36 protein-coding genes and 2 riboswitches (2 of these 38 only partly in view) are annotated in these 57,671 nt (G+C 69.6%); of the genes, 7 read left to right on the top strand and 29 right to left on the bottom strand.

Annotated elements, in window-relative coordinates; translation table 11 throughout:
* The 5 genes from DIE08_RS15830 to DIE08_RS15850 all read right to left on the bottom strand — a co-directional run.
* A protein-coding gene (locus tag DIE08_RS15830; protein ID WP_124902444.1) for a VWA domain-containing protein crosses the window boundary here: on the bottom strand, window positions 1–405 show its 5' portion. It extends 204 nt beyond the left edge of the window; only the first 405 of its 609 coding nucleotides appear in the window; the start codon lies at window positions 403–405; its stop codon lies off the left edge, out of view.
* A 68-nt stretch (window positions 406–473) separates the two neighbouring features.
* Window positions 474–1,562: an ATP-binding protein gene (locus DIE08_RS15835; protein WP_124902445.1), complete on the bottom strand. Its 1,089-nt coding sequence runs from the start codon at window positions 1,560–1,562 to the stop codon at window positions 474–476.
* Window positions 1,559–5,374: a cobaltochelatase subunit CobN gene (gene cobN / locus DIE08_RS15840; RefSeq protein WP_124902446.1), complete on the bottom strand. Its 3,816-nt coding sequence runs from the start codon at window positions 5,372–5,374 to the stop codon at window positions 1,559–1,561. The genes DIE08_RS15835 and cobN overlap by 4 nt, the downstream gene beginning before the upstream one ends.
* 6 nt (window positions 5,375–5,380) lie before the next feature.
* A complete protein-coding gene (gene cobW / locus DIE08_RS15845) occupies window positions 5,381–6,469 on the bottom strand; it encodes a cobalamin biosynthesis protein CobW (protein WP_124902447.1) in 1,089 nt (362 codons plus the stop codon).
* Window positions 6,470–6,494: 25 nt separating this feature from the next.
* Window positions 6,495–7,553 (bottom strand): HoxN/HupN/NixA family nickel/cobalt transporter, encoded by a 1,059-nt coding sequence (locus DIE08_RS15850; RefSeq protein ID WP_124626179.1) that lies wholly within the window; start codon window positions 7,551–7,553, stop codon window positions 6,495–6,497.
* 186 nt (window positions 7,554–7,739) lie between these two features.
* Window positions 7,740–8,003, bottom strand: a riboswitch (cobalamin riboswitch).
* A 124-nt stretch (window positions 8,004–8,127) separates the two neighbouring features.
* Window positions 8,128–8,365: riboswitch (cobalamin riboswitch) on the top strand.
* A 109-nt stretch (window positions 8,366–8,474) separates the two neighbouring features.
* On the opposite strand from DIE08_RS15850, the gene cobA reads away from it, so the two are divergent.
* The 4 genes from cobA to DIE08_RS15870 are packed head-to-tail and all read left to right on the top strand — an operon-like array spanning window position 8,475 to window position 11,603.
* Window positions 8,475–9,284 (top strand): uroporphyrinogen-III C-methyltransferase, encoded by an 810-nt coding sequence (gene cobA / locus DIE08_RS15855; protein WP_185715868.1) that lies wholly within the window; start codon window positions 8,475–8,477, stop codon window positions 9,282–9,284.
* Complete coding sequence (locus tag DIE08_RS15860; protein WP_059606744.1) at window positions 9,281–9,658, top strand: cobalamin biosynthesis protein; 378 nt, start codon at window positions 9,281–9,283, stop codon at window positions 9,656–9,658. The genes cobA and DIE08_RS15860 overlap by 4 nt, the downstream gene beginning before the upstream one ends.
* 34 nt (window positions 9,659–9,692) lie before the next feature.
* Window positions 9,693–10,295 (top strand): cob(I)yrinic acid a,c-diamide adenosyltransferase, encoded by a 603-nt coding sequence (gene cobO / locus DIE08_RS15865; RefSeq protein ID WP_059524395.1) that lies wholly within the window; start codon window positions 9,693–9,695, stop codon window positions 10,293–10,295.
* 3 nt (window positions 10,296–10,298) lie between these two features.
* A complete protein-coding gene (locus tag DIE08_RS15870; protein ID WP_124902449.1) occupies window positions 10,299–11,603 on the top strand; it encodes a cobyrinate a,c-diamide synthase in 1,305 nt (434 codons plus the stop codon).
* Between the two features lie 33 nt (window positions 11,604–11,636).
* Here the strand turns inward: DIE08_RS15870 and DIE08_RS15875 are convergent, their stop codons facing one another.
* A complete protein-coding gene (locus DIE08_RS15875; protein WP_124902450.1) occupies window positions 11,637–12,176 on the bottom strand; it encodes a hypothetical protein in 540 nt (179 codons plus the stop codon).
* Window positions 12,177–12,346: 170 nt separating this feature from the next.
* The gene (locus DIE08_RS15880) at window positions 12,347–13,510 is read right to left on the bottom strand and encodes a M20 aminoacylase family protein (RefSeq protein WP_124902451.1); all 1,164 of its coding nucleotides are present in this window, start codon (window positions 13,508–13,510) and stop codon (window positions 12,347–12,349) included.
* A gap of 354 nt (window positions 13,511–13,864) precedes the next feature.
* Here DIE08_RS15880 and DIE08_RS15885 point away from each other — a divergent pair, with 354 nt between their 5' ends.
* Both DIE08_RS15885 and DIE08_RS15890 read left to right on the top strand, forming a co-directional pair.
* Window positions 13,865–14,932 carry a type IV toxin-antitoxin system AbiEi family antitoxin gene (locus tag DIE08_RS15885; RefSeq protein ID WP_124902452.1) on the top strand — a complete coding sequence of 356 codons (1,068 nt, stop codon included), beginning with the start codon at window positions 13,865–13,867 and terminating at the stop codon, window positions 14,930–14,932.
* On the top strand, window positions 14,901–15,806 hold the full coding sequence (locus tag DIE08_RS15890; protein WP_124902453.1) for a nucleotidyl transferase AbiEii/AbiGii toxin family protein: 906 nt from the start codon (window positions 14,901–14,903) through the stop codon (window positions 15,804–15,806). The genes DIE08_RS15885 and DIE08_RS15890 overlap by 32 nt, the downstream gene beginning before the upstream one ends.
* 42 nt (window positions 15,807–15,848) lie before the next feature.
* Here DIE08_RS15890 and DIE08_RS15895 read toward each other — a convergent pair whose 3' ends face one another.
* The 9 genes from DIE08_RS15895 to DIE08_RS15935 all read right to left on the bottom strand — a co-directional run bounded on the left by DIE08_RS15895 (window position 15,849) and on the right by DIE08_RS15935 (window position 38,127).
* Window positions 15,849–16,271 (bottom strand): PIN domain-containing protein, encoded by a 423-nt coding sequence (locus DIE08_RS15895; protein ID WP_124902454.1) that lies wholly within the window; start codon window positions 16,269–16,271, stop codon window positions 15,849–15,851.
* Window positions 16,268–16,534, bottom strand: coding sequence for a type II toxin-antitoxin system VapB family antitoxin (gene vapB, locus DIE08_RS15900; RefSeq protein ID WP_124902455.1), 267 nt, complete (start codon window positions 16,532–16,534; stop codon window positions 16,268–16,270). Before vapB ends, DIE08_RS15895 begins: the two co-directional genes overlap by 4 nt.
* A gap of 270 nt (window positions 16,535–16,804) precedes the next feature.
* Complete coding sequence (locus tag DIE08_RS15905) at window positions 16,805–17,824, bottom strand: GNAT family N-acetyltransferase (RefSeq protein ID WP_124902456.1); 1,020 nt, start codon at window positions 17,822–17,824, stop codon at window positions 16,805–16,807.
* Entirely contained in the window at window positions 17,824–18,663 is an 840-nt protein-coding gene (locus DIE08_RS15910; RefSeq protein ID WP_059683350.1) for a formyltransferase family protein, read from the bottom strand. The genes DIE08_RS15905 and DIE08_RS15910 overlap by 1 nt, the downstream gene beginning before the upstream one ends.
* An 87-nt stretch (window positions 18,664–18,750) precedes the next feature.
* Complete coding sequence (locus DIE08_RS15915; protein ID WP_124902457.1) at window positions 18,751–20,967, bottom strand: TonB-dependent siderophore receptor; 2,217 nt, start codon at window positions 20,965–20,967, stop codon at window positions 18,751–18,753.
* Window positions 20,968–21,013: 46 nt separating this feature from the next.
* On the bottom strand, window positions 21,014–22,390 hold the full coding sequence (locus DIE08_RS15920) for a lysine N(6)-hydroxylase/L-ornithine N(5)-oxygenase family protein (protein ID WP_124902458.1): 1,377 nt from the start codon (window positions 22,388–22,390) through the stop codon (window positions 21,014–21,016).
* A gap of 34 nt (window positions 22,391–22,424) precedes the next feature.
* Window positions 22,425–23,450, bottom strand: coding sequence for a GNAT family N-acetyltransferase (locus DIE08_RS15925; RefSeq protein WP_124902459.1), 1,026 nt, complete (start codon window positions 23,448–23,450; stop codon window positions 22,425–22,427).
* Window positions 23,440–28,434, bottom strand: a complete 4,995-nt coding sequence (locus DIE08_RS15930) for a non-ribosomal peptide synthetase (RefSeq protein WP_124902460.1) — start codon at window positions 28,432–28,434, stop codon at window positions 23,440–23,442. The genes DIE08_RS15925 and DIE08_RS15930 overlap by 11 nt, the downstream gene beginning before the upstream one ends.
* A 9-nt stretch (window positions 28,435–28,443) precedes the next feature.
* The gene (locus DIE08_RS15935) at window positions 28,444–38,127 is read right to left on the bottom strand and encodes a non-ribosomal peptide synthetase (protein WP_124902461.1); all 9,684 of its coding nucleotides are present in this window, start codon (window positions 38,125–38,127) and stop codon (window positions 28,444–28,446) included.
* A gap of 271 nt (window positions 38,128–38,398) precedes the next feature.
* On the opposite strand from DIE08_RS15935, the gene DIE08_RS15940 reads away from it, so the two are divergent.
* Window positions 38,399–40,144: a cyclic peptide export ABC transporter gene (locus DIE08_RS15940; RefSeq protein ID WP_124902462.1), complete on the top strand. Its 1,746-nt coding sequence runs from the start codon at window positions 38,399–38,401 to the stop codon at window positions 40,142–40,144.
* Window positions 40,145–40,357: 213 nt separating this feature from the next.
* On the opposite strand, the gene DIE08_RS15945 is transcribed toward DIE08_RS15940, so the two are convergent.
* From DIE08_RS15945 to DIE08_RS16010, 13 genes are all read right to left on the bottom strand, one after another.
* Window positions 40,358–41,206 (bottom strand): ABC transporter substrate-binding protein, encoded by an 849-nt coding sequence (locus DIE08_RS15945; RefSeq protein ID WP_409360399.1) that lies wholly within the window; start codon window positions 41,204–41,206, stop codon window positions 40,358–40,360.
* A gap of 191 nt (window positions 41,207–41,397) precedes the next feature.
* On the bottom strand, window positions 41,398–42,198 hold the full coding sequence (fhuF, locus tag DIE08_RS15950) for a siderophore-iron reductase FhuF (protein ID WP_124902464.1): 801 nt from the start codon (window positions 42,196–42,198) through the stop codon (window positions 41,398–41,400).
* On the bottom strand, window positions 42,195–44,288 hold the full coding sequence (gene fhuB, locus DIE08_RS15955) for a Fe(3+)-hydroxamate ABC transporter permease FhuB (RefSeq protein WP_124902465.1): 2,094 nt from the start codon (window positions 44,286–44,288) through the stop codon (window positions 42,195–42,197). The genes fhuF and fhuB overlap by 4 nt, the downstream gene beginning before the upstream one ends.
* Entirely contained in the window at window positions 44,285–45,136 is an 852-nt protein-coding gene (locus DIE08_RS15960; protein ID WP_124902466.1) for an ABC transporter ATP-binding protein, read from the bottom strand. The genes fhuB and DIE08_RS15960 overlap by 4 nt, the downstream gene beginning before the upstream one ends.
* Complete coding sequence (locus DIE08_RS15965) at window positions 45,126–46,145, bottom strand: TauD/TfdA family dioxygenase (protein WP_124902467.1); 1,020 nt, start codon at window positions 46,143–46,145, stop codon at window positions 45,126–45,128. Before DIE08_RS15965 ends, DIE08_RS15960 begins: the two co-directional genes overlap by 11 nt.
* Window positions 46,146–46,190: 45 nt before the next feature.
* On the bottom strand, window positions 46,191–46,433 hold the full coding sequence (locus tag DIE08_RS15970; RefSeq protein WP_059510746.1) for an MbtH family NRPS accessory protein: 243 nt from the start codon (window positions 46,431–46,433) through the stop codon (window positions 46,191–46,193).
* A gap of 94 nt (window positions 46,434–46,527) precedes the next feature.
* On the bottom strand, window positions 46,528–47,196 hold the full coding sequence (locus DIE08_RS15975; protein ID WP_124902468.1) for an RNA polymerase factor sigma-70: 669 nt from the start codon (window positions 47,194–47,196) through the stop codon (window positions 46,528–46,530).
* A gap of 370 nt (window positions 47,197–47,566) precedes the next feature.
* Window positions 47,567–48,589 carry a fimbrial protein gene (locus DIE08_RS15985; protein ID WP_124902470.1) on the bottom strand — a complete coding sequence of 341 codons (1,023 nt, stop codon included), beginning with the start codon at window positions 48,587–48,589 and terminating at the stop codon, window positions 47,567–47,569.
* The gene (locus DIE08_RS15990; RefSeq protein ID WP_124902471.1) at window positions 48,586–49,332 is read right to left on the bottom strand and encodes a molecular chaperone; all 747 of its coding nucleotides are present in this window, start codon (window positions 49,330–49,332) and stop codon (window positions 48,586–48,588) included. Before DIE08_RS15990 ends, DIE08_RS15985 begins: the two co-directional genes overlap by 4 nt.
* A 16-nt stretch (window positions 49,333–49,348) precedes the next feature.
* Window positions 49,349–51,802: a fimbria/pilus outer membrane usher protein gene (locus DIE08_RS15995; protein WP_124902483.1), complete on the bottom strand. Its 2,454-nt coding sequence runs from the start codon at window positions 51,800–51,802 to the stop codon at window positions 49,349–49,351.
* A 122-nt stretch (window positions 51,803–51,924) separates the two neighbouring features.
* A complete protein-coding gene (locus DIE08_RS16000; protein ID WP_124626140.1) occupies window positions 51,925–52,437 on the bottom strand; it encodes a fimbrial protein in 513 nt (170 codons plus the stop codon).
* Window positions 52,438–53,270: 833 nt separating this feature from the next.
* The gene (locus DIE08_RS16005; RefSeq protein ID WP_124902472.1) at window positions 53,271–54,737 is read right to left on the bottom strand and encodes an efflux transporter outer membrane subunit; all 1,467 of its coding nucleotides are present in this window, start codon (window positions 54,735–54,737) and stop codon (window positions 53,271–53,273) included.
* Window positions 54,734–57,671, bottom strand: the 3' portion of a protein-coding gene (locus DIE08_RS16010; RefSeq protein ID WP_124902473.1) for a multidrug efflux RND transporter permease subunit. 200 nt of this gene lie beyond the right edge of the window; the window shows 2,938 of its 3,138 coding nt (coding positions 201–3,138); the start codon falls outside the window, past its right edge; its stop codon occupies window positions 54,734–54,736. Before DIE08_RS16010 ends, DIE08_RS16005 begins: the two co-directional genes overlap by 4 nt.

Genomic DNA, 57,671 nt, shown 5'->3' on the forward strand with positions numbered 1-57,671 from the left:
ACGCCGTGCGACGCCCGCGAGCAATTGCGCGGCGGCCGAGATGCCGTCGGCAAGCGGCGTGCCGCCGCCGCCGTCCACCGGTTCGAGCCAGCGCGCATTCCACCAGCGCGGCACGGCCGGGCCGAAGCGCCGCGCGGCGCCGTTGCCGCCGAAGCAGATCAGCGCGGTTTCCACGCGGTCGCGCGCGGCCTGATCGAAGTACGCGACGATCAGGCCTTTCGCGAGCGCGAGCCGATCGTGCGACAGCATCGACGCAGAACAGTCGAGCACGAAACAATGGAGTGCGCGCGGTGTGCCGGTCCGCTTGCGGAAACGCAAATGGTCGGCGTGCAGCGGGTCACCGCGTTTCGCGGCGAGCGTCGCCAGCCATGCAACCGCCGTGCCGGCACGCACCGTGCCCGGCACGCGCGTGGCAGCGCCTGGTTGCCATCGAGGACCGCGAACGGCGTTCGCGGCGGCGTCGGCTCGATGGCTCAGCGTTTTTTTAACGGCAGCGGCACCACGCTCTTCACGTCACGCAGTCCGACCGGCTCGGGCGGCAGGTAGCCCCAGTCGCCTTGCGCCGCAGTCGCGTCGTTTCGGGCCGCGCCTGGTGGAGGCTCGGGCTGCCGGCGCATATCCGGCGGCGTATCGTCGTCGCGGTTGCCGCCGGCCTCTGCATTCGACTGCGTCGCGCCCGACGACGGCGGCGTACCCGCATGACGCCGATGCCGCAGCACCGCGTCGGCCACACGTTCGACGTGCGACACCGTCACCGCGTCGGCCTGCTCCAGCGCCGCGAGCGCGCGCGCGGCGCGCAGCATCACGAGGTCGGCGCGCAGGCCGTCGACGGCCGCGTCGATGCACAGCGCGCTGACGCGCGCATGAACCGCATCGTCGAAATCCAGCGCCGACAACCGTGCCCGCGCCGCGTGAATCCGGTCGCCGAGTTCGCGCTGCGCGGCCGCGTGACGTGCACGAAACGCGTCCGGGTCGAGATCGAACGCGAGGCGCGCCTTCACGATCCGCTCGCGCTGCGCGGCATCGAAGCAGTTCTCGAGCTCGACCATCAGCCCGAAGCGGTCGAGCAGTTGCGGGCGCAGTTCGCCTTCTTCGGGATTCATCGTGCCGACCAGCACGAAGCGCGCGTCGTGCGCATGCGACACGCCATCGCGCTCGACCACGTTCACGCCGCTCGCGGCGACGTCGAGCAGCGTATCGACGAGCCCGTCGGCGAGCAGGTTCACCTCGTCGACGTACAGCACGCCACGATGCGCGCGCGCGAGCAGGCCCGGCCGGAAGCGCACGCCGTTTTCAGCGAGCGCATGTGCGAGATCAAGCGTGCCCGTGACCTGTTCGTCGCTCGCCGACAGCGGCAGCGTGACGAATGCCCCTTCAGGCAGCAGTTCGGCGAGCGCGCGTGCGGCGGTCGATTTCGCGGTGCCGCGCGGCCCGCTGACGAGCACGCCGCCGAGCGACGGGTCGATCGCCGCGAGCAGCAGCGCCCGCTGCAGCGGTTGCTGCGCGACCAGCGCTGCGAACGGGAATACCGCGCGGGCGCGATGCGTCGTCGGATCGGTCATCGCCGTCCTCCTTCCTGAAATTGTTCGCTGTCGAGCCAGACCGCTTCGATCCGCTCGCGATAGTCGCCCGGCTGCTGCCACAGCCCCCGCTGCATCGCTTCGACGAAGCGTTCGCAGATGCCGTGCAGCGCCTTCGGGTTGTGCCGTTCGAGGAACGCGCGCGTGTCGCCGTCGAACAGGTACGCGTCGGCGACGAGCGCGTACTGGTGGTCCGACAGCACGCGCGCGGTCGCGTCATAGCCGTACAGGTAGTCGACGGTCGCGGCCATTTCGGCCGCGCCCTTGTAGCCATGGCGTTTCACGCCGTCGAGCCATTTCGGGTTGACGACGCGCGAACGGATCACGCGCGCGATTTCCTCGCGCAACGTGCGCATCTTCGGCGCGACCGGGTTCGCATGGTCGCCGTGGTAGATGCTCGGCTGCTGCCCCGACAGGTGCCGCACGGCTGCCGTCATCCCGCCCTGGAACTGGTAGTAGTCGTTCGAATCGAGGATGTCGTGTTCGCGGCTGTCCTGGTTCTGCACGACGACGTCGATCGTCGCGAGCCGTTCGCCGAACACGTCGGGCGCGGCGTCGCCGGCGCTGTTCTGCGCGTACGCATGGCCGCCCCACTGGCGGTACGCATCGGCGAGATCGGCGTCGGTCTGCCAGCGGCGCTGGTCGATCAGGTCCTGCAGGCCCGCGCCGTAGCTGCCCGGCCGCGCGCCGAACACGCGCCAGCCGGCACGACGCCGCGCTTCGTCCGGCGCCACGCCCTGCTCGATCCATTTCGCGCGTTCGCGTTCGACGCGCGCGCGGATCGGGTTAAGTGCCTCGGGCTCGTCGAGCGCGGCAACGGCCTGCACGGCCGCGTCGAACAGGTGCATCAGGTTCGGGAAGGCGTCGCGGAAGAAGCCCGACACGCGCAGCGTCACGTCGATGCGCGGCCGGTCGAAGATCTCGATCGGCAGGATCTCGAAGTCGGTCACGCGGTGGCTGCCATGCGCCCATTTCGGCCGCACGCCGAGGAGCGCGAACGCCTGCGCGATGTCGTCGCCGCCGGTGCGCATCGTGGCCGTCCCCCAGACCGACAGCCCGATCGCGCGCGGATAGTCGCCGTGATCCTGCAGATGGCGTTCGATCAGCTGCTGCGCGGATTTCAGTCCGAGCGACCAGGCGGCCTGCGTCGGCACCGCGCGCGTATCGACCGAATAGAAGTTGCGGCCCGTCGGCAGCACGTCGGGCCGGCCGCGCGACGGCGAGCCGCTCGGCCCCGGCGGCACGAAGCAGCCGTCGAGCCCGCGCAGCAGCTGGCGCAGTTCCTCGCCGCCGCATGCGTCGAGTGCGGGCAGCAGCGTCGAGCGCACGCGTTCGAGCACGGCGCGCGTGTGCGGCCAGTCGCCGGGCGGCGTTGGGTCCGCATCGGCGCCGGTCGCGCCGGAAACAGTCGCGCACAGGCCGTCGAGCCAATGCTGCGCGAGCCGTTCGAGCCGCTCGCGCGTGTCGCCGGCGTGGCGCCACGGCGACGCGTCGAGCGCTTGCAGAACGGCCGGCCGCGGGCCCGTCCACGGTGCGGCCCAGTCGGCCGCGAGCGGATCGAAATCGTCGCCGAGCGCGAGATCGCGCGCGAGCGCGCCGATCAGCCCCGCGCGTTCGCCCTTGCCGTCGCCGACCGGAAAACGCGCGAGCGCGAGCAGTGTGTCCCGTCGCTGACGGTCGGTGGGGGACACCCCGAACACGTGCAGCCCGTCGCGAATCTGTGCTTCCTTCAATTCGCACAGCCACGCGTCGACGCGCGTCAGCAGCGCATCCTCGTCGCCCGCATCGCGCGGCGGCGACACGCTCAGTTCGTCGTGCAGCCGGTGTTCGGTGATCGTCGCGAGGATCGTCTTGCGCAGCAGCTTCGCGCGGCGCGCGTCGACCATCAGCGCTTCGTAGTATTCGTCGACCTGCCGTTCGAGATCCTGCAGCGGGCCGTAGTTTTCCGCGCGCGTGAGCGGCGGCATCAGGTGATCGATGATCACGGCCTGCGCGCGGCGCTTCGCCTGGCTGCCCTCGCCCGGATCGTTGACGATGAACGGATACAGATGCGGCAGTGGCCCGAGCGTCAGGTCGGGCCAGCACGCGTCGGACAGCGCGACGCTCTTGCCCGGCAGCCATTCGAGGTTGCCGTGCTTGCCGAGGTGGATGACCGCGTCGATGCCGAACGCATCGCGCAGCCAGAAGTAGAACGCGAGATACGCGTGCGGCGGCACCAGGTCCGCATCGTGGTAGCTCGCATAGTCGTTCTCGCCGCGCGAGCGCGACGGCTGGATGCCGACGAACACGTTGCCCGCGCGCCAGCCGGCAATCGTGAAGCGCCCCTGCCGCAGCGTCGGGTCCGCTTCGGGCGGGCCCCAGCGTGCGTTCAGCGCGTCGCGCACGGCGGCCGGCAGACGCGAGAAACGCGCGACGTAATCGGCCAGCGCGAAGCTCTGGAATGCGGGGCGCAACGCATGCACGGCCGGGTCGTTGGTGACGCCTTCGGTGAGTCGCGCGATCAGCGCGTCGCCATCGGCCGGCAGGTCGGCCACGGCATAGCCGGCATCGCGCAGCGCCGCCAGCACATGCAGTGCGGACGCCGGCGTGTCGAGCCCGACGCCGTTGCCGATCCGCCCTTCGCTTTGCGGATAGTTCGCGAGGATCAGCGCGATGCGCTTGTCGGCATTGTCGAGCGTGCGCAGCCGGCACCAGCCGCGCGCGAGCGCCGCGACGAACGCGATTCGTTCGGCGTCCGGCTGGTAGCGCACGACGTCGACTTCGGTGTGCGGACAACGATATGCCAGCCCCTTGAAGCTCACCGCGCGCGTGACGATGCGCCCGTCGACCTCGGGCAACGCGATGTGCATCGCGATGTCGCGCGCATGCAGCCCCTGGTTGTCGGCCACCCACGCGTCGCGGTTGCCGCCGGACAGGATCACCTGCAGCACCGGTGCATCGCCGGCGAGCACGTCGGGCTCGGGGCTGTCGATCGCGCCGGCCGCGAAAGCGGTGGTGTTCAGCACGAGCGCGACATCGTGCGTGTCGCACAGCTGCGTGATGACCTCGCGACTCACCGCATCCTTCAATGACGTCACCGCGATCGGCAACGGATTGAGCCCCTCGCGCACGAGCGCGTCGGCCAGCGCGTCGAACACCGCGGTGTTCGCGGCCTGCCAGTGCGCGCGATAGAACAGGATCGCGACGACGGGTGCGCCGGGCGTCCAGTGCGCCCGCCAGTCGTCGACGCTCGCCGGGTCGCGCGCCGGGTGGTACAGCGCGGCGGCCGGCAGCGGGCGCGGCAGCTCGGGCTCGTCGCCGAATCCGAGCGTATGGAACGCGATGCTGCGCAGCAACGCCTCGGCGTTGTGCCTTCCGCCTTCGCGCAGATAGCGCCACCACCGCCGGCACAGGTCGGGCGCGACCGTGCTCTTCGCGACGAGGTTCGGGTCTTCCTGCAGGTCGCCCGAGAACATCGCCAGCTGCTGCTTCCGTTTCGACGCGAGCGACACGGCCTGCTCGATCCCGTACGGCCAGTATGCTTCGCCGCCCAGATGATCGATCACGACCGTCTTCGCGTGACGCAGCACGTCGTCGACATAGAAATCGACCGACGCCGGCTGCCGCAGGAACGTGACGTTCGCAAGCCGCACGCTCGGAAAGCCGGCAGGCAGTTTCGGCACGACGCTGGCCAGCAGCGACAGCGTCGTGTCGGCCGAGCTCAGGATCACGATGTCGGCCGGCTGCTGGTCGATCCGGACGACGCCCTGCGTATCGTCGACGAACCCGCCCGGCGTGGTGCGCAGCAGATGCATCGCGCGTTACGCCTGTTGCAGGTCGGCCGCGCACGCGGCGTCGAACGCGCGCTGCAGCGCGGCCGCGTCGAGATCCTCGCCGATCAGCACGAAGCGGCTCGCACGCGCTTCGCCGTCCTGCCAGCGACGGTCGAAGTAGCTGTCGAAGCGTCGGCCGACACCCTGGATCACGAGCCGCATCGGCGCATCGGGCAGCGCGGCGAACCCTTTCGCGCGGTAGATCGTGTGCGTCTCGACGACACGCTGCAGCGCGGCGATCGTCGCTTCGCGCGTGCCCGCATCGCCCGACACCACCACCGAATCGAAATCGTCGTGATGGTGGTCGTGATCGCCGTCGTCGGCCGAGCCGTGATGGTCGTGCCGCAGGTGAATCGTTTCCTCCGACGCCGATTCGAGCCCGAGCAGCATCGCGACGTCCAGTTCGCCACGCGTCGCGCGCACAATCTTCACCTGCGGCGGGATTTCCTCGCGGATCGCGGCTTCGACCTCGGCAAACTGCGCGTCGGCGACGAGATCGGCCTTGTTCACGATCACGAGATCGGCGGACGACAGCTGGTCGGCGAACAGTTCGTGCAGCGGCGATTCGTGGTCGAGGTTCGGATCGGCGCGGCGCTGCGCGTCGACGGCCTGCGGGTTCTCGGCGAACTGGCCGCTCGCGGCGGCCGGACCGTCGACGACGGTCACGACCGCGTCGACCGTGAAGCTGTTGCGGATCGTCGGCCAGTTGAAGGCCTGCACGAGCGGCTTCGGCAGCGCGAGGCCCGACGTCTCGATCAACACGTGATCGATGTCGGCACGGCGCTCGACGAGCGCTTCCATCACCGGATAGAACTCCTCCTGCACGGTGCAGCACAGGCAGCCGTTCGCGAGTTCGTACAGCTGGCCCGACGCTTCGCCCTGCACGCCGTCTGCGTCCTCGCAGCCGATGCCGCAGCCCTTGAGGATTTCGCCGTCGATGCCGAGCTCGCCGAATTCGTTGACGATCACCGCAATGCGGCGGCCTTGGGCGTACTGCAGGATATGGCGCATCAGCGTGGTCTTGCCGCTGCCGAGAAAGCCCGTGACGATCGTGACGGGAAGCTTGCGTAAGGTCATGGTGGGTCCTGTGTCGAAAAGGGTGTCAGGCCGAGAGCGTCACGTCGATCTCGTCGTAGCGTTTGAGGCGATAGATCGCGGCCGACACGATCCAGCACGCGAGGAACAGGCCGATCACGACGTAGCCGAGCATCCCGAAATGCGATGCGACCATCGTGGAGAAATCCCAGACGGGTCCTTGCAGCGACAGTTTATCCGCGAGCAGCGCGAGCACCTCGATGCCGCCGATCAGCGCGGCGACCAGCACCGACACGAACGTGATCGTCATGTTGTAGTAGATCTTGCGGATCGGCCGCACGTACGCCCAGCGGTACGCGCCCATCATCAGGATGCCGTCCGTCGTGTCGACGAGCGTCATGCCCGCGGTGAACAGCACCGGCAGCACCATCACCGACCAGAACGACAGACCGCCCTGCACCTGCGTGGCCGAAATGCCGAACAGCGCGATTTCGGTCGCGGTATCGAAGCCGAAGCCGAACAGGAAGCCGACCGGATACAGGTGCCAGCTGCGCGACACGAGTCGGAACAACGGCCGGAACAGGCGGGCCAGCACGCCGCGCTGGTTCATCAGCATGTCGAGGTCGGCGTCGACGATCGTCTCGCCGCGGCGGGCCGCGCGAAACGTCCGGTAGACGGAGATCAGGATCAGCAGGTTGGCGGCCGCGAGCACCAGCAGGAAGAACGCCGACACGCTCGTGCTGATCACGCCGCCCCAGGTCTTCATGCTCTCGAAGCGCGCGAGCGACGCCGCGGTCAGCGCGACCACAACCGACATCACGATCACCACCGTCGAATGGCCGAGCGAGAAGAACAGGCCCGCGCCCAGCGGGCTGCGGCCCTCCTGCATCAGCTTGCGCGTGACGTTGTCGATCGCGGCGATGTGGTCGGCGTCGACCGCGTGGCGCAGGCCGAACACGTAGGCGAGCAGCGCGGTACCCAGCAGCACGGGCTGGTCGCGAAACGCGACGAAGGCCCAGATCCACGCGCCGACGTTGAATGCGACGAGCAATGAATAGATCGCGACGATTTTGCCGCGCAGCCCGGATGGGCTGTCGTTGAACAGGCGGAAGAACGAGTCGAGCATGATGCTCCTTTGCGAACGGTCGACATGGTGAATGCCAACACGGCCGTCGTCGGCCCCGCCTGTGCCGCTGGCCGTTCCTCGCCCCGGCCCGCGCGCGTGCTGCGGCTGACGGGTCGGCGGAGGAAGCGGGCAACGTTCGGGCGTCGGGCGTGCTGCGGCCGTGGACGATGCGCCGCCTCCCCGCGGCGCTGAACCCCACGTTCTGGCCGGTATCCGGGCTGACGAACACGCCGCTTCGCCTTCCCGGATGCGCGGCATCCAGTGGCTGTCGTCCGCATGCGGCAGGCATGCGGCGAAGCGGCGCTGCATCGCGCTGGGCGCGATGCGTTCGCTTACCGTTGCGGGGGCAGCACAGGTTGGCTCGACTGCGGTGCAGGCAGGCTCCCTGTTTCCCGTTTAACTGCGCGCGCCGGAGGAGCGCGCGCGAGCACCAAAACGCGTGCGAGTGTAGGCGGCGGTGCGGGGAGCGTCAAGGCGGAACGGGCCGCCTCGGCGCGTTCGGCACGGCCGCGGCATCGTGCCGGGGCGCTCGCGGCGCCCGCGGGGCGGGTTCGCGCGGGCCGACCGCTGTGCTATCGTATGCGCCGCGTTCGGTGCTCGCATGCGCATTTCCGCGCACGCAGTTAAACGGGAAACAGGAGGCGGAAGCCCGCCCGGCCTGTGCTGTCCCCGCAACGGTACGCCGCCCGCGCGCCGCGGTTCCCCCCGCACGCGCCCAGGCCGCCCGCGATGCCACTGCCCTTCAGCGGGCGGGAAGGCTGCGGTCTGGCAAGCGGCCAGCCCGGATACCGGCCGACGCAAGGGGCGAGCCCGCTGCTCGCCGAACGCCCGATCCGCGGGGGACGGATGGGGTGCGCTTCCCGCCCGCGTTCGCGCGGGCTTCGCCCGATCCATCATGCCTTGCCTGTCCGCCGGCCGCCGATGCGCCGCTCGCCGTCCCCTTTCCACTGCCACGACACGGTGTGCGCCGTGCCGCGTCCGATGAGCCGCGCCTGGCTCGTCGGCGCCGGCCCCGGCGACGCCGATCTGCTGACGCTGAAGGCCGTGCGAGCGATCGCCGCGGCCGATGTGCTGCTCGTCGACGACCTCGTGAACCCCGACGTATTGCGCCATGCGCGCGCGGACGCGCGCATCGAGCACGTCGGCAAGCGCGGCGGCCATGCGTCGACACCGCAGGAAGCGATCGTCGCCGCGATGCTCGCGCATCTGCGCGCAGGCCGCAGCGTCGCGCGGCTCAAGGGCGGCGATCCGTTCGTGTTCGGCCGCGGCGGCGAGGAGCTGCTCGCGCTCGGCGCGGCGGGTTTCCCGGTCGAGGTCGTACATGGCATCACGGCCGGTATCGCGGCCCCGGCCGCGCTCGGCATTCCGGTCACGCATCGTGGCGATGCGCAGGGCGTGATCTTCGTCACGGGCCACGGCGCGGGTGCCGACGAGCCCGACTGGCGCGCGCTGGCCGCGACGCGGATGACGATCGTGATCTACATGGGCATACGCCGGCTCGACGCGATCGTGGCCGCGCTGCGCGACGGCGGCATGCCCGACGACATGCCGTGCGCGGCGATCGAGAACGCGACGCGTGACGGGCAGCGGCACGTGCTCGCGACGCTCGACACCGTCGTCGAACGCGTGGACGCGACCGGTATCGGTTCGCCCGCGATCGTCGTGATCGGCCGCGTCGCGGCGCTCGCCGACGATCCGGCAGTGCGCGCGGCGCTCGGCGGCCGTGCATGATGCGCGTCGCGCTCGGCGTCGGTTTTCGCGCGGACGTGACGGCCGCGCAACTCGATGCCGCGATCCGCGCGGCGCTGGCGCACTACCCGGATGCCGAGCCGGCCATCGTCGCGACGCTTGCCGACAAGGCGCGTGCCCGGCCGCTGCGCACGCTGTGCGCCCGCCGCGGCTGGCCGCTCGTCGCGTTCGACGCGGCGCAGCTCGCGCAGTGCCCCGAGCCGGCATTGAGCGGTCCGTCGGCTGCCGCGCTCGCGCGTTTCGGCGTCGCGGGCGTGGCCGAGCCGTGCGCTCGGCTCGCGGCGCCGCGGGGCCGGCTGCTCGGCCCCAAATCCATCCTGGGCGGCGTGACGGTCGCGCTCGCCGGCCCGCTCTGAACACTTTGTTTCGCTTTCGACAGGACGATTCCCGATGAAGACCGATGCCGAATCCCATCAGCGGATGACCGAACGCCGCCGCGCCGGCCATGAAAAAAAGCAGGCCGCCGCCACCCAGGAAAAGGGCCTGCTGATCGTCAACACCGGTAACGGCAAGGGCAAGAGCACGGCCGCGTTCGGCATGGCCGTGCGCGTGCTCGGCCACGGCATGCGGCTCGGCGTCGTGCAGTTCATCAAGGGCGCGCTGCACACGTCCGAGCGCGACTTCCTCGGCGCGGTCGCGCAATGCGACTTCGTGACGATGGGCGACGGCTACACGTGGAACACGCAGAACCGCGACGCCGACATCGCGACTGCGCGCAAAGGCTGGGACGAGGCACGCCGGATGATCGAAAGCGGTGAGTACCGGATGGTGATCCTCGACGAGCTGAACACCGTGCTGAAGTACGAATATCTGCCGCTCGACGAAGTGCTCGCGACGCTCGTCGGGCGGCCGGATTCGGTGCACGTCGTCGTCACCGGCCGGCATGCGCCGGATGCACTGATCGATGCGGCCGACCTCGTCACCGAAATGCGGCTCGTCAAGCATCCGTACAAGGAGCAAGGCGTGAAGGCGCAGCCCGGCGTGGAGTTCTGAGCGATGCCGGCCTGCCCCGCGCTGTTCGTCAGCGCGCCCGCGTCCGGCCAGGGCAAGACGTCGGTGACGGCCGGCCTCGCGCGGTTGCACCGGCGGCTCGGCCGGCGCGTGCGCGTGTTCAAGACCGGGCCTGATTTTCTCGATCCGATGTTGCTCGAACGCGCGAGCGGCGCCCCCGTGCATGCGCTCGACCTCGGCATGGTCGGGGAAGCCGGCTGCCGTGCGCTGCTCGCCGATGCCGCACGCGACGCGGACCTGATCCTGATCGAAGGTGTAATGGGGTTGTTCGACGGCACCCCGAGCAGCGCCGATCTCGCGGTCGCGTTCGGCGTGCCGGTCGTCGCGGTGATTGCCGCGAAGTCGATGGCGCAGACGTTCGCGGCGATCGCGTTCGGGCTCGCGCGGTTCCGCCCCGAGGTGCCGTTTCACGGCGTGCTGGCAAACCGCGTCGGGTCGCCGCGGCATGCGGAACTGCTGCGGCAGGCGTTGCCCGACGACTTGCGCTGGCTCGGGCACGTGCCGGCCGATGCGGGCATCGCGCTGCCGGAGCGCCATCTCGGCCTGCACCAGCCGGCCGACATCGACGACCTCGATGCGCGGCTCGAGCGCGTGGCCGACGTGCTCGCGCAGACGGCGCTCGCCGAATTGCCGCCCGCGGTTTCGTTCGCGGCACCGGACGTCCGCGCCCCGCTGCCGCGTGCACTCGCCGGCAAGCGGATCGCGATCGCGCGCGATGCGGCGTTCTCGTTCATCTACCCGGCGAATCTGGCGCTGCTCGATGCGCTCGGTGCGCAGCTTCGGTTCTTTTCGCCGCTCGCCGACGAACCCGTGCCCCCCGATTGCGATGCGCTGTTCCTGCCGGGCGGCTATCCGGAACTGCATGCGGCGACGCTCGCGGCGAATGCCGTGACCGCGCGGACGATTCGCGCGCACGCGGCGGCCAGCCGGCCGATCGTCGCGGAATGCGGCGGGATGGTGTATCTGTGCGAATCGCTGACCGATGTGGACGGCTCGACGACGCCGATGCTCGGCCTGCTGTCGGGTCATGCGACGATGCAGCGCCGGTTCGCGGCGCTCGGGATGCAGCAGCTGGACACGCGCACCGGGCCGATGCACGGTCATACGTTTCATTATTCGCGGCTCGATACGCCGCTGGCACCGGTGGCGACCGCTGCGCGGCCCGACGGCGCGCCCGGCAGCGGTGAAGCCGTTTATCGCGCGGGCCCGATCGTCGCGACGTACATGCACATGTACTGGCCGTCGAATCCCGAAATGGCGGCCGCGCTGTTCGGCGGCACGGCATTCTGACGAAAAACCGTCGGATGCCGCGCAGCCGCGATGTCAGTGCCTTTCGCGGCCCGGCGCTTCCGAGCGCGAAGTCCGGATCACGGTGCCGTCGGGCGAGAAATGCGCATTGAACATCGCGTCGCCCGATACGCCGCCCTCGGCCCAGTGCCAGCTCCACACTTCTTCATGACTCAACGCGTATTGCGCGACCTCGGTCGGCTTGCCGAGCAGTTGCCGCACGTCGTCCTTCGACACCCCCGGCACGACCTTCGCGATGTTCGCCGCCGTCAGTGCCTGAGTGATCGACACGAGTCGGCCGTCCGGCCCGAAATCGAGCATGTACGTGCTCGTGCCGTACGGGCCGCGCGGATACTCGAACCGCTGCGAGCCGTCCTCGCCCTGCCTGACCATCTCGGGCTTGCCAGCCTGGCGCAGCACGTCCTCGGTCGTCGAGACGCCCGGCTGCAGATTGCCGAACGCCATCGGATCGGGCTTGATCGCATTCACCGCGTCAGCCACCTTCTGGTCGTCGCACCCGGCCGCCAGAACGCCGACCGCGCAAGCCGTCAGCACGGTCAGAAACTGTTTTCGCATGTCGTCCACACCTGTATTCATCGAGCCGATCCGGCGTCGCGCGCAGCGTAGCACGCGCACCGTGTCGTCGATGTCAAGGAGCGTCAAATCGGCGCGCATCCCGCGCGCCCGGTTTCACGGCCGCGCGGGTGTGCAACGGGCGGCGGCGCCCGCATCGATGTGCCGCGGCGTCACACCAGGAACGTCTCGGCCAGCTTGACCCAGTACGATGCGCCGGTCGGCAATGCCGCGTCGTTGAAGTCGTAACCGGGGTTGTGCACCATGCAGCCGCCCTCCCCGTCGCCATTGCCGATGATCAGGTAGCAGCCCGGCCGCTTCTCGAGCAGGAACGCGAAATCCTCGCTGCCGGTGAGCGGCACCATCCCGTCGATGAGGTTCGCCTCGCCGACCCACTCGCGCGCGACGCCGCGTGCGAACGCGGTCATCTCCGCGTCGTTGACGAGCACCGGGTAGCGGCGCTGGTAGTCGATCGTCGCGGTCGCGCCGAACACGGCCGCCTGCGCATGAACGACTTCCTTGATGCGCGTCTCGAGCAGGTCGCGCACCTCCGGCTTCAGCGCGCGCACGGACAGGCGCATCTGCGCGCGGTCGGGAATCACGTTCGGCGCCTCGCCCGCGTGGATCGCGCCCACCGTGACGATCGCCATGTCGAGCGGCGACACGTTGCGCGACACGATCGTCTGCAGCGCGACGACGATCTGCGCGCACACGACGACCGGGTCGATCGCCCGGTGCGGCACCGCGCCGTGGCCGCCGCGCCCCTGCACGTCGACGATCACGGTATCCGACGACGCCATGAACGGCCCCGGCAGGAAGCCGAACTTGCCCGTCGGGAAACCCGGCATGTTGTGCATCGCGAAGATCGCGTCGCACGGGAACTGCTCGAACAGCCCGTCGTCGAGCATTTTCTTCGCGCCGCCGAGCCCTTCCTCGGCCGGCTGGAAAATCAGGTTCAGCGTGCCGGAAAAGCGGCGCTCGCGCGCCAGGTGCTTCGCGGCCGCGAGCAGCATCGCCGTGTGGCCGTCGTGGCCGCACGCGTGCATCTTGCCGGGGATCGTGCTCTGGTACGGCAGGCCGTTCGATTCGTGGATCGGCAGCGCGTCCATGTCGGCGCGCAGGCCGAGGCGCTGCGTACCGTTGCCGACCTTCAGCTGCGCGACGACACCCGTGCCGCCGAGCCCGCGATGCACCGTATAGCCCCACGCCTGCAACTGCCCGGCGACGAGGTCGCTCGTCGCGAATTCCTCGAAACCCAGCTCGGGGTGGGCATGAATGCGGTGCCGGATCTCGATCATTTCGTCGGCGAGGCCTGCGGGGATCACGCTGTGCGTCACGGTGTCGTCTCCTGGGTTCCGTGGGGAATGTGCAGGCAAGGATAGTCGGTTGAACGGCAACCGAAAAGACAGAAAGTCGTCACGGCGACAACCTGAGGTTGCCTGCCAATCGTCGGGGCGCACGACGAATCGCACGGCGGAAGAAAACGGTCATGCGGGCGACTGTCGCCCGCGAGCGGGATTAGCGAGACTGCGTGTTCCGTCTCGATTTTTCATGTTGGAGTGCGCGTTGATCGCCGTTCGTCATTCCGGAATAATTCCGTCATATCAACTGGTTGAGCGTCTTTGTTCATTTTTTGACGGATGTACATTTTTTGCATACACTCGTGAAAAAGTGAACAAGCGATCCGCCCGATGCCCCAGCACGCCACCCTGCCGATAACGGAACAGCATGTGCTCGACGAAGCCTGTGCCGCGTTCGAACGCGCGACCCGGCGCTTCAACGCACGGCCCGTGCGCGTGCCGGCCGCATACCACGCGCATGCCGACGCGATGATCCGCTTCGGCATTGCCGGGCAAACATTCGAGATGCCGGTGGTTGTGAGCGTCGGCGTCGAATCGCTGCACGGCGCGCTCGCCGCGTTACGCCGCCGCGCTCCTCCAGCGTCCGCCGAGCGGCCGCTGATGCTGGTCGCGCCGTATTTATCGGCCGAACTGGCCGCCCGCCTGATCGAGCACGACATCCCGTTTATCGATACCGCCGGCAACGCGTGCCTGATCCAGCCGGAGGCGACGGTGATGATCTCCGGCCGGCCGAAACCTGCACGCACGCCACGCCGGCAGGCATCACGCGCGACGACGCCCAAGGGGCTCGCCGTGATGTTCGCGCTCGCGACGCAGCCGAGCCTCGTCACGCAACCGCTCCGGGCGATCGCCGCCGCGTCGGGCGTCGCGCTCGGCACGGTCAATCTCGCAATGGACGATCTGATCACACGCGGCCTCATCGCGCAGCGGCGCAACGGCGAACGCGCGTTTACCGACTGGCCGCGCTTCGTGCAGGAATGGGTCGCGCTGTACCCGAGCCGCCTGCGCGCGAAATTGCCGAGCCGGCGGTTTGCCGCGCTCGCGCCCGACTGGTGGCGCGGTTTCGATTTCGCGGCATTCGACGCGCGGCTCGGCGGCGAACCTGCGGCCGACCTGCTGACGCACGACCTGAAGCCGGCCGCGGTCACCGCCTATACGCACGGCGCCGTGTCGAACCGCCTGCTGCTCCAGGCGCGCCTGCGCCCGGACGAGCGCGGCGACGTCGAGCTGCTCGAAGCATTCTGGCCGCCGTCGCCGGCGCTCGACTGGCGCGAGCAGGACGTGCCGCTCGTGCCGCCGCTGCTGATCTACGCGGATCTCGTCTCGTCCGGAGACAGCCGCAATCTTGCCGCCGCCGAACACATCCATGACCGATACCTCGCCCACCCGCCCGCTTGAAGTCGACGCGCGCCGGCCGCTCGAGCCGGCGGCGGTCGCGTTGCTGCAGGCGGTCCGTGCGGCTTGTGCGCAGCTCGACGCGGCATTCGTCGTCGCCGGCGCGACCGCGCGCGACATCCTGATGTGGCATGTCCACGGCATCCGGCCGGTGCGTGCGACGCGGGACGTCGACGTCGCGGTGTGCGCGGTGAGCTGGCCGTTTCACGAACGGCTCGTCGATGCGCTCGTCGCGACGAAGCAATTCGCACGCGCGCCGAAGCATCAGCAGAAACTGCTGTTCGACAGCGGGACGCAAGGCTTTCGCACGGAGCTCGATCTCGTGCCGTTCGGGCCGCTCGAGGCGCCACCCGGCGAAATCGCATGGCCACCGGGCGGCGATTTCGTGCTGAACGTGCTGGGCTTTCAGGAGGCGGTCGATACGGCGCTGGTCGTGTTGATCGCGGCCGGCATCGAGGTGCCGGTGGCGAGCCTGCCGGCCCTTGCGCTGTTGAAGTTGCTCGCGTGGAAGGATCGGCGCGCACGCCAGAACAGCGACGCGTACGACCTGCTGTTCCTGCTCACGCATTTTCACGACGCGGGTAATCGCGAGCGGATCTGGGACGTCGCGCCCGACCTGCTCGAGCGGCACGGTTTCCAGCCTGAACTGGCGGCGGCCGCGCTGCAGGCGCGCGATGCAAGGCGGATTGCTTCGCGGCAAACGCACGATGCGATCCGCGCGCTGTTATCCGACGCAGCGATCTACGCGACGCTCGGACAGGATCTGCAGGCACGCGCGTTCGCGCTGCTGCCGGGCGAATTCAGCGATGACGCCGACCGGTATCTCGACGCATTCCGCGACGCCTTTCTCACCGATTCGCCCGTTCCCCGGACGTGACGTGCGGCCGCGCGACCGCAACGCCATCGCACATTCTCGGCCCTAGGCCGAGGCCGCCCAGTGTTCGAGCGACAACCCCGCGACGCGGCTGAATTCGCGACCATTGTTCGTGACGAGCACGGCACCGGCCGCGATCGCATGACCGGCGATCGATGCATCGTTCGCGCCGATCGGTGTCCCGCGTGTGGCAAGGTCGACACGAATCGCAGCCGCTGCATCGACCGCCGCGGTATCCCACGACAGCACGCCGTCCAGCCGCGCGACAAACGCCGTCACGAGTTCCGCATGCTTCGGCGATGCCTTTCTGCCGACCGCGCCGAATCGCATTTCTGCATAGGTAATCGCCGACACGACGATCCGGTGCTGCGCGTTGACGCACGATTGCAGCCCGGCCAGCACCGCGGGCGGCCGCTCGCGCATGATGAACGAACAGATGTTCGTATCGAGCATGTCGAGCGTGGTCACCGGCCCGACTCCGTTTGTGCGTCGCCATCCGTGCCGGACAGGTCGAAACGCCCGGCTTCGACGACAGCCGGGCGCTCGACGAGGAAGTCGGCATCGGCCAGCGGTTCACTCGCCAACGACAGCCAGGTCGGCCGCACCGGGCGCAGCAGGAGCGTGTCGCCCTCGCGACGGATCTCGAGTTCCGTCACGCCCTCGAATTCCATGTCCTTCGGGATGCGGATTGCCTGGTTACGAGCGTTCTTGAAAATGGAAACGGTGCGCATGAGCCACTCCATGGGAGTACGATGCGCCCACTCTAGACATATGCCGGCATCTGTCAACGTCGAGGCATGCGAGCCGGGGATTGCGCTTGATGCTGTTGCGGATGTGCTTGCCATGTCGTCACGACCTGTCTGCATTGAGGGAGCGATCCATTCTTCCTCATGCCGCCCGCCCGATCCCTATCCCGAACGGCCGATGTGTGCCCCCTTTCAAGTCGCGCGAAACGTCGACATGTGCGAATCGACGCATCGACACTTCGCGCGCCCATCCCGTCACGGCAACCGGAAAGTGTCGAAGAATGTTTCGCGCTCCATTACGGTGAGCGCCGCGCGCTTGTGCGGGAAGTCGAACTCCTTCAGCGTGTAGAACCCGAGCCGGTGCATGTACGCGATATGCCGCACGTGATCGACGCGCGGCTCGCCCACGAGCCGCTGCGTGCGCGGTTCGTCGACGAACATGTAGTGCAGCACCCCGCTCCACCACGCATGCAGCTTGCCCGCGCTCTGGAAGCGTGAATCGCCGATCAGCAAGTGCAGCCCGCGATCGTAGTCGTGCGCGTCGTAGAACGGCGCGAGCCGGTCCTCCTTCGCCCAGTAGAACTCGAAATAGCCGAACGGCGTATCGTCGAAATAGCCGATCATCGGATGCATGTGCGGGTCGGCGAGCCGCTCCGCGAGATAGGCGGCGTGTTCGTCGAGCGTGCCGCGCTGGTCCCAGAAATGCGCGACGCGATCGAGGTTCATCCAGTCGCTGAACAACTGCGCATGCGTAGCGATGTCGACGGTGCGCAGGCTGAACGTCATCCCGACCTGCGGCATGTAGCGTGAATAGATCTCGCCGGCCGGCGACGGCGGCCGCACCGGATGCCGGTGGCCGTTCGTGATCGTGTAGCGCAGCGGCATCCCGCCCGATGCGGGCGCCTTCAGCCACGGCTGCGGATTCTGCCAGAACGTCGCACGCGATGCGGCGAGGCGCAGCCGGTCGCCCGCGATCCGTGCGTCATCGATCACGCCGTCGCGCACCGCGCGCGCGACGTACGACGCGATAGCCGCCGGATCGGCGCCGCCAAGCGGCACCGACACCGTCGCCGCATCGTGCCGCGTTTCCGTATTGAACAGCGCAACGAACTCCGCGAGCAGCGCGGCCGGCGGATCGTCGGGCCGCCACGTGTCGAGCGTGCGCTCGGCGGCGGGCGGCTCCTGCCCGTGCGCGGCGCCGTCGAGTGCCGCGGCGACCTCGCCTTCGACGGCGTCCGCTTCCTTGTCGGCCGGTTTCGTCAGCGTGTCTTCCATCACAGTGCTCCCGCGTCGTGGCGATCGGCGAGGATGTGCAGCCCCCGCTCGAGCGCCGGAAACAGGCTGCGCTGGAAGTTGTTCCAGCGCAGTTCGAGAATCGTGTCGTCCGGCGCGATCGGCGTGTCGAGCACGTCGCAGATCACCTCGCCGGAATCGATGCCGTTGTCGACGTAGTGGAACGAAGCGCCCGTCATCGTCACGGGTTCGACGCGCGAGGTCGCGCCGGTCGCCCAGTCGACCCGTTCGCCACGCGCGCCGTGCAGCGCGTCGAGCGTCGCCCACGCACCGCGCCTCTGGTATGGCGAATCGTCGGCCGTGATGCCGGGGTGGATGTTCGCGATGCGACGATGAAAGCGCGCGCCGGGACGCACGAGCTCGTCGAGGATCACGAGCAGCCCGTCGAGCACGACCACGTCGGCGTCGAGTTCGAGCAGGCGTTCGAGCAGGCGGCGCTCGAACGCCTGCTTGCCCGTCACGCGCTCACGCGCGTCGCGCGGCAACCGGCGGTACGTCGATGCAATCGTGCAGAACAGTTCGTCGACCGGCCGGCCCTGCACGGTCAGCCCATCGGGCAGGATCCACGGGCGGCCGGGCGTGCGCGCGAAGCCGTAGTCTGCGACCTTCGCGCGGTCGGCCGGCGAGCCTTCGTCGTCGTCGACGATCACACCCTGGAGCGCATAGCGTTCGCCGAGCGACGAGTCATTCAGGCGCTCGACGAGGAATTCGAGCGGCGCCTTCATGTAGCGCGTGCCGCCCTGGTAAGCGACCGGCTGGCCGGCGCGATCGGCCGCGCCGTTGCGCAGCGACTGGATGTAGACGAGATTTTTCTTCGGCATGGAGGCGTCGTGGAAAAAGGCGGACGACGGCGCCGCGGCCCGCCCGCGCCGGCCCGATGGCCGACCGGCGTGCCGCGGCGCGCGGCGTCACCAGTTGTATTTCGCGGTGGCGATCACCGTGCGGTCGGTACCGAAAATGCAGACGCTCGTCGACTGGCAACCGCTGATGTAGTGGCGGTTGAACAGGTTCGTCCCGTTCACGGCAAAGCGCCAGTTGCGTGTGTCGTAATGCACGCCCGCGTCGAACAGCGTGTAGCTCCCGACCGTCAGCGAGTTGTCCGCCGCACCGGCCGACGCACTTTGGTAGCGCACGCCGCCGCCCAGGCCGAAGCCCGTGAGCGGCCCCGTGTGCCACGTCCAGTCCGCCCACAGCGACGCCATCTGACGCGGCCGCGGAATGTCGACCGGCCAGTTGTTCAGCGATGCGTCGTTGGCCTTCACGTTCTTCACGTCCTGGTAGACGTAGGACGCAATCAGCGACAGGTTCCGCGTGAGCTTGCCGGTCGCGTTCAGCTCGATCCCGCGCGAGCGCACCTCACCGGTTTGGACCGACGTCGTGCCGGACGGATCGAGATTGAGCGGCGTCGACGTGAGCACGTTGGTCTGGTTGATCTGGTAGATCGCCGCGCTCAGCATCAGGTTCTTGCCGGGCGGCTGCCAGCGCAAGCCGGCCTCGATCTGCTTGCCGCGCGTCGGCTGCGGCAGCCCGCCGCCATACAGGTTCACGCCGATCAGCGGGTTGAACGACGTCGCGTAGCTGATGTATGGCGACAACCCGTAGTCGCCCTGGTACGTGAGGCCCACGCGGCCGGTGAACGCCGTGATGTCGGCCTTCGACTGCGTGCCGCCCTCGCGGTCGTCCATCCGCTGGTTCACCCAGTCCTCGCGGCCGCCGAGCGTCAGCGTCCAGCGATTCCACTTGACCTGGTCCTGCACGTACAGCCCGAACGTGTTCATCGTCGTGTACGTGTTGGTGCGGTACGTGGTGTTCGGCGGCGAGAACACGGACAGCGTGACCGGCGTATAGACCGGGTTGTAGATGTTCAGCGTCGGTGCGGCGGCCAGCCATTCGCTGTCGGTAGCGGTCTGCCGGTTGTACTGGAAGCCGAGCAGCAGCGTGTGCTCGAGCGGCCCCGTGCCGAAGCGGCCCTGCAGGTTGTTGTCGATGTCGAAGCGGCTGTAGTTCGTCTGGAACACGCCGGCCCAGCGGTTGATGTCGGTCAGGCTGCCGTCGGCGAAGCCCGCGCCGAACACGGAGCCGTTGTCGAGCGACAGGTGCATCCAGCGCACGTTCTGCCGGAACGTCCACATTGCGTTCAGGTTCCGCTCGAACTGGTAGCCGAGCGACCACTGCTTCTTGCGGTAGTAGTTGAAATCCGGGTCTCCGCCATAGACGTCCTTGTCGAGCTGCCCGTTCGGGTTCGGCAGCACCGTGCCCTGCGCCGGCAGGAAGTTCGACGAGATGTCGCCCCAGTCCTGCAGATACGTGGCGGACAGCGTCAGCGACGTATCCGCGTCCGGGCGCCAGCGGAACGATGGCGCGAGCGCGACGCGCTGGTCGTTGTTCGGGCCCGTCAGCGCGTTGCCGTCGCGGGCGACGCCGACGAACCGGTACGCGTACTTGCCATCCGCGTCGAGCTTGTCGCCGACATCGATCATGAACTGCTTGCGCGCGTAGTTGCCGAACTGCACGCCGGCTTCGCGCACGCGCTCGCCGTCGGCCGTCTTGGTCTGCACGTCGATGATCGCGCCCGGGTCGCCGGCACCGTACAGCACCGACGTCGGCCCGCGCAGCACGGTGATGCTGTCGATCATGTACGGATCGACGCGCCAACTCGACAGGTTCAGCGTGTTCGGCACCTGCAGGCCGTTCACGTACGCGGTCGGCGTGAAGCCGCGCAGTGCCGCGTACCAGTCGGAGCGGTTGTCCGAGCCGTACGACGAGAAGCCCGGCACGTAGCGCAGCGCCGCGTTCACGTCGGTCGCGCCGGTCATCTCGATCTGCTGCGCGGTGACGACGTTGATCGTCTGCGGGATTTCGTTGATCGACGTATCGGTCTTGGTGCCGGTCCTGCTGCGCTTCGCGACGAGCCCGACCGTGCCGTCGCCCTCCGAGCCCGCGTTGACGTTGATCGCCGGCAGCGTGCCGGACGTCGCGCCGTTCTGCACATTGCCGGCCGACGCGGCGGCGCCTGCGTTCACGGCCGGCGCCGTCTGCGCGTATGCGTGCCCTGCCGCCATCCCGAACGCCACGCTCGCCGCGGCTGCGATCGCACGCACACGCGTGCCTGTTGCCCACTCCATCTTTCTCTGCTCCACTTTTCCGATGCGGTCTCCGACCGCGCCTTTGTCAAAGAGCGAAAGCCATGCGGCCCGCGCTCGCCCCGTCTTGATGTCGTTGTTCATGCAGTGCCCGGGCCGCGCCATCGTCATCGGCGGGCGCGGCCCCTTCTTCGAGCGACGCGCAGATCTCGTCCGCGCGGCGCGCCAGGACCGACAGCAGCGTGTCGGACAGGCCGTGGCTGTCTTCGCAGCAGCCTTGCAGGTAGATGCGCGGCGTGAAGTGCCCGGGCGTCGCGAGCAGGTAGTCGCGCGTGACGTCGCCGCGCGTGAGCGCATCGCCCAGATGCGGCGCGAGCCCTTCGAGCAGCGTCGAATGCGTGTCGCGCCGGTAGCCGGTCGCGAGCACGAGCGCGTCGAAGCGTTCGACGCGCGTCGCGCCGTTCATCCGGTCGCGCAGCGTCAGCTCGATGCGGCCGTCGGCGGTGCGCACCGCGGCCTCGATCGCGCTGTTCGCGAGCAGCGCATGGCGCGGCGTGCCGTCGATGCGCTGCAGGTACAGCATTTCGTAGATCTGCTCGATCAGCGGCCGATCGACCACCGCGTAGTTGGTGTCGCGATAGCGCTCGAGCAGCGCGCGGCGCGCGTCGTGCGGCTGCGCGTAGACGACGTCGGTGAACTCGGGGCTGAAGATCTCGTTGACGAACGGGCTGTCGTCGGCCGGTTTCAATGCACCTGCCCGCATCACGAGGCTCGCGTCGACGTGCGGGAAACGGCGCGCGAGGTCGATGAACACCTCGGCCGCGCTCTGCCCCGCGCCGATCACCGCGACGCGGCGGCGCTCGCCGTCCGGCGCTGCGACCAGCCGGTCGATGTCGGTCAGGTAGGATGACGAATGGATCACGCGATCGCGGCCGAGCGCGGCGAACGCGTCCGGCACCGCCGGCGTGCCGCCGACGCCGACCGACAGCGCGCGCGTCACGCGCTGGCGCTCGCGGCCGGCCGCATCGCGCGACAGCACGCGCAGCGCGTCGATCCGCGCGCCGTCGCCGCGCACGGGCTCGATCGCGGTGACGGTTTCGCTGTAATGGACGTGCTCGTCGAACGCGTCGGCGACCCAGCTCAGATAGTCGTGGAATTCGATGCGGGTCGGATAGAAGTTCTTCAGGTTGACGAATTCGTTCAGCCGGCCGCGTTCGAACAGGTAGTTGATGAACGTGTAGCGGCTCTTCGGATCGCGCATCGTGACGAGATCCTTCAGAAACGAGATCTGCATCCGGCAGTCGTCAAGCAGCATGCCGCGGTGCCAGCCGAATTCCGGCTGGCGTTCGACGAAGCAATGCGCGAACGGGCGCGTGCCGTTGCGTTCCGCGAGGCGCACGGCCAGCGCCAGGTTCGACGGCCCGAAGCCGACGCCGATCAGGTCGAATACGGTTTCTCTCTGCATGTCTCTCAGCTCCCTTGTCGGTGAATCCGGCCCGTCAGACGTGACGGCCGGAGAAGAAGGTCTCGCGCAGCGTGCGCATCCACAGCGGCTGCCCGTCGGCAAGCGCCAGGCGGCGCTGCCGCGCGAAGCCGTGCCGCGCGAGGGTGTCGACGACCCGCGCGCGGCCGGCTGGGACCGCGCAGCCGACCGCTTCGGTGCGCGGATCGTCGAGAAACAGGTAATGCACGACCGACGGCAGCCAGCCCGCCACGCAATGCGGGCCGCGCCAGCGCGATTCCCCGACCAGCAGCCGCAGCCCGCGGTCGTAATCGCGCGCGCCGACGTGCGGCGCGAGCGGGTCTTCCTTCAGCCAGAACGCCTCGACGTACGCGAAGGGTTCGCCGTCGAAGCAGCCGACGAGCGGGCTCACGTGCGGATCGGCATCGGGCGCCGTGCCGTGTGCGCCGGGCTGCGTGCCCGGCCAGCCGTCGCGCACGCGCGGCGCGTCGAACCAGTTCGCCAGGCGCGTGGCGTCCTCGCCCGGCTGCCAGCCGCGCAACGTGAAACGCACGCCGAGTGCCGGCAGGTCGCGCGCATACACGTCACCGCGCGGCGCGGGCGGCCGGCGCGGATGCCGCCGGCCGTCGGTCAGCATCGGCAGCGTCGCGCATGGCAGCGGCGTGCCGACGCGCCACAGATCGGCTTGCTGCGCCCAGCCTTCACGCATGCACAGGCCGCCGTCGCCGAGCACGCCGCTCGCGCGCAGCGCATCGAGCGCGACCGCCGGCCACGCGGCCGGGTCGAGCCGGATCGCCGCGCGGCGCGCGTCGTCGGAAAACGCGGCGGCGAGCGCGGCCAGCAGCGCACGGCGCTGGTCGCCCGGTGCCGCGCGATGGTTGTACGCGACGAGGCGCAGCGTGCCGTCGGCCGCGAGCTGCGCGCGCAGCAACTGTGCGCCGATGCCGTCGCCCTGCGCGACGCGGATCTCCGCGTCGTCGCGTACGGCGAACAGGCCGTCCGCGAACGCGAGTCGGCACGTATCCGGCATCGTGAATCCGTCCGGACGCACTTCAGCCAGCATCGCGCACCTCCTGCTCCGTTTCGGCCGACGCATCGATACGCGCGCCGAGCGCCGCGAGCGTCGGCGACGCGAATACGTCGGCCACCGTCAGCGCGACCCCGGCGCGGCCGGCCGCATCGACGAAGCGCACCACGTCGAATGAAGTCGCGCCCGCTTCGAACAGATCGGCACAGGGTGCGGGCGCGGCCGTCGCGAACGTGTCCGACCACAGCGCGGCGAGCGCGGCTGCCGAGTCCGGCGCGCACGATGTCGTCATGACCTGCATCGCCGCGCCGCCGGCCGGTGCGGCTGCGACCGCCGCCGGCGCGGTGAACAGCGCGTCGGGCGCGCCGAGCGCCGCTTCCGGCGCGCCGGCGAAACGCGCGACCTCGTCGTGATAGAGGTCGACGAGCGCGTCGACGAAATCGCCGTCGAGCAGTTCGTCCGCATACGAGAACGCAGCGCTCACGCGGCCGTCCGGATGCTCGACGACGTCCAGCTCGAGCGTGAACACGACGCGATGACGCACGTCATCGAACTCGGCAAGCGACAAGCCGGCCCAGTCGCGTGCGGCGGCACCAGTCGGGCGCAGGTAGTTGAACATCACCTGGAACAGCGGATTGGCCTGCGCGGCACGCGGCGCGCGCAGCGCGGCGACGACGTCGGCGAACGGCACGTCGGCGTGCGCATACGCGGCGAGCGCTGTATCGCGCACCTGCGCGAGCACGTCCGAGCGGCAGGCTGAGGTGTCGAGCCGTGTGCGCACGACCACGGAATTGATGAAAAGACCGAGCGCATCGCGCGCGGCATCACCCGTCAGCTCGCGCGTCGATGCCAGGACGCCGACCGGCTGATCGGCCGCACCGGTCACGCGGAACAGCGCGGTGTTGAGCGCCGCGTGCAGCAGCATCGGCAGTGTCGCGTGCGCGGCCGACGCGGCGTCGCGTGCGGCACGGATCAACGATGCGTCGAAATCGAACGCGATGCGCGCCGCACGCCATTGCGGGACGGCCGGCGCATTGGCTCGCCGTGGCAGCACGGGCGGCGGCAGGTCGGCCAGCGCGTCGCGCCAGTACGCGACGCGGGCCGGGTGGCACGGCACGGGCAGCACGAGCGACGTGTTTCGAGGCGGCGTCGATACCGATTCCGCTCCGCCACGTACCAGATCGACATAGCCTGCGCGCACCGCGTCGAGCCACAGCTCGATCGATTCGCCATCCGACACGATGTGATGGATCGTCACCGACAACACGTGATCGTCCGCGCCGAGCCGCAGCACGCGTGCGCGCCACAGCGGCGCATCGGCCGCGAGATCGAACGGCGCGAGTGCGTCGGCATCGGTCAGCGCCGCCGCGCGGGCGAGCGCATCGGGCAGCGCGGACAAGTCGACGAGCGGCAGCGCGACGGGCGGCGCGGTGTCGATCCGCTGGCCCGGCAGCATGCCGTCGCGCGCGACGAGCCGCGTGCGCAGCGCCGGGTGCGCGGCCGCCGCAGCCGAGAACGCGGCGCGCAGTGCATCGACGTCGAGCGGGCCGCGCACGCGCAGCGCGACCGGAATGTTGTATGCGGCGCTGTCCGGCTGCGCGCGCCACAGGAACCACAGGCCGAGCTGCGCGGGCGACAGCGGCCATACGCCGAACGCATCGGGTTTGACCACCGCGATGCCCGGTACGGTGGCACCGCCGTGCGCGGCGCGCGGCGCATCGGCCACGTGGCGTGCGTATTGCGCGAGCACCGGCGCTTCGAACAAGGCACGCACCGGCACGTCGCGGCCGAGCCGCTCGGCGACGCGCGTCGCGACGCGCACCGCCGCCAGCGAATGGCCGCCGAGTTCGAAGAAGTGATCGCGGCGACCGACGCGTTCGACGTTCAACACGTCGCACCAGATCCCCGCGAGTGCGGTTTCGTCGCCGTCGTGCGGCGTTTCGTATGCGCGTTCGACGCGCACGGGCGCCGGCAGCCGCGCACGGTCGACCTTGCTGTTCGCGTTGCGCGGCAGCGCGTCGAGCACGATCAGTTGCGCGGGCACCATGTAGTCAGGCAGCGTGCGGCGCAGATGCGCGTCGAGCGTCGCGGCTTCGAACGGTTGCGCGGCCGCTTGCGCGTCAGCGGTCAGTTCGACGTAGGCGACGAGCTGCGCCTGCGCGCCCTGCCCGTGCACGACCGCGCACGCTTCGCGCACCGCGTCGTGCGCGGCCAGCTGCGCCTCGATCTCGCCGAGCTCGACGCGCAGCCCGCGCAGTTTCACTTGATGATCGACGCGGCCGATGAAGTCGAACACGCCATCCGCGCGACGCCGCACCAGGTCGCCCGTGCGATACAGGCGCGCGCCCGGCGCACCGTAAGGATCGGGCACGAAGCGCTCGGCCGTCAGCGCGGGACGATCGAGGTAGCCGCGCGCGACGCCGATCCCCTCGCCGCCCAGGTACAGTTCGCCGATCACGCCGACCGGCAGCGGATGCAGCCGCGCGTCGAGCACGTGCGCGGTGCGCGCGCCGACCAGCGTGCCGATCGGCAGATACGCGGCGTCGCCCAGCTTCGCGAGATCGTCGCCGGGGCGGAACATCCACAGCGTCGGCGTGATCACGGTTTCGGTCGGGCCGTAGCCGTTGACCACGCGCACGTTCGGCATCGCGCGGCGCAGCATCGCGAACGCTTCGCGCGAGGTGGCTTCGCCGCCGACGGTCAACGAGCGCAACGTCGGCGGCGCGCCGTGCACGAGCGCCCATTCGGCGAGCTGCGCGGCGCAGCCGGGCGGCACGTAGGTCATCGTCACGCCGTCGCGAATCATCATCGCGCAGGTCTGCGCGGGCGGCCACAGCACGTCGGCCGTCACCGACACCGCGGCACCTGACAGGTATTGCGAAAACCAGCCTTCATGCGCACCGTCGAAGTTGACCGACTGGAACAGCAGGAACACGTCGTTCTCGCCCGCGCCATAGCGCTCGGCGATCGCCACGCAATGCCGCGCGAACGCCGCGTGATCGACGATCACGCCCTTCGGCTTGCCGGTCGAACCCGACGTGTAGATCGCGTATGCCGCATGACCGGGCAACACGTCCGGCAGTGCGACGTCCGCGGCTTCGTCGAGTGCGTCGACTTCGTCCGCGCGCCAGATGCGCAGTGCAGGCAGCTCGGGCAGCGATGCGGCGCTTGCGCCGTCGGTCAGCACGTGCGCGATGCCCGCGTCGTCGACGATCTGCGCGAGGCGTTCGCGCGGATGGGCCGGATCGAGCGGCACGAACGCGGCACCCGACTTCAGCACCGCGATCAGCGCGACCAGCAGGTCGACCGAACGCTGCAGCGCGACGCCGACGCGCATTTCGGGCCGCACGCCGGCCGCGACGAGGTTGCGCGCGATGCGTGCCGCACGCGCGTCGACCTCACCGCGCGTCAGCGCGCGATCGATGTCGGCGACACCGCGCGCGTCCGGCCGTGCCTGCGCATGCGCGGCGATGCGCGCGTGGACCGGGACGAACGGCTCGGCTTCGGCCGCGCCCGCCGGCGCGTTCCACGCGAACAGTTGCGCACGTTCGTCGGCCGGCAGCCAGTCGAGATCGCCAATCGGCACGTCGGGGCGCGCGAGCGCATCGGCGAGCAGCGTGACGAAGCGCGCGGCCAGCCGCGCGATCGCGTCGCCGTCGAACAGGTCGAGCGCATGGATGAACGCGGCGTCGAACGTGCCGTCGGGTGTCGCCTCGACGGAAAGCGTCAGGTCGAATTTGGCGGACGGCGTGCCGGACGGCAGCAAGGTTGCCGATGCCGCGCCCAGCGCCGGCAGCGCGCGGCGCTCGCCGTACGCGGCCATCACCTGGAACAGCGGATGGTGGCTCGCGCTGCGCGGCACGCCGAGCGCGTCGACGATCTGCTCGAACGGCACGTCCTGGTGCATCTGCGCATCGACGAGCGCGCGCTGCGTACGCGCGACCAGCGACGAGAAATCGCCGTGCGCGGGTACGTCGACGTCGATCGCGAGCGTGTTGACGAAGAAGCCGATCAGGCCGGCCGTTTCCGCGCGCTCGCGGTTCGCGGCCGGCACGCCGACGCAGATCCGCGCATCGCCGGTCGCACGCGCGAGCAGCGCGTCGAGCGCCGCGAGCAACACCGCGAACGGCGTCGCGCCCGACGCGGCTGCGAACGCGCGCAGCCGCGCACCGATGCGCGCGTCGAGCGAAAACACGTGACGTGCGCCGCGCGCGCTGCGGCGAGCGGGCCGCGCGGCCGCGCCGGGCAGCGTCAGCACGCCGCGCTGCGGGTCGAGCCGCTCGCGCCAGAACGCCAGCTGCCGATCGCGCTCGCCGGCATCGAGCCAGCGGCGCTGCCACAGCGCGTAGTCCGCGTACTGGATCGGCAGCGGCGCGAGCGGCACGGGTTCCCCCGACGCATACGCGCGATAGAACGCCGCGAGTTCGAACAGCATCACGTCCGACGACCAGCCGTCCGACACGATGTGATGAACGGTCAGCGCGAGCCAGTGTTGCGTCGCGTCGAAGCGGATAAGGTGCGCGCGCACGAGCGGTGCCGCGCCGAGATCGAACGGCTCGGCTTCATCGGCCATTGCGACGCTTTCGGCGCGCGCGACGCGCTGCGCGTCGGGCAACGCTTCGAGATCGGTCTCACGCCAAGGGCAGCGCAGCGGCGGATGGATCGTCTGTGCGACGCCGTCCTCCGCTTCGTCGAAGGTCGTGCGCAGCGCTTCATGGCGCGCGATCAGCGCGTCGCACGCGAGCCGCAGCGCATGCGCGTCGAGCGGGCCCGTCAGCGCGAGCCGCTCGGTGACGTGATACGCGTGAGGCGCGTCGATCAACCGCGCGTGCAGCCACAGCCGCGTCTGCGCGAACGATGCCGGCACGCGGTCGGCGCGCGGCGTGCGCGGCGGGATCGGTAGCATGCGGAAGTCGATGCCGGCCGCGCCGAGCTTGTCGATGAACACCGCGCGCTGCGCGTCCGGCAGTTGCGTGAAGCGCGTCGCAAGCGCGAGCCAGTCGGGTTGAGCCTTCGTCATTCGTCGTCCTTATTGGGCTTCCAGTTCGCCGAGCAGCGCATCGATCGCGCTCGCCGCGTCGGTCTCGCCGCGTGCCGCGCAGGCCGCGTCGATCGCGTCCGCGCAGCGTGCGAGCGTGCGGGTGTCGAACAGCGTGCGCAGCGGCAGCGCGAGGCCCCAGTGCAGGTTCGCCTGCGCATGGGCCTGCGTCGCGAGCAGCGAGTGGCCGCCGAGCAGGAAGAAATCGTCGTCGCGGCCGATCGCGTCCACGTGCAGCACGCGCTGCCAGATCGCCGCGAGCGCGCGCTGCGTGTCGGTTGCGAGCTCGACGGCCGCGATCGCCTCGCGCACCGGCGCGGGCAACGCATGGCGGTCGCACTTGCCGTTCGGCGTGACCGGCAGCGCGTCGAGTTCGATCAGCTGCGACGGCACCATGTAAGCCGGCAACTGCGCGCGCAGTGAATCCAGTAACGCGGCACGGTCGAGCGGCCCCGAGTCGCCACATGCGACATAGCCGATCAGCTGCTCGTCGCGCACGATCACGACCGCGTCGCGCACGCCGGGCGCGGCGCGCAGCAGCGCCTCGATCTCGCCCGGTTCGATTCGCTGGCCGCGCAGCTTCACCTGCATGTCGACGCGGCCGAGGTAGTCGAGCGCGCCGTCGGCGCGACGCCGCGCGAGGTCGCCGGTGCGATACATGCGGGCGCCGGGCACGAACGGATCGGGCACGAAACGCTCGGCGGTCAGCCCCGGGCGGCCGAGATAGCCACGCGCGAGGCCCGCGCCCGCCAGATACAGTTCGCCGGTCGCGCCGGCCGGCACGCTCTGCCAGGCCGCGTCGAGCACGTGCAGTTGCAGGTTCGCGATCGGATGGCCGATCGGCACCGCGACGGCGCTGGCGTCGTCGGGGCCGCAGGTCCAGTGCGACACGTCGATCGCGGCTTCCGTGGGCCCGTACAGGTTCACGAGCGTCGCGTTCGGCACGAGGCGCGCGACCTTCGCGACGAGTTCGGGCGCGAGCGCCTCACCACTCGCGACGATCAGGCGCACGCTGTCGCATTGCGCGGCGGCCGAAAAATCGTCGAGATACGCGGCGAACGCGGCCAGCATCGACGGCACGAAGTGCAGCACCGTCACGCCGTGCGCACGGATCGCGGCCGCGAGGCGGGCCGGATCGCGGTGGTCGCCGGGCGCGGCGATCGCGAGCTTCGCGCCGGTCGCGAGCGGCCACACGAATTCCCACACCGACACGTCGAAGCCGAACGGCGTCTTGTGCAGCACGACGTCGTCGCGCGTCAGCCGGTACGCGTGCTGCATCCACGCGATCCGGTTCGCGAGCGCGCCGTGCGTGTTGCCGGCGCCCTTCGGCTTGCCGGTCGAGCCGGACGTATAGATCAGGTACGCGAGCCGTGCGTCGTCGACGTCGGTTGCGACGTCGGCGGCGGCATCGGCCACTTCGCACGCCTCGTCCGCAAGCAGATCGGCCACCGTCAGCAGTTGCGTCGGCGCTTCATCGCCGAGCGCGGCCTCGACCTGCTCGCGCAGATGCGCCTGCGTGATCGCGACCGCGGGCTGCGCGTCGCGCAGCAGGTACGCGATGCGCTCGGCCGGATAGTCGGGATCGACCGGCAGGTACGCGGCGCCGGCCTTCAGCACGCCGACGAGCGCCGTCACCATGTCGAACGAACGCTCGACGCACAGCGCAACCGGCGTGTCGGGCCGCACGCCGCGCCTGCGCAATGCGGCGGCGACGCGTGTCGTCTTCAGGTCGAGCTCGCGATAGGTCGCGCGCTGCACGCCACCGTGGACATCCGCGTATTCGAGCGCGATCGCGTCGGGCGTTGCCCGTGCGGCGGCCGCGAATTGCAGATGCAGCGGCTGCCGTTGCGCATCCGGCCACGTCCGCGCGGTGTCCTGCGCGCGCGCCAGTGCGTCGCGCGTCGCGTCGTCGGCGATCGACAGCGTGCCGAGCAGCGCGTCCGGCGTGCGGGCCAGCGCATCGAGCGCACAAGCGAACGCGCGGTGCCAGCGCTCGACCTGATGCGCGTCGACGCGTGCGGTGTCGTAGCCGTAGTCGATCGTCAGTTCGGCGCCACTCTCGATCACGAGCGTCAGCGCGAAATCGGTCGACTCGATGCTGCGCACGCCGCTCAGTGTGAGTGCGCGCGAATCGGCATCAGGCACCGCGTCGTCGACGGGATAGTTCTCGAACACGACCAGCGTGTCGAACAGTGCGCCCCCGGCGCCGCGCGCCCAGCGCTGGATGTCCGCGAGCGGCGTATGCGCATGCTCGGCGGCAGCCGCGTTTTCGCGTTGCAGCGCTTGCAGCCAGTCGGCTGCGCGTTGTTGCGGCGCGGGCGCCGTGATGACGGGCAGCGTGTTGATGAAGAGGCCGAGCACCGTGTCGACGTCCGCGAGCGCATCGGGACGGCCCGCGACGGTCGCGCCGAACGCGACGGCCGGCTGGTGCGTCATGCGCTGCAGCGCGAGCGCCCAGGCGCCCTGCGCCAGCGTGTTGACGGTCAGCTTCAGCGCACGCGCCGTTTGCGCGACACGCGTCGTCGCCGCCGCGTCGATCGTCGCGCGCCACGTGACCATGTCGGCATCCGCGCGGTCGGCCACGCGCTCGGCGATCAGCGTCGGTGCGTCGAGACGCGCGAGCCGCCCGGTCCAGAAGCGCTCGTCGGCCTCGCGGTCGCGCGTGCCGAGCCATGCGATGAAGTCGCGATAGCGCAGCGCCGGGCGGCGCTCGAACGGCGACACCGCGTCGGGGTCACGATAGTCGCGCAGCACGTCGCCGAGCAGGCGCGCCGTGCTCCACCCGTCGAGCAGCACGTGGTGGCGCGTCCACACGACGCGCCACGCGTCGTCCATCACGCGGATCAGCGTGAGCCGCATCAGCGGCGGCTCGCGCCAGTCGAAGCCGCGTTCGCGGTCGGCCGCGAGCCACGCGTCGAAATCGGTGTCCAGCGCGTCGCCGCGCGTGCGCCAGTCGAGCTGTTCGACCGGCATCCGCGCGTGGCGATGCACGCATTGCAGCGGCGCGGCCTCGTCGGGCATCACGCTGGTGCGCAGGATATCGTGGCGTGCGATGGATGCGGCGAATGCGGCCACGAGCCGGTCGGCATCGAGCGCCGTCGCGGTCGCGACGAGCTGGTTCACGTAGCTTGCATGACCCGGCGCGAACAGCGCATGGAACAGGATCCCCTGCTGCATCGGCGACAGCGGATACACGTCGTCGATCGTGCGCCAGTCGAGCGGCGCGCGCTCGATCGCGGCCTGCGTGAGGCCGGCGGCCCGCGCGAGCGGGAAATCGCCCGGCGTCGCACCGCCGCCGCGATGCGCGACACGCGATGCGCATGCGTCGGCGAGGTCGCGCAGCGCGGCGGCAAAGCGATCCGCGAATGCATCGATCGTCGCGCGCTCGAACTGCGGCGTGCCGTATACCCAGTGGACCTTCAGCGTGCGTGTGCCGTCGCGGTCGGTATCGAGGTATGCGTGAATCGCGAGCGTGTTGCCGAGCGGCCCTTGCGGGTCACGCTCGATGCCGGTGCCGCCGAAGCGCGGCACGAGCGTCGCGTCGCGCGGCGCGTCGAACTGGCCGAGATAGTTGAACGTGACGCGCGGACGCGGCACGGCGGCCAGCGCCGCACGCGTCGCCGCGTCGCCGTAGTGCGCGAGCACGCCGAAGCCGAGCCCCTTGTGCGGCACCGCGCGCAGCGTGTCCTTGACCACGCACAGCGTGTCGCGCGCGGTGGCTTCGACCGGCAGCGTGACCGGATAGTGGCTCGTCAGCCAGCCGATCGTGCGACTCGCGTCCGCATCATCGAACAGCGCCTCGCGGCCGTGCCCCTCGAATTCGACGCGGCACGACGCGGCGCCGTGGGCACCGGCCAGCGCCAGTGCGAGCGCCGCGCCCAGCAGTTCGATCGTCTGCGTGCGATACGCCGTGTGCGCGTCGGTCAGCGCGGCGCGGGTCAGCGCCGCGTCGATCGTCTGCACGACGACCGCCGCGTCGGCGTTCGTCGCGGGTGCGTCGGGATGATCGGGCACGAGGTCGTCGCCCTGCGCCATGCCGGCCCAGTAAGCCGTTTCAGCGGCGAACGGCGATGCCGGTTCCGTCGCGGCACGCGCGAGCCGCGTGGCCCAGGCATCCGCACGCAAGCCCGGCGGCGACAGGCGAACCGGCGTGCGTTCGCATGCGGCGCGATAAGCGGCGTCCAGATCGTCGAGCAGGATGCGCCACGACACGCCGTCGACGATCGCGTGATGAATCGCCAGATACAGCTGCGTCGCGCCGTCCGGCAGCCGCGCCGCACATGCGCACGCGAGCGGCCCGCGGCCGAGATCGAGGCGGCGCTGCAAGGCGTCGAAGCGCGCCAGCGCGTCGGCTTCGTCTTGCGCGGCGACCTCGACGAACGGGAGTGCGTCGTACGGTTTCGCTGCATCGCGCGCGTGCCAGTGGCCATCCGCACTGTGTGCAAAGCGCTGGCGGAAGGCGTCGTGATGCGTGAGCAGCGCGTCGAACGCGCGCGCGAATGCATCAGCGTCGAACGGATCGCGCACGTCGAACGCGACCGACTGGTTCCAGTGGCCCGGATGCGGCACGTCGAGCGCGAAGAAGCGCTGCTGCGCGGGCGTCAAGATCGTCGCCGCGGCAGCCGCGGTAGCCGTTGCGGCCTGAGCCGGCGCGGACGATATCGTTGCCGGCGCTGCAGCGGCGACGTCCCCGGTTTTCGCGATGCGCGCAAGTTCGGCGACCGTCGGGCCGTCGAACAGCTGCTTCGGCGTGAAGCGCACGCCGCGCTTGCGGGCGCGTGCGATCACCTGCAGCACCAGAATCGAATCGCCGCCGAGCTCGAAGAAGTTGTCGTCGCGGCCGACGTGCGGCACCTTCAGCACCGCCTGCCAGACTTCGGCGAGCGCCGTTTCGACCAGGCCCTGCGGCGCGGCGCCGGCGGCAACCGCCACCGGCGCGGCGGCCAGTTCGCGCAGCGCCGCGCGATCGATCTTGCCGTTCGCGGTCACCGGCAGGCGCGCGAGCGCGACGAACTGCACGGGCACCATGTAGTCGGGCAGCGTCGCGCCGAGTGCCGCGCGCATGGCGGCCTCGTCGAATGCCGCGCCGTCGCGCATCACGACGAACGTCGCGAGCCGCAGGCGGCCGTCGTGCTCGATCGCGAGCGTCTCGGCTTGCGCGACCGGGCCGGCCGCACGCACGGCCGCACTCACTTCGCCCGGTTCGACGCGATAGCCGCGAATCTTCACCTGGTCGTCGATGCGGCCGAGGAATGCGAGACGGCCGTCCGCGCGCAGGCGCACGCGGTCGCCGGTGCGATACAGGCGCGCACCGGGCGTGAACGGATCGGGCACGAAGCGCTCGGCGGTCTGCGCCGGCCGGTTCAGGTAGCCGCGCGCCACGCCCGGCCCGCCCAGATACAGCTCGCCCGTTGCACCGGCCGGCACGCACGCGCCGAACGCGTCAAGCACCAGCGCGCGCGCATTCGGCAACGGCCGGCCGAGCGGCACGGCGCTCGCGGGGTCGCGCGCATCGGCGCCGATCGACGCGGTGTCGCACGCGATCGCGCCGACGGTCGCTTCGGTCGGCCCGTAATGGTTGATCACGCGGCAGGCCGGTGCGAGCGCGGCCAGGCGCTCGACGAGTGCCCACGTCAGCGTTTCGCCGCCGGTCACGAGTGCGTGGCGCGGCAGCACGTCGGCCGGCACGCGCGCATCCAGCAGCGCCTGCAGATGGCTCGGCACGATCTTCAGCACGCCGACGTCGCGGCGGCGCATCTCGTCCGCGAACAGGTCCGGATCGAACGCGCACGCGGCCGGCAGCAGGTGCAGCGTGCGGCCTGCGCACAGCGCGCCGAACAGCGTCGTGTGGCCGAGGTCGGCGGCGACGGTCGACACCATCGCGAACGACGCGTCCGGTGCGAACGCGAGCTCGTCGAGCATCCCCTGCACGTAATCGGCCAGTGCGCCGTGCGACACGACGACGCCCTTCGGCGTGCCGGTCGAACCCGACGTATAGATCAGATAGGCGCCCTGCTCGGGATGCGGCGCGACGCGTACGTCGCCCGCATGCGCGAGCGTCGCGTCTTGCGCGAGTGTGTCGACGTCGAGTGGCTGTGGTGCGCTGCCGGCCGGCCACGCGGCCACATCCCGGCCCTGCGCGACGAGGGCCCAGCGCGCGCCGCAATCGGCGGCTGCGGCCGCGATCCGTGCGGCCGGCTGGGCCGGGTCGAGCAGCACGGCCAGTGCGCCGGCCTTCAGTGCGCCGAGCAGGCCGACGACGAAGCGGGCCGAGCGCTCGATGCAGACGATGACGGGTGCTTCGGCCGCCGCGCCGCGTAACTTCAGCGCATGCGCGATGCGGTTCGACGCGTCGTCGAGTTCGGCGAATGTCAGCGACGCCGACGCATCGACGAGCGCGACGCGATGCGGATAAGCGGCAGCCTGCCGCGCGAAGGCGGCGACGATGTCGGCGTGCTCGACGTTCAGCGCACGGCCGTCGCGCGGCAGGCGCGACGCCGGAGAGGCATCGCACGGCAGCGCGGCCGTCGTGCGGTGCGGTTCATTTGCAGCGCACGCGACGAGCGCCGCATAGCTGTCCAGCCACGCGCGCGCGGTGTCGGCATCGATGCAGTCGGTTGCATAGGCGGCGACCAGTTCGATTCCGTGCGCGTCGTCGGTGAAATCCAGTGCGAAGTCGAAGCGCGCGGCGAGATCGGGCCCCGGCGTCGCAACCGCGGTCGCGCCCGGCAGCACGCTGTCGTGCCGTGCATCGAACTGCTGCGCGAACTTCACGCGCAGCCATTCGTCGCCGCGCTTGACGGGCGCCTTCACCGCATCGACGACGCGCTCGAACGGCACGTCCTGGTGCGCGACCGCATCGAGCGCCGCCGTGCGTGCCGCGTCGACCAGCGCGCGGAACGGCAGCGTCGGCGCCACCCGCACACGCAGCGCGACCGTATTCAGGAACAGCCCGAGCAACGCGCGCGTTTCCGGGCGCTGGCGATGCGCGACCGGCACCGCGACGACCACGTCGGTCTCGCCTGTCAGGCGCGACAGCCATGCGTCGAGTGCGGCCAGCAGCACCGTGAAGACCGTTGCCTGCGCGTCGCGCGCGAGACGCCGGATGTCCGCAGCGACCGCGTCGGGCAGGCGGACCGACACGCGCGCGCCCTGCAGCGTGCGCGTCGCGCCCGGCTGGCGATCGACCGGCAGCGCAAGCGGGCCCGGCACGTCGCGCAATGCACCGCGCCAGTAGTCGAGCTGACGCTCGCCTTCGCCGCCGGCAAGCATGTCGCGCTGCCAGTCCGCATAGTCGGCGTACTGGATCGGCAGTGCCGGCAACGACGGTTCGCGGCCTTCCGCATACGCGCGGTACGCGGCCGACAGCTCGTCGAATGCGCAGCGCGAGCTCCAGCCGTCGGTGATCGCATGATGCGCGGTCAGGAGCAGCCGGTGGCGATCGTCGGCGAGCGCGACGAGCGTCGCGCGCAGCAGCGGCCCGTCCGACAGATCGAACGGCATGCCTGCGTCGCGCTCGGCGATGCGCGCGGCTTGCGCGTCGCGGGTGGCCAGCGGTTGACCGCGCAGGTCGAGCGTTTCGATCGTAACGGGCAGATGCGCATGGATGCGCTGCATCACGATGCCGTCGTCGTTGTCGACGAGCGTCGTGCGCCATGCATCGTGCCGCTCGATCACGTGATCGAGCGCGCGCTGCAGTGCGGCGTGGTCGAGCGCGCCGTCGATCGTCCAGTGCGCGGCGATGTGATACGCGGCGCTCGCGTCGCGCGTTTGCGCGAGCACCCAGAAGCGCTGCTGTGCGAGCGATGCGGCGCGATCGACGTACGGGGCGCCCGACGCAGCGGCATCGGCCGGCGCGCGGCGTGTGGCAATCGCGGCCAGCGGCTCGCCCGTTTCGCGTTCCGCGCGATCGACGTGCGCAGCAAGCTCAGCCAGCGCCGGATCGGCGAACAGCGTGTCGAGCCGCAGGTTCACGCGCAACGCGGCGCGGATCGCGGCCTGCAGTTGCATCGCGGCGAGCGAATCGGCGCCCAGCGCGAAGAAGCGGTCGTCGCGCGACGGCGTCGCGTCGAGGCCGAGCAGTGTTTGCCAGAGGCCCGCGATCTGCTGCTCCGTCGGCGTGCGCGGCTCGTCGCCTGCGGATCGTTCGGTGTCGCGGAGGCCGGCGATGCGCTCGCGTAACGCGGCACGGTCGATCTTGCCGTTCAGCGTGTACGGCAGTGCGTCGCAGCGCACGAAACGGTGCGGCTGCCACGCGGCGGGCAACAGCGCGCCCACGTGCGCCTTCAGCGTCGCATCGTCGGCGGCCGCGCGCAGCGCGACGCACGCGATCAGCCGCGTCGGCCCGTTGCCGGTTTCGGCGATCACGGCCGCGTCGGCCACCGCCGGATGCGTGCGCAGGCACGCGGCGATTTCCGCGGGCTCCACACGCACGCCGCGCACCTGGACCTGGTCATCGAGGCGGCCGAGATAATCGAACGCGCCGTCGGCGCGCTGGCGTGCGAGGTCGCCGGTTCGGTACACGCGGGCACCGGGTTCGCCGTGCGTATCGGGAATGAAGCGTTCGGCCGTCAGCGACGGGCGGCCGTGATAGCCGCGCGCGAGGCATACGCCGCCGAGCAGCAGTTCGCCGCCATCGTCGCCATCGATGCGCGCGACGCGCGGGCCGATCGCGCGACCGATCGGCAGCGATGCATACGCATCGTCATCGGCCAGCACGGGCATTTCGCCCGGCTTGACCGGCCACAGCATCGGGGAGATCACGGCCTCGGTCGGCCCGTAGCCGTTGATCAGGCGAACCGACGGGAACGTACGGCGCACGAATTCGAATGCCTGTTGCGGCAGCGCTTCGCCGCCGAACGCGAGCACGCGCAACGCCGGCGGCACGCCTTCGCGCGCGGCGACGGCCGCGAATTCGCGCAGATATGCAGGCGGAAACGCGGCGACGCTGACGGATTCACTGACCATCAGCGCATGGGCGGCGTCCGGAGTGAACGGCTGCGGCGGCGCAATCGTCACGCTCGCGCCGACCGCGAGCGGCGCGAGCCAGCATTCGTGCGCGGCATCGAAATTGACCGACGCAAAATGCAGCAGGCGGTCGCCGCCCTCGATCGGCAGCGCGGCCGCGAGCGCGTCGCAATGCGCGGCGAGCGGCCCGTGCTCGACGACCACCGCCTTCGGCGTGCCGGTCGAGCCCGACGTGTAGATCATGTACGCCGCCGAGCGCGGATGCACCGGCACGTCCTCGTCGTCGACGAAGGCGGCGGCACCTGCCTCCGCGGGCATCGCGTCGAACGCGTGTTCGAACGGCACGCCGAGCGCCGCGCGGCCGGCCGCGTCGACGATCCCGTGGCGCAGTTGCGCATCGCGGACGATCCAGTCCAGGCGCGCGGCCGGATGACGCGGATCGAGCGGCACGAATACGCCGCCCGCTTTCAGCACGGCAAGCAGCGCGACGAACAGCTCGCACGAGCGTTCGACGCAGACGCCCACCCGCACTTCCGCGCCGACCCCGGCCGCGCGCAGTCGGCGGGCAAGGTGCGACGCACGCGCGTCGAGCGCGCCGCGCGACAGGCGCAGGTCGTTCTGGAAAGGCGCGGCGAGCGCGGGCGCGTCGGGCGCGCGGCGCGCCAGTTCGCGAATTCGGTGATGCAACGCAGTCGGGAAACTCGTCATGTGCGTGAAGTCCTTCGGTCCGGCCGCTTCGGCCAAGTCTCGGGGCCGCATGGGGCGGCTTCACTGGTGTGACGAACGGCGCGGCCGATTTTTTACCGTTTTGCGCGCAAAGCCGGAATGGATGCATTTTTTGAAGGCATGGCTAAATATTTGCGCGGCCCGTTCGTCTATCAGGGAGGAAAGCCGCGGCTGGCCCGTCCCGCGCGCTGCTTTCGCATCAATCCCGCCGTTTCCGCAGGATTTGCCTGCCCATCATTTACCGATGTTGCCGATGACCGCCGCCCACGAGCCCTCTTCCCCGCCGTCCCTCGACGCCTCCCCCGGCCGCCCCGCGGCCCGCCTGATCCTCGCGCTGCTGCGCGAAAGCCGCGCGTCGCTCGCGCTGGCGCTCGTCGCATGCGTGCTCAATGGCGTCGCGAGCGTGCTGCTCGTCGCGACGCTGAACCGCGCGCTCGCGACGCCCGGCGCGGCCGACGTGTCGCTCGCGTGGCGCTTCGCGCTGTGCGCGGTGATCGCGCTCGTCACGCGCATCGTGTCGGGCACGCTGTTCGCCCGGCTGTCGCAGGACACGATGGCGCGCCTGCGCGTGCATCTCGCACGGCGCGTCGGCGCGGCCGAGCTGCGCGACATCGAGCGGATCGGCGCGGCGCCCGTGCAGTCGGTGCTGACCGACGACGCGACCAACGTGTCGATGCTGTTCTTCGCACTGCCGAACCTGGTGATGCACGGCTCGATCGTGTTCGGTTGCCTCGGCTATCTCGCGTGGCTGTCGTGGCCCGTGTGCCTGCTCGCGCTGACCGCGATCGTCGCGGGCTCGCTCGGCTATCACACCGGCGATCGCCGTGCGATCGCGTCGCTCGAGGCGGCCGGCCAGGCGCAGGATCGCCTGTTCGGCTATCTCGGCTCGCTGTTCTCCGGCGCGAAGGAGCTGAAGCTGCACGACGCGCGCGCGCGCCAGTTCGTCGACGGCCAGCTCGGCGCGGCGATCGGCGAAGTGCGCGACCACCGCCGCCGCGCGTTCAGCGCGTATGCGGTCGGCGTCGGCTGGATCATCTTCCTGTTCTACGTGTTCCTCGGCGCGGCCGCGTTCTGGCCGCAGCTGGGCGTGCATGCCGATGCAGGTACGGCGGCCGGCTACGTCGTCGTGTTCCTGTTCATGCTTGTGCCGCTCGACGGACTGCTGAACAACCTGCCGACCGTCAATGCGGCGCGCGTGTCGCTCGGGCGCATCGAGAGCGTGATGGCCGAATTCGGCGCGCTGCGCACGGTGCCGCCCGCCAGCGACGCCCCCGACGTACCGCCCGCCGGCGCCGTCACGCTGCGCGGCGTCACGCACGCGTATTTCCACGAGCGTGACGAACGGATGTTCCGGATCGGGCCGATCGACCTGACGATCCGGCCGGGTGAGCTCGTGTTCATCGTCGGCGGCAACGGCAGCGGCAAGACGACGCTCGCGAAGGTGCTGACGGGCCTCTACGAGCCGGAGGAAGGCGCGATCGAGGTCGACGGCCGGACGATCGGCTGGCGCGAGCGTGCTGCGTACCGGCAGCGCTTCAGCGCGGTGTTCAACGATTTCCATCTGTTCGATGCGCTGCTCGGCATCGTCGACCCCGACGATCCGGCGCGCGCACAGGCCGATGCGCGCGCGAACGCGCTGGTCGCGAAGCTCGCGCTCGATCACAAGGTGAAGGTCATCGACGGCGCGTTCTCGAACCGCGCGCTGTCGACCGGGCAGCGCAAGCGGCTCGCGCTCGTCGTCGCGTATCTGGAGGACCGTCCGTTCTACCTGTTCGACGAATGGGCGGCCGACCAGGATCCGTCGTTCAAGGCGGTGTTCTACGAGCAACTGCTGCCCGAGCTGCGCGCGCGCGGCAAGGCCGTGATCGTGATTACGCACGACGACCGCTATTTCGATCTCGCCGATCGGTTGCTGAAGCTCGACAACGGGCAGATCGTCAGCGACACGACGCCCGCGCGGTCACGCGCACGGGACGGTGCCGATGCGCTGAGCGCGTAGGCACGCGTGAACACCGGCCGCCTGCGCGCGGCGAATGCAGCGCGCAGGCGGCCGGTTTTCGGCTCGGCGGAGCGTATAGGACTGGAAAAGCCGAAAGGAAATATCGTTCGGCATACTGATGTACAGGTGACGCCATCGGGACGCCGCGACACGCGAACAACTACGCGGCGCTCGGCCACGCGCTTCCCCTGCCCGCAACGACGATTCGCTCGCTCAGCGCACGGCCGGCAGCTTCAGCATCGTATCGGTCATCACGTCGGCCAGCTTCAGCGCCGACATCGGACCGCCGAATCCCCAGATGTTCCGTTCGACGAGCGCGATCCTGCGTTCGCGCAGCGCGGGCACGAAACGCCACACCGGCGAGTCGAGTTTCGACGACAGCGGCACGTCCATCCCCGTCGCGGTGACGAACAGCACGGCGAGATCGCGTTGCCGGAGCAGATCGGCGGATGTCACGTAAAGCGTGCCTTCCCGCGTCGGCTTCTTCGGCCACGGGTCGAGCCCGAGCGCGCGCGCGAGGCCCGCCGACGTGCTGTTGCCGGTATACGCCCAGTAGCGGTCGGGCAGCCCGAGATCCTGCAGCAGTGCGATGCGATCGCCGCCGCGGCCCGCGGCCTTGAGCCGCGATGCATTGCGCGCGATCCCCGCGTCGAGTTGTGCTTCGACCGCCTTCGCCCGCGCGTCGCGTCCGGTCACGGTACCAATCGTCCGGAAGATCCGGCGCATCCAGTCGAGCTGCGTGACGAGCACGCCGCCTTCCGACACGTTCGGGCTGAACTGGAACAGGATCGTCGGCGCGATCCGGTCGAGCGCGGCGAAGATCGGCGCATGCCGGAAGCCGACGCCGAGGATGAGGTCGGGCTTCACCGCGGCGATCGCCTCGAGCCCCGGCTCCTGACGCGAGCCGATGTCGGTCACACGGGCGAGCCGGTCGCTCTCGTAGCCGAGCCAGCCCGGATAGAACGTGGTATCGGCCATGCCGACCGGCACGATGTCGAGCGCGATCACACTCTCCGCGAACATGAAGTCGAGCGCGACCACACGTTGCGGCTGCACCGGCATCGTCGCGCTCGCCTGCGATACGACGGGGTTGCCGGCGAGCGAGCGGCCCGATTGCGAAAGCGTGCTGCCCTGCCCGCCCTGCGCGTCGTTCGCGACCGCGGCGGCCGGCGCCGCATGCGCGCCGCAGCAAGCAGCGCCGAACGCGGCCAGTGCGGCAAGCGCATGGCGGCGGCCGGCATGCGGTGCCGGAGTCACCGGATCGCATCCTGCTCGGCCAGCGCCGCGTCGTCCATCGTCAATAGCAGGGGGCAGCTTCCACACAGTTGCGTTTCTCCAGGAATTTCATAGCGCAGGCAGCACACGCGGCGCGCGCGAAACGGCGTCGGCAGCAGCGGCGAGCGCGGCACGGCGTCGCGTACCGGCAGGCGCAGCGGATTCGGCTCACCTTCGACGCAGGACGCGCCGAACAGCCAGTCGGCATCGCGAGCGGGATCGGCCGCGCACGGCAGCGAACGGTACGTGTCGAGCAGATAGTCGAGCAGGTTGCCCGCGTTGCTCCACAGCACGCGCGGCGTGACGCGGCCCATCGCCGCGAGCAGGCCGATCACCGCGCCGAGATGCGCGACGAGCCCCGCATAGCGCGGCGCGGGCGCGATGCACGGCGCGCCGAGCGCGTCCGGCGCGAAATACAGCGCGGCCGGCATCCCGTCGTCGAGCGCGACGAACGTGCGGTCCGGCGTCATGTCGAGCGGCCGGCCGAGCGTCAGCGCGGCGACGACGCCGGCCGGCGCCGCGCGGCCGAAATAGTATTTGCTCCATTGCGACATCAGCGCGCGCGCATGCAGCGCGGGATCGCCGCCGTAGTGGCGGACCATCGCATCGAGCAGCGCATCGCGATGATCGGGCAGCGCGCCGACCGGCACGATGATCCGGCCCGGCGCGTGCGCGTCATCGGGCATCCCGAGCCACACCGCGTCGAGATGGCCGGTGAACGGTTCGGGGGCGAACGCGGAGAAGCGTGTGGCGCGTGCACCGTCGAGCGCTGGTGTCATCGCCCCGCGCGCCGCGCGCGGCGCCCCTCGAGGATCAGCAGCCCGAGCAGATACGGCGCGCCGATCAGCGCGGTCAGCACGCCGGCGGGCACTTCGCGCTGCGCGACGACCGTGCGGGCGGCCAGGTCGGCACACCCGAGGATCAGCGCGCCGCATGCGGCCGCGAGCCACAGCCGCGTGCGGTGCCGGCGCGCGCCGAGCATCGTCGCGACGTGCGGCGCCATCAGTCCGATGAAGCCGACCGGCCCGACCGCCGCGACGGCCGCGCACGCGGCGAGCGTCGCGATCGTCAACGCGAGCGGCCGCAGCGCGGCGACCGGCAGGCCGAGCGCGGCCGCCTGGTCGTCGCCGAGCGCGAGCATGTCGAGCGGCCGCGCGAGCCAGGCGAACACGGGGATCGCGAGCACGCACCACGGCAGCAGCATCGACACCTCGCCCCAGCCGCGGCCGTAGGTGCCGCCGACGAGCCACACGACGAAGCGCGCGGGCTGCACGCTTTCCTGCGTGATCAGCCATTGCGCGAGCGTGGTCCACAACGCACCGATCACGATGCCGGTCAGCGCGACCGCGAGCGGTGCATAACGGTGCCGGTGATTCAGCGCGAGCGTGATCGCGAGCGACAGCGCACCGCCGCTCAACGCGGCCACGGCGAGCGTCACGTGCCCCATCAGCGGCCACGTCGACAACGCGAACAGCGTGACGAGCCCCGCGCCCTGCGTGACGCCGAGCACTTCGGGGCCGGCGAGCGGGTTGCGCACGACGCTCTGCATCGCGACGCCGCTCACGGCGAGCAGCGCACCCGCGAGGAGCGCGCACAGCAGCCGCGGCATGCGCAGGTCGATCAGCATTCGCGCGACGGCATCGTGACCCGACAGCGCGGCGGACCAGCGTGCCGGCGACAGCCATTCGGGGCCGGCCGACACGCCGGCGAATACGACGAGCACGCCGGCCGCGACGAACAGCGCGGTGCGCAGCGGCCAGCCGAGCTCCTCGAGCCAGGCGACCACCCGCGTCGACCCGCTGCCGCCCGCGCGTTCGGCTTGAGCATGCAGCACGCCCGACCAAGCAGCGCCGCGCCGGATCATCGCGAGCATCAGCGGCGTGCCGATGAGCGCGATCGCGACGCCGGTCGACAGCGTCGCGTCGAGACCCGACGCGAGCACCGCACTGTCGGTGACGAGCACGAGCGCGCCACCCGCGAGCGCCGACAGCGGCACCAGCACGCCGAGCCGGCCCGCGCGTGCGCCGCGCACCTGGCGCACCAGGTTCGGCGCGACGAGCCCCACGTACGACAGCGGGCCCGCGATGCTGACGGCCACGCTCGTGAACGCGACCGCGACGATCGTCGCCGCGAGCCGCGCTGCGTCGACGCGTACGCCGGCCGCGGCTGCCGCCTCGTCGCCGAGCGCGAGCGGATTCAGCGGCCGGATCACGAACGGCAGCGCGAGCAACGGCACGACGAGCCAGCGCGCGGCAAGCGCGAGCCCGGTCGCGCCGGGTTGATAAAGACTGCCGTTGGTCCACAGCGCCGCGCCCGCGATGTTCTGCTCGAAGAATGCGAGCACGAGCGTCGACAGTGCCGCGAACAGCAGCATGCACACACTGCCCGCAAGCACGAGCCGCAGCGGCGTCGCGCGCCAGCCGCCGGCCGCGACGATCGCGCACGCGGCGGCGATCAGCCCGCAGACGAACAGCAGCGGCACCGACGCGACACCGGCGAGCGCCGGCACCAGCATCGCCGCGAGCAGGCCGAGCTGGGCGCCGCCCGTCACGCCGAGCAGGTCGGGCGATGCGAGCGGGTTGCGCGTGAGCGACTGGAACAGCGCGCCCGCGATGCCGAGGCAGCCGCCCGCGACGAGCGCGGCCGCGACACGCGGCAGGTTGAGGTCGAACAGGAACACGCCCGCGAGCGCGGCAGCGTCGCTGCCCGGCATCGCGCTCCACCACGCGCGAAGGTCTGGAGCGATGCGCAGCACCGCCAGCACCGCGATCAGCACGACGAGGCCGAGCGCGAGCGCGCCGGCACGGCCGCCGGATGCCGCGCCCTGCCCGCTCGCCGCGAGCCGCTTGCGCATCGCGAACGTCGTCATACGGCGATATCCCGGTGAACGGCGCGATCGAACCCGTCCGCCGTGCCGGATGCCGGCGGCCCGTATGCCGGCACGCACATCGGCGCGCCCGTCTGCGGATGCGCGAGCTTCAGCATGTCGACGCCGAACGCCGCGCGCAGCCGCGCCGGTTCCAGCATCGCGTCGGGCGAGCCCTGCGCGACAAGGCGACCGGCACGCATCAGCACGATGTCGTCGCTGAACGCGGCTGCCTGGTTCAGGTCATGCAGGACCCACACGATCGTCAGCCCGCGCGCGCGGTTCAGTGCGCGCAGCGCGTCGAGGATGTCGAGCTGATGATGGATGTCGAGATAGGTCGTCGGCTCGTCGAGCAGCACGATCGACGCCTGCTGCGCAAGCGCCATCGCGATCCACGCGCGCTGCCGCTCGCCGCCCGACAGCGCGCCGACGTCACGCCCGGCGTCGCTGGCCAGGCCGCTCGTCTCGAGCGCCTCGTCGATCGCCGCATGGTCGGCGCGCGACAGCCCACGCAGGAAACCGCCATACGCGTAGCGGCCGTACGCGACCAGCTCGCGCACGGTCAGCCCCGACGGAATCTGGTTGAACTGCGCGAGCATCGTGAGCTCGCGCGCGAGCGCGCGACGGCGAAACGACGCGAGCGGCTTGCCGTTCACGTCGATGCGGCCCGCACGCGCGGGCTGCAGGCCCGCGAGCGTGCGCAACAACGTGCTCTTGCCGCAGCCGTTCGGGCCGCACAGCGCCGTCACGCGGCCGGCCGCGATCGACAGGTCCAGCCCGTCGATCACGACATGGTCGCGATAACCCACCGTCAATCCGCGCGCGGCCAGCGCGGCGGTACTACGCGTCATCGGTCCTCCGTTCGGCCGCGCGCGGGACCGTATAACTTTGCGCCATCGCGACGACCACCTTGCGCGGCCCTTCGAACGGGTCGCGTGCGTGCGCGGTCAGCATGTTGTCGAGCATCAGCACGTCGCCCGTGCGCCACGGGAACACGATGCGCTGGCGATCGAGCACGCCGCGGATTTCCGCGAGCGCGTCGGCCTCAAGCGGCGCGCCGTCGCCGTAATACACGTTGCGCGGCACGTTCTCGAGCCCGACCGCGTCGACGAGCGCTTCCTGCATGTCGTCGTCGAGCGCCGACAGGTGAAACAGGTTCGCCTGGTTGAACCACACGCGCTCGCCCGTGCGCGGATGGCGTGCGACAGCCTGGCAGCGTTCGCGCGTGCGCAGCAGCAGTTCGCCGTCGTCGTCCGTGCGCCATGTGCATTCGATGCCGCGCGCCGCGCACATCCGCTCGACCTCGGCCGGCTCGTCGGTGCCGAACGACTGCTGCCACGGCAGGTCGAGCCCCTGGCCGAAGTTGCGCACGTACAGCAGTTCGCGCTGCTCGAAGCGCGCGACCAGCGCCGGATCGAGCGCGCGATAGACGGCGCGGCTGTCCGCGATCGGCGTCGCACCGCCTTTCGGCGCCGCGAGCGCGCAATGGAACCAGATCCGCAGCGGCCACTCGCGCGTGTACGACTGCTCGTTGTGCAGCGGAATCGCGCGATGCGGCGGGTATTCGGTCGACGTGTAGACGGCGCCTTCGACCTGGCTGCGCGGCGTCGACGCGTATTCATAGCCGATCAGCGGATCGCCGAACGACGCCGCGAACTGCTGGAACGCGTCGATCGACGGCACGTGAAAGCCCGTGAACAGCACACCGCCCGCCCGTTCGAGCGTGTCGGCCGCGATCGCATGCGCGAGCGGCGCGATCTCGTCGATCGACATGCCGTCGGCGCCGCGCGGCGACACGACGGTGGGCAGCCCCGGCTCGATACGCAGGTCGTCGAGCGTCGGCAACGAAAGCAGGGTCATGCAACGTCCTCTTCAGGTGGCGCGCCGCACACGCGGCGCAGCGGGTCACGACGCGCGCGTTGCGCGATCGCCGTCCATCGCGCGGCGCAGGCTCGCGGGGCGCATGTCGGTCCAGACGGTCTCGATGTGCGCGAGGCAGTCGGCTTTCGGGCCGCGCACGCCGACCTCGCGCCACCCGGCCGGCACGGGCCGGAACGTCGGCCAGATCGAATACTGTTCTTCGTCGTTGATGACGACCGTGTAGACGAGGTCGTCGGTGTCGGCGGAAGGCGTCGTGGCTTGCGTCATGATCGAAAAAAGCGGGAGGCGGTTGAAGGAGGCGAAGCGGCGAACTGTCGGATCGGCCGCTCCTGTCTTGAAGACGATTGGCCGGCGCGATTTTTTACCGGCGCCGCGCGCGGCCGCCGAGAAACACCGGGCACGCGTCACCGCGATGGCACGCCTCGAGGCATTCCGCGCAGTGCCGCTCCGCGTCGCGCACCATGAAATGCACGAGTGTCTGCGACACGTTCAACGCGCGCGCCGCGGTCTGCAGCGTCTCCTCGCGCAGCCGCACCATCTCGAACGCCACGCGGCTGCGCGCCGGCAGGTCGTCGAGCGCGGCCCACACGCGGCGCAGCGTGTCGCGCGTCATCAGCGCGGCCTCGGGCGTCGGTTCCGGCGACGGCACGTCGAAGCCGTCGTCCTCTTCCGTGTGATAGACGTTCTCGAGGCTTTGCCGGCGGCACGCATCGATCGACGCATTGCGCACCATCCGCGTCACGTATGCGATCGGCTGGCGCACCGCGTCCTGGTTCGGGAATTCGACGAGCTTCACGAACACGTCGTGCACGACGTCCTCGGCGCGGCTCGCACAACCGACGAAGCCGCGCGCGACGTTGACGAGCATCGCGCGATGGGCGATCAGCACGTCGAGCAGCGCGCCCTGCGCATGCGGCTCGACGGTACGGCGCGCCCGCGGCGCGGGACGCGACGGCAGGTCCGGATAACTGCCGAGGAACGGGTTCGCCGTTGCCGCTGCCGGTCGTTCGAGCACTTCCGCCATAGCCATCGATCTGCTCCGTCAAATTCCGAGATAGCGCAATTTAACGTAAACGCAAATCATTCTCAATCCGATTACGAGATGACCCTTTCGGTTGTCGGGATTTGTCTGATTAATTGACGGATTCGGTGTTTTGACGAACGGGACAGGCCGAACGACAGGATCTCGACGAAGACGCCTCCGCCACCGTCGCACGGCTCGTGCCGGCCACCGCCGAAGCACATCCGCGCCACGTGTGCGACTTCGTGCATCGCCATCACAAGGTGTGTCGCCCGGGTGCTTTGAGCGGCGCGCCGCGAGCCTGGAAAAAAGCGCCGGCATGCCGGCGCTTTCACGTGAGGTGCGTGCGGTGCGTCGAGCCGCGCTCGCGCGGCTCGCGTCAGTAGATGAACAGCCGGATCGTTGCAGTCGCATCGAACCGCCCGATCTTCGGCGGCCCGAACGACTTCAGCACCGCGTCCATCAATACGCTCTGGTTCATGACGTTGGACGGAAACTGAGCGAGGTTGAACTGTTGGTTGAACGGAATGGCCTTGCCCTGGCTGTCCTCGATGCCGATACCGAAATTGCTGTCCTTCGCCGGCACCAGCAAGCCGTTCTGAACCGGATAGCTCGTTTCGAAATATCCGTCGACGCGTACCGCGACGTTGCATTTCTTGGTCAACGACAACGAGAACCGCTTGCGCGGCACCGCCGGCATGAAGCCGTTGCCCACGGCCTGCACCTGTCCGAAATTGACGATGCCCGGTTCGGGCGTCACGAGCACGTCGACGAAGCACGGCGTCGGCTTGAGGTTGCGCAGGCCGCTCAGGCGGTACTGGAAGCTCTGGTTGTATGCATTCAGCCCGAACTCGCCGTCGAACTGGAATACCGTGTAGATATCGCTCGGTGGCTGGACCCAGTTGCCCTTCTTGCGCACGACGACCTGGTAGTCGATGCTGATACGGGTCTGCTCGCAACGTCCGCGATCGAAGTCGTACTTGCTGCACGGAGGCACCGAATAGCCGGTAAACACCCCTCCGCCGCGATTACTCGTCTTGTCGAAATAGTCAATTCCCTTGTAGCGGATGCCGATCTCCAGCCCCCACGCCGCCGGGTTCGTGCGATTCGGGTTCGCGTAGAAATAGATGTTGTCGACGACTTTCAGGCTGCCTGCATCGCCGAGGTCCTTGTAGCAATACCCTGACGTGGTGCGGACCGGCGACACCCAGATCACGTATCCGTCCGGCGCGTCGGTCGGATACGACGCGACACCGCCGATCGGCTCGGTCAGCGAGGTCGCACCGCTGTTCGTCAGGCATCTTAGCGCCCACGCCGGCTGCGCGGCCGCGACCAGCAATCCCAGCACGAGCCAGCGCAGCCACGCCGCCGGCAACCGCCGTTCGCGCATCCCGCCGCTCATTTCTTCACGCTCTTGCAGGCACCGGCCTCACACGCATACTCGACCGCCACCTGGCCGCCGTAGTCGTCCACGTGCGTAACGAACAACGTCGACGGCGTCGCGGCCTTGAACGGCACGTCGGCCGTGCTCATCGGGCTCACCATCACCGGGTCCAGCGGCACATGCGTCTTCTGCGCACCCGAAGCCACGTCGACGATCGTGATGTGATACGGCGTCGGATTGTCGAACACGAGCTTGTGCGCCCCCGCGTCGACGCGCAGCGTCATCGGCAGCGTCCAGTCCTCGTCGCGCGCGGGCTGCACGCCCTTCGGCCGGTAGAACAGCTTCATCTGCGTATGCAGCGCGATCTGCAGCGTGTTCGGCGTATCGGTCTTCGGCGGCACTTCGCGGATGTTCAGGTAGAACACCGATTCGCGATCGGCCGGCAGTTCGGTGCCCGGCAGCTTCGCGATGCGCAGCACGTTGCGCTCGTTCGCCTCGACGCGCTGCAGCGGCGGCACGACCATCAGCGGCGACGTGATCTTGTTGCCTCGCGTGTCCTCGAGCCACGATTGCACGAGATACGGATACGTCGTGCTCTTGTTCGTGATGGTGACGATCGCGGCCGGTTCGCCTTCGTTGAAGATCACGCGCGTGCGGTCCGGCACGATCGCCGCATGCGCGACGCCGGCGAGCAGCGCGCTGGCCACGGCCAGCATGCACGATGCGCGGCGCGGGAAGAAAAGAGAGAAAGCGTGGTTCATCGCTGGATCCGTCAAATCATCGTTCGGTCCGTGCGGCCGTTGCATGCGGCTCGCCGGGCGTCTGGCACGTCACCGGAATCGGCGTGCCTTCGAGTTGAAGCTGGTTGGGCAGTGCATTCACCGCGCACAGCGTGCGTTCGCCTGCACGCACCACGAGCGCGGATCTCGGCTGCACCTGGGTCAGGAACGCGGCGCCGGCTTCGCCGACGATGCCGAGCTCCTTGCCGTTCGCCGCGTCCTGCACGGATGCGCCGAACGGCACCGGCTTGCCGGCCGCATCGGTCAGCGTCAGGTACAGGTTGCTGCCGCGCGCGGTGGAGAACTTCACGAAGCCGATCGCGCCGTCGGTCAGCACCATGCGCTGGATCGGGTTCGACACCTGCACCTCGAGCGGCAGTTTCTCGACGTTGACTGTCGCGTCGTACACGTTGTACGGCGAGATCCCGTCGAGCACCGCATAGCCGCGCGAGTCGGTATGCGTGAGCGTGCCGGACAGCGGCACGTCGGGCACGCCGTCGGTCGATACCAGCAGGCGCGTATCGCCCGCGTTGCCGTTCGCATGCGCGGACACGCCGTACTGCGTCGCGACGAGCGAGCCGTCGACTTCGAGCGACGCGGCCGCGTACGCGTTGGCGAGCGTCGACGCCTGCGCGCTCAGCTGGTAGGTCGACGTGCGCTGGCGGAAGCTCGCGTTCGCCGACGCACGGCCGTCGGTCGCGCCCGCATTGATCTGGTAGGTGCGGCCGTCCGGATCGTCGTAGATGTAGCCCGCGTTCACGCTCGTGCTGCCGCTGCCCGTCGTCAGGTTCGACGTGACGGTGTGGCGGCCGCCGATCGGCAGCGTCGCGGTCACCGAGAACTGGTTGCCGCTCGCGCCCGCGCTCTGTGTGCGGAACGCGGACACGCTGACGTTCAGGTTGCGCAGTGCGCCGACCGAGAACGCGCGCGTCAGCGTGAGACCCACGCGCTGCTCGGACGAGCGCGCCCAGTAGGTCGTCTGGTCGTACGAGAAATAGGTCGACGTGTCGCCGAAGCGCTTCGACATCGTCGCCGAGTAGCGCTGCTTGCTGTTGGCGAGGCCATACGCGGTCGGGTCGCCGGAGAACTGTGCGAAGTTGGTGTACTCGCGCTCGGAGAAGCGATAGCCGAAGAAGCGCACGTCCGCATCGAGCCAGTCGAAGTGCTTCGAATAGTTGATACGGTACGAGTTGCCGTTGCGCGTCGCGCCGTTCCACCACAGCCGCGCGCGCGCGTGCGTGACGTCGGCCGACACCGCGCCGAACGTGCCGAAATCGCGGCCGACACCGAGCGCGATCGACGTATAGCCCGATGCGGCGATGAAGCCGCCGTACAGCGTGATGTCGAACGGCAACCCGTAGGCGGCTTCGCCGAACCCGAAGAACGGCGTGATGCCGGCGCCGCCGAACTGCCGTGGCTTGCCGACGGCAGCCTTGTAGCGCAGTTGTCCGGTGCGCGCGAGGAACGGCACGGCGGCCGTCGTCACCTGGAAGCGCTGCACGCTGCCGTCTTCCTCGTCGACCGTGACGTCGAGCGTGCCCTGCACGCTCGTATTGATGTTCTGCAGCGCGAACGCGCCGGGCGACACGCGCGTCACGTACAGCACGCGGCCCGCCTGCGACACGGTCACGGTCGCGTTGGTGCGCGCGACGCCCGAGATCAGCGGCGCATAGCCGCGCAGCGAAGGCGGCAGCATCCGGTCGTCGCTGCGGATCGATGCGCCGGTCAGCGCGAACGTGTCGAAAATGTCCGAGCTCAGGTAGTCGTCGCCGAACGTCACCGTCGACTGGATCGACGGTAGCGCGCGAAACGCATAAAGCCGGCTGAAGCGGAACGTGCGGTCCGCATACGCCGTGTTGCCCACGTTCGACTGCACCTGGTAGTCGCCGCGAAAGCGCCACGCATCCCAGTTCGCGCCGATCGTTCCGTAGGCCTGGACCGAATTCGTCTGTCCGCCGCCCGAACCGAAGTTGCGGTTCGTGTTCGCGATCACGCGATAGTCGAGCATCGCGCCCGGAATCCCGTCGGACCAGCTCGACGGCGGCAGGTACGTCGAATCGGTGAATTCGAGCGCGGCCTGCGGAATCGTGATCTTCAGCCGTCCGTCGCTCTTCAGGTAGCGCACGGTCGCGCCCTCGATCGCGCCGAGATCGACGCAACGTCCGCCCTGAAAGCGCGGCAGGTCCTTCGCGAGCGATGGTTTCAGCCCGAACCGCGCGACGAGTTCCGGCGGCAGGCACGGCTTGCCCGCGCCGGATGCGTCGAGCGCGATGAACTGGATCGCCTGCAGCCCGTAGAACAGGTCGTTGACCTGCACGTCGAGCATGTATTCGCCCGGCAGCGTGAAGTCGGGCTGCGAGAACTGCGACAGGTCGACGTTGTTCGTGCCGTCGATGTCGAGGAACGACGAATTGAATTCCGTCGCATGGCTCTGGCTGCCGACCACCAGCACGGAGACGCAAAGGAAGGAATGTCTGATTCGCACGCGGCGCTACCGGAAATCCGGGGAAGTAGTGACGTGAAGGAAAGGAAGCCGGAGAAAGGGTGCGGACACCCCTTCTCCGGTACGGCCGCTTACTGGTAGCGGACCGTGAAGTTCGCGACGCCGTCGGCCGTACCCGGCGTCACGCCGGCGGCCGTGGCTTCGTACATTGCCGCGAAGCGTGCGGTGTTGGTGCCGTTTTGCAGCAGGGTCGGCGCCTTCTGTTCGGCGCCGTTGTCGAGGTATTCGCCCGACGCGGCCTGCAGGCGGATGCCGACGTTGGTTGCCGAACCGATCGTGGCGAGCAGCTTCGGCTGGCCCGCGCTCGACGTGCCCGTGAACGTGAAGTACGCGTTCTGCGCGATGCTGGTGTCGCAGTCCGTCAGCTTGATGTCGAACGACACCGCGTCCGACTTGTCGCCGGCTTGCTTGAACTTGTTGGTCGGCACCTTGCCGAGCTGCACGGTCTGGTTGACGGAGTTCGAATCGATGCCGCATGCGCCCGCGACGATCTCGCCCGTGAAGTTGATCGTGCCGGTGCCCGCTGCGAAGGCCGAGGTGGACAGGGCTGCGAGTGCGACCGCGCTCAGGAGGGTTTTTTTCATGACGTTTTCCATGAGAATTGCAAAGGGAATGGACGACGTGGCGGATACAAAAGGCAGCGTGTGGTTGGCTCCCGTCCGTCACGAGGCGGCATTATCGAGATAGGAGTGAAAGAATTTTGTAAATCATTGTCAAATCTCAATGACAATCTTTGTTTTACGCATTTTTAAACCCCATTCCTTCCTGCCAATTCTCAATTACGACATTTTCTTCCGCAGTCCTTTTCTATTTTTCGGAACCGACTGAAAATTAAAGAAAATTCGTTTTATCGATTGAAATATACCGGCTTCTCTTTGCTGGGCAGGGACTTCCCAGATACCGGATGTGAGCCGACAAAATTCGGTCCGATCCCGCCATCGTTGCATGACAACAACGAAACAATTCAACGATTTTCAACCAACAAGAAATTAACTGGCGATATTCAACGACGCGAAACTTTCGCGCAAACGATTGCAATATCTGCACAAACGTTTCACTGCGACACTTCGTCGCCCCTGATTATTCGCAATGCGTGAATTAATCGAATCGTCAACCCGGAATTAAAGCGGCCGCATAAAGCCGTGCGCCGGGACGACATTCGCGACACTGGATGGAGTCGAAACTGGAGGAAGTCCGGCACGATCGGAGGCCGGCGGCGACGCAATCGGTCGCCGGGATGCGAGTCGAGTGAAAGGCGGCCCTTCAACCCGACTGCGTGGAGGAAAAACAGGCGCGACGAAGCGCGCATGCGCGTGTCGTCGATCGCGGCCGGTGACCCGACCGCAGCAACACCGACCGGGGTAGCGGCGACGCATCGCCATGCGCCGCCGCTACCTGCCCGGTCCCGGTCAAGACATCACGCGGCAGCTTCGCCAGCGGTGGCCGGCGCCCACCCGCCGCCCAGCGCACGATACAGCGCAATCGCATTCGCGAGCCTGCGCTCCTTGAGCCGGATCAGCTCCTGCCCCGACTCGTACGTGCTGCGCTGCGCGTCGAGCAGTTCGAGATACGTCGCGACGCCGCCCGCATAGCGGCGCTCGGCGAGCTTCAGCCGCGCGCCGTCGGCCGCATAGACGTCCTGCTGCGCCGCGAGCTGGCGATCGATCCAGTCGCGCGCGGCGAATGCGTCGGCCACTTCGCGGAATGCGGTCTGCACGGTCTTCTCGTATTCCGCGACCGCGATGTGCTTGCGTGCGTTCGCGACGTCGAGATTCGCGCGATTGCGGCCGCCCGCAAAGATCGGCAGCGTGATGCGCGGCGCGAACGTCCACACGCTCGTGCCGCCCGCGAACAGGCTCGAGAACGCATCGCTGACCGAACCGTAGTCGGTCGTCAGCGCGATGCGCGGGAAGAACGCCGCGCGCGCGGCGCCGATCTGCGCGTTCGCGGCCTTGAGCCGCGACTCGGCCTGCCGGATGTCCGGCCGCCGTTCGAGCAGCGCGCTCGGCGCGCCGGGCGCCACCGGCGCGATCGCGAGCGTGTCGAACGCGGTGCCGTCGGCCGGCACGGTGCGTGCAAAATCGCCGGCGAGCAATTGCAGCGCGCGCACCGACTGCGCGTGTTCGCGCTGCAGCGCGGCCTGCGACGCACGCGCGGACGCGACCAGCATCTCGGCCGAACGCAACTCGATCGCGTCGCTCGTGCCGGCCGCGTAGCGGCGCTGCGTGAGCGCGGCGATGCGCTCGCGCGCGTCGAGCGTGCGCTGCGCCAACGCCAGTTGCTCGCGCAACGACCGTTCGGAAACATACGCGCCGGCGACTTCGGCAATCACGCCGATGCGCACCGTGCGCTGCGCGTCGGCCGTCGCGAAATACTCGGCGAGCGCCGCATCGGACAGGTTGCGCACGCGGCCGAACAGGTCGAGCTCGTACGCGCTGACGCCGACGCCCGCGCGATACAGCCCGCTCACCGCGCTCTCGCGCACGACCGGGTCGTACTGGCGCGTGCGTTCGTAGCCGAGGCTCGCGTCGACCGACGGCATCAGGTCCGCGCGCTGCACGCCATACAGCGCGCGCGCTTCGTCGAGCCGGCCGGCCGCGATCCGCAGGTCGCGATTGTTGGCGAGCGCGGCATCGATCCACGCCTGCAACGCAGGATCGGTGAAATACGCGCGCCAGTCGTCGAGCAGCGCGGCATCGGCGGATGCAGCCGCCTCGACCGCCGGCTGCGTGTCGCCATCGACCGGCGTGTAGCTGGCCGGCACCGGCGCGGCGGGTCGCTCGTAGCGCGGTGCGAGCGAGCATCCGGCGAGCGCGAACGCGAGTGTGGCGACCAGCGCGACCCGAGCGCGCGGCGTCGCGCACGCCTTCAGGTAGAACGTCATTGCGAACCCTCCATCGTCGCCGGCTGGGATCCGCCGCGCCGGCGCGGGCCGACGTCGAACAGGCGACCGACGCTCACGAAAAACAGCGGGACGAGAAACACCGCGAGCACCGTCGCCGTGATCACGCCGCCGAGCACGCCGGTGCCGATCGCCATCTGCGCGCCCGATGCGGCGCCCGATGCGAACGCGAGCGGCAGCACGCCGACGCCGAACGCCAGCGACGTCATCACGATCGGCCGCAGCCGCAGGCGCGCGGCCTCGAGCGCGGCGTCGACGAGCGACATGCGCTGCGCGACCAGGTCCTTCGCGACTTCGACGATCAGGATCGCGTTCTTCGCGGACAACCCGATCGTCGCGATCAGCCCCACCTTGAAATAGATGTCGTTCGGCATCGCGCGCAGCGTGACGCCGAGCACCGCGCCGATCAGGCCGAGCGGCACGACCAGCATCACCGCGAACGGGATCGACCAGCTCTCGTAGAGCGCCGCGAGCGCGAGGAACACGACGAGCACCGACAGCGCGAACAGCATCGGCGCCTGCGCGCCCGACAGCCGCTCCTCGAACGACTGCCCCGACCACGCGTGGCCGATGCCGGCCGGCAGCTTCGCGGCGAGCCGCTCGATCGCGGCCATCGCCTCGCCACTGCTGTGGCCGGCCGCGGCCGAGCCGTTGATCGTGAACGACGGATAGCCGTTGTAGCGCGTGAGCTGCGGCGGCCCGAGCGTCCAGTGCAGCGTCGCGAACGCCGCGAGCGGCACCATCTCGCCGCGCGCGTTGCGCACGCGCAGCTTCTTCACGTCGTCCGGATCGAGCCGGCGCAGCCCGTCGGCCTGCACGATCACGCGGCGCACCTGCGTGCCGTGCATGAAGTCGCCGATGTAGTCGGAGCCGAACATCACCGCGAGCGTCGTGTTGATCTCGTCCATCGACACGCCGAGCGCCGACGCCTTCGCTCGATCGATGTCGAGTTTGAGCTGCGGCGCATCCTGCGTGCCGGCGAACATCAGGTCGGTGAGCGCCGGATCCTTGCCGCCCGCCGCGAGCAGTTGCTCGCGCGCGGCACTAAACGCGGCGTAGTCGAGCCCGCTGCGATTCTGCAGCCGGAAGTCGAAGCCGCTCGTCGAACCGAGATCGGGCAGCGCCGGCGAGTTCATCGCGAACACCGTGGTGTTCGCCGCACCCGCGAAGCGCTCGTTGATGCGCGCGACGATCGCCTGCACGTGATCGCGCCCGGCCTTGCGTTCCTTCCAGTTCTTCAGCGTGACGAAGATCATCCCGCCGTTCGGCCCTTCGCCGTATAGGTTGAAGCCGCCAAGCGCGAACGTATATGCGGCCGGCTCGTCGTTGCGGATATACGACTCGACCTCGCGCACGCTCTGCATCGTTTCCGCGAGCGGCGTGCCCTGCGGCCGGATCACCATCACCATGAAGTTGCCCTGGTCCTCGTCGGGCACGAACGCGGTCGGCAGTTGCGTGAGCATCAGCGCGGCCGCCGCGGTCAGCGCGCCGTACACGACGAGCCAGCGCACCGGCTTCTTCAGCATCGTGCCGACGCGCGTCGCATAGCGCTGCGTCGCACGCGCGACGAAGCGGTTGAACCAGCCGAAGAAACCGCGCTTCTCGTGATGGTCGCCGGACACCGGCTTGAGCAGCGTCGCGCACAGCGCGGGCGTCAGCGACAGCGCGAGAAACGCCGAGAAGCCGATCGATACCGCGAGCGCGAGCGCGAACTGCCGGTAGATGTTGCCCACCGCGCCGCCGAAGAACGCCATCGGCACGAACACCGACGTCAGCACGACCGTGATGCCGACGATCGCGCCGCTGATCTGCGTCATCGCCTTGACGGTCGCGTCGTAGGGCCCGAGCCCCTCCTCGACCATCAGCCGCTCGACGTTCTCGACGACGACGATCGCATCGTCGACGAGGATGCCGATCGCGAGCACCATCCCGAACATCGTCAGCACGTTGATCGAGAAGCCGGCCGCGTACATCACACCGAACGTGCCCGCGAGCGCGACCGGCACGACCAGCGTCGGGATCAGCGTCGCGCGCAGGTTCTGCATGAACAGGAACATCACGAGGAACACCAGCACGCCGGCCTCGATCAGCGTCGTGACGACCTTGTTCATCGACACGCGCACGAACGACGACGTCTCGTACGGGATCTGGTATTTCACGCCCGGCGGGAAGTACGCGGACAGCGCGTCCATCGTCGCGCGCACGCGCTTCTCGGTTGCCACCGCGTTGGAGCCCGGCGCGAGCTTGATGCCCATCCCGGTCGCGGTCTTGCCGTTCACGTACGACGGATAGTTGTAGTCGTTGCCGCCGAACTCGACGCGCGCGACATCGCGCAGGTAGAGCGCCGAGCCGTCCGGCTGCGTGCGCAGCGCGATCGCGCCGAAGTCGGCCGGCGTCTTCAGCGGCGCGTCGGCGAACACCGTCGCCGCGATCGGCGCGGTGTCCGGCACCGCGCCGCGGCCGATGTCGCCGATCGTCACGCGCGCGTTGTGCGCGCGCACGGCCGACGAGATATCCGACGCGGTGAGGCCGTGCCCGGCCATCTTCACCGGGTCGGGCCAGATCCGCATCGCATATTCGGCGCCCCAGAACTGCACGCGGCCGACGCCGTCGACGCGGCGCAGCGCCTGCACGACGTTCGCCGACGCGTATTCGCCGAGCTGCACGTCGGTCATCCGGCCGTCGTCCGACGTCAGCGACACGACGAGCTGGATGTTGTCAGCGGCCTTCTCGACCTGGATGCCGTCGCGCCGCACGGGCTCGGGCAGCCGCGCCTCGACGGTCTTCAGCCGGTTCTGCACCTCGACGGCCGCGAGATCGGCGTTGACGCCCTGCTTGAACGTCAGGTACAGCGACGCGGCGCCGGCGCTGCTCGTCGCGGACGTGTACAGCAGCCCCGGCGCGCCGTTCATCTCG

Source organism: Burkholderia sp. Bp9004 (assembly GCF_003858025.1).
Classification (GTDB): Bacteria; Pseudomonadota; Gammaproteobacteria; order Burkholderiales; family Burkholderiaceae; genus Burkholderia; species Burkholderia diffusa.

What these genes read in the sequence shown, in the direction of transcription:
- DIE08_RS15970 (WP_059510746.1), bottom strand. Translation starts at nt 46,433, where the DNA reads ATGACGCAAGCCACGACGCCTTCCGCCGACACCGACGACCTCGTCTAC.
- DIE08_RS15910 (WP_059683350.1), bottom strand. Translation starts at nt 18,663, where the DNA reads ATGCCGAAGAAAAATCTCGTCTACATCCAGTCGCTGCGCAACGGCGCG.
- cobN (WP_124902446.1), bottom strand. Translation starts at nt 5,374, where the DNA reads ATGCATCTGCTGCGCACCACGCCGGGCGGGTTCGTCGACGATACGCAG.
- DIE08_RS15960 (WP_124902466.1), bottom strand. Translation starts at nt 45,136, where the DNA reads ATGACGCGTAGTACCGCCGCGCTGGCCGCGCGCGGATTGACGGTGGGT.
- fhuF (WP_124902464.1), bottom strand. Translation starts at nt 42,198, where the DNA reads ATGACACCAGCGCTCGACGGTGCACGCGCCACACGCTTCTCCGCGTTC.
- DIE08_RS15940 (WP_124902462.1), top strand. Translation starts at nt 38,399, where the DNA reads ATGACCGCCGCCCACGAGCCCTCTTCCCCGCCGTCCCTCGACGCCTCC.
- DIE08_RS15890 (WP_124902453.1), top strand. Translation starts at nt 14,901, where the DNA reads ATGACCGATACCTCGCCCACCCGCCCGCTTGAAGTCGACGCGCGCCGG.
- DIE08_RS15925 (WP_124902459.1), bottom strand. Translation starts at nt 23,450, where the DNA reads ATGCTGGCTGAAGTGCGTCCGGACGGATTCACGATGCCGGATACGTGC.
- DIE08_RS15985 (WP_124902470.1), bottom strand. Translation starts at nt 48,589, where the DNA reads ATGAGCGGCGGGATGCGCGAACGGCGGTTGCCGGCGGCGTGGCTGCGC.
- DIE08_RS15990 (WP_124902471.1), bottom strand. Translation starts at nt 49,332, where the DNA reads ATGAACCACGCTTTCTCTCTTTTCTTCCCGCGCCGCGCATCGTGCATG.
- cobA (WP_185715868.1), top strand. Translation starts at nt 8,475, where the DNA reads ATGCGCCGCTCGCCGTCCCCTTTCCACTGCCACGACACGGTGTGCGCC.
- DIE08_RS15930 (WP_124902460.1), bottom strand. Translation starts at nt 28,434, where the DNA reads ATGACGAAGGCTCAACCCGACTGGCTCGCGCTTGCGACGCGCTTCACG.
- DIE08_RS16000 (WP_124626140.1), bottom strand. Translation starts at nt 52,437, where the DNA reads ATGAAAAAAACCCTCCTGAGCGCGGTCGCACTCGCAGCCCTGTCCACC.
- DIE08_RS15965 (WP_124902467.1), bottom strand. Translation starts at nt 46,145, where the DNA reads ATGACCCTGCTTTCGTTGCCGACGCTCGACGACCTGCGTATCGAGCCG.
- DIE08_RS15835 (WP_124902445.1), bottom strand. Translation starts at nt 1,562, where the DNA reads ATGACCGATCCGACGACGCATCGCGCCCGCGCGGTATTCCCGTTCGCA.
- DIE08_RS15875 (WP_124902450.1), bottom strand. Translation starts at nt 12,176, where the DNA reads ATGCGAAAACAGTTTCTGACCGTGCTGACGGCTTGCGCGGTCGGCGTT.
- vapB (WP_124902455.1), bottom strand. Translation starts at nt 16,534, where the DNA reads ATGCGCACCGTTTCCATTTTCAAGAACGCTCGTAACCAGGCAATCCGC.
- DIE08_RS15975 (WP_124902468.1), bottom strand. Translation starts at nt 47,196, where the DNA reads ATGGCTATGGCGGAAGTGCTCGAACGACCGGCAGCGGCAACGGCGAAC.
- DIE08_RS15860 (WP_059606744.1), top strand. Translation starts at nt 9,281, where the DNA reads ATGATGCGCGTCGCGCTCGGCGTCGGTTTTCGCGCGGACGTGACGGCC.
- cobO (WP_059524395.1), top strand. Translation starts at nt 9,693, where the DNA reads ATGAAGACCGATGCCGAATCCCATCAGCGGATGACCGAACGCCGCCGC.
- DIE08_RS15885 (WP_124902452.1), top strand. Translation starts at nt 13,865, where the DNA reads ATGCCCCAGCACGCCACCCTGCCGATAACGGAACAGCATGTGCTCGAC.
- DIE08_RS15915 (WP_124902457.1), bottom strand. Translation starts at nt 20,967, where the DNA reads ATGGAGTGGGCAACAGGCACGCGTGTGCGTGCGATCGCAGCCGCGGCG.
- cobW (WP_124902447.1), bottom strand. Translation starts at nt 6,469, where the DNA reads ATGACCTTACGCAAGCTTCCCGTCACGATCGTCACGGGCTTTCTCGGC.
- DIE08_RS15920 (WP_124902458.1), bottom strand. Translation starts at nt 22,390, where the DNA reads ATGCAGAGAGAAACCGTATTCGACCTGATCGGCGTCGGCTTCGGGCCG.
- DIE08_RS15935 (WP_124902461.1), bottom strand. Translation starts at nt 38,127, where the DNA reads ATGACGAGTTTCCCGACTGCGTTGCATCACCGAATTCGCGAACTGGCG.
- DIE08_RS16005 (WP_124902472.1), bottom strand. Translation starts at nt 54,737, where the DNA reads ATGACGTTCTACCTGAAGGCGTGCGCGACGCCGCGCGCTCGGGTCGCG.
- DIE08_RS15850 (WP_124626179.1), bottom strand. Translation starts at nt 7,553, where the DNA reads ATGCTCGACTCGTTCTTCCGCCTGTTCAACGACAGCCCATCCGGGCTG.
- DIE08_RS15870 (WP_124902449.1), top strand. Translation starts at nt 10,299, where the DNA reads ATGCCGGCCTGCCCCGCGCTGTTCGTCAGCGCGCCCGCGTCCGGCCAG.
- DIE08_RS15945 (WP_409360399.1), bottom strand. Translation starts at nt 41,206, where the DNA reads ATGCCGGTGCAGCCGCAACGTGTGGTCGCGCTCGACTTCATGTTCGCG.
- fhuB (WP_124902465.1), bottom strand. Translation starts at nt 44,288, where the DNA reads ATGACGACGTTCGCGATGCGCAAGCGGCTCGCGGCGAGCGGGCAGGGC.
- DIE08_RS15905 (WP_124902456.1), bottom strand. Translation starts at nt 17,824, where the DNA reads ATGGAAGACACGCTGACGAAACCGGCCGACAAGGAAGCGGACGCCGTC.